We start from the raw sequence: 57,445 nt of genomic DNA on the forward strand, positions 1-57,445 counted from the left end.
CAATTGGTTGAGCTAACCTGTGCTCCTCACCATTCCTATACCATCTCATCCAAGTTTTGATTTGTGTCTTATTTTTAATACCAAACTTCTCCATAATCTCTTTGTTCGTTAGTTCCCCAGAAAGTTTTAAGCGTATCACTTCTCTTTTAATTTCTTCAGGATAAACCATCTTCTTCCCCATAACAAAAAACACCTCCAAATGTCGATAAATAATTAATACGACTCTGGGGGTGTTTTTTCCTGTCTCATATTATTGGGTCACTCTATAGGGACTAGGGAGTTTTTTTGTTATGGAAAGAAAGTATAAAATTTGCGCAGATGTCTAGCTCCGAGCGCCCAAAAACTAGGCGCCTTCACGAATCGCCTTACGATAAGTCATCATCGGTTCGTAAACTCACCGTGATTCCTTTATCTCAGTCGATGCTCTCCAGCTGCTACGTTTCTAAGCAGGCGCTCTATGCTTTTTTTATATGCTAAAATATTATTGAAAGAAAATAGCTAAGATTCTTGAAGAGACGTAACGCCCCCTTTCTTATCACGGAAGTGCTCTTAGGATTGAGCAGGAGAGTATATGTACACTTCAAATTAGAAGATAAAAGTCTGTTAAAATTTATTTATTTTCGTGACAAAACAGAATATATATAATAGAACAAAACGAAAAAAGGAGTAATGAAAATGAACCAGATATCAAAACTCGATGAAACGTACTATGGAGACATTATGGATCTATCACAATATGCCTTTCAATATAGATTGTCAGAAGAAGAAATAGCAGCGAAGAAAGAACAGATGAGCAATCATACTGTATGGGGATGGTTGGAAAATGAACAATTGGCTGCCAAGGTTCATGTTATTCCCTTAAAAGCATATATTCAAGGTGAAATAATGAAAATGGGAGGTGTTGCTTCAGTTGCATCATGGCCAGAATATCGTAGAGGTGGAAAAGTGAAACAACTGCTCAAGAGAGCGTTACAGGAAATGAAAACGAAAGGACAAATTATCTCCTATTTACATCCATTTTCTGTACCATTTTATCGAAAATATGGCTGGGAAATAACTTTTGACAAAGCAGATTGTAAAATACCAATTCGAAGCTTAAAGAAATGTTGGGATGGGATTGGATTTGTAAAAAGAGGTAATAATAATGATCAGACAATATCAATGTTAGATAATATTTATACAGAATATGCGAGTGAGTTTACAGGTCCATTAGCCAGAGATCAACATTGGTGGAAACATCGGATTCTTAACAAAAATGACTTTATAGCGATTGCATATCATGATGATCATACACCAGAAGGATACATAGTATACAATGTAAAAGATAATATTTTTACAGTTAAAGACATTGCATTTTCAACCATAAATGGCCAGAAGTTACTGTTACAATATATGCATGATCATGATTCCATGGCGGATCACATAGTTGTTAGTTTACCTACTAACGATGGAATTATGCTTTTGATTGAAGAGCCTAGGTTTGAACAGAAGGTAACACCTTATTTCATGTCTCGTATTGTCGATGCAGGAGCATTTCTTGCACAATTTCCATACAAGAAATTAGATCATTTTTTTACTTTTGCTATTCAGATAGAAGATCAATTCCTTCCGGAGAATACAGGGGTATATCAGTTATCCATGCATGATCATGATGAGATGAAAATTGATCAAGTAGATAATCGAGATTCCTTACCAACCGTAACAATGAACATACAGCAAATGGCACAGATTTTTCTTGGTTATAAACGTCCTCATGAATTATCACGATTAGAACTTTTGGATGGTGATCAAAAAGCTATTGGACAGCTGGAGGAAATTATTCCAACCAGTCATACATACTTTCCGGATTTCTTCTAAGATAGGTCGGTTTTTTCTGTTCCTCAGTACATTTCTGTGTTGTTTTATAAATACAGGGTATATGGTTGGTATTAAGATTTATAATTAGATATATAAATGTAAAGGGGGGCTCTTTATGTGGGATCAGCTCTTTGATGCAGAGTTTGTAGAGTCTGTTACAAAGCTGATGATATCGCTTTTTTTATCAGGATTGATTGGTTTTGAGCGGGAAGTAAATAAACATTCTGCTGGCTTTCGAACACATATATTAGTAGGAGTCAGTTCCTGCTTGATGATGCTTTTATCTGTTAATGGCTTTCAACACTTTATTGAAAATTACCAGAACATTCAATTTGATCCAGCTCGTATTCCTTCCTATGTCATTAGTGGTATTGGATTTCTAGGGGCAGGTACGATTATTGTCCATGGCGGTACGATTAGAGGTCTGACAACAGCTGCATCTATATGGGCGGTTGCCGGTCTAGGGTTGATTGTTGGTATTGGTATGTATAAAGAGGCTATAGTGACAACATTGATCATTTTAATTAGTTTAGTTGTCTTGAATAAATTTGAAAAAAGGCTACACCGTAAAAGTCATCATATTGTCTTCGAAGTGAAGCTTTCTAAGGAAAAAAATGCTTCAACATTCCTTAACCGTGTACAATCATTTCCGATTGAAATACGTGAATTTGACATTTCTACTGAAAGTACCGATACAACAAAAATCAAAATGTATATTGACGCCATTCACCAGAAAAAACGTGAAAATTTGTATGAATGGTTATTAGAGCAGGAAGAAGTAAAAAAGATTAAAATCCGTTTTCGTTCATAAGGGTTTGAGAGACAGCAAGAAAGGTTATAATAATGAAGACCAAATAGTTTTCAATGAGACCAACTTACAGTATAATAAATATATATAGTCAAATATAGTCAAAGTCAGATTGGAGGAGGGAAAATGCGTAATATTTCAGATATTATTGAAGAATATTTGAAAGAAATCATGCACAGTAACCAGCATAAAATCATTGAGATAAAGCGAAGCGAAATTGCTGATCGTTTTGAATGTGTACCTTCTCAAATTAATTATGTCATCAACACGCGGTTTACTTTGGAAAAAGGGTACTTAGTAGAAAGTAAACGTGGTGGTGGAGGCTATATCCGAATTAGTCGCATTACCAATGAAGATAAAGCAAAATTAATAGACGAAATTATTGAAATGATCCAACCTAAGATATCACAGCAAAAAGCGGTTAATATATTAGAGCGTCTCTTGGAAGAAGAATTAATTACCGAACGGGAAGCAAAATTAATGGTTGGTGCGATTAATCGTAATACCCTCTCGTTTCAGTTACCAATTCGGGATGAGATTCGTGCCAGAATTTTATCGGCAATGCTTAATGCCTTAAAATATCAATTTTAGGAGGTGTACGGTATGGAATGCCAAGAGTGTAAACAAAATCCGGCAACCGTTCATTTCGCACAAGTAATAAACGGTGAGAAAACAGAAATTCATGTTTGTCAGCAATGCGCAAAAGAAAAGGGTTATGTGTCACAAGAGGAAGATGCCTATTCATTGCACCACCTTTTATCAGGACTGTTCAACCCCAAACCTAATGCAATAAATCATCAGTCACATAAAACAGCAGGTAAAGAATTACAATGTGATAAATGTGGCATGACGTATCAACAGTTTGCTAGAATTGGAAAGTTTGGGTGTGCATCTTGCTATCATACATTCTCTGAACATTTAAATCCGCTTTTTCGAAAAGTGCATAGTGGTAATACAGCCCATGAGGGGAAAGTACCAAAACGCGTAGGATCCGATATTTATCAACGTAAAAAGTTGCGAGACTTAAAAGTGAAATTACAACAAGCAATTGCAGAGGAAGCTTTTGAAGAAGCGGCTAAAATTCGCGATGAAATAAGGTCATTAGAGAAGAATCTAAATCACCACGAGGAGCGTGATGATTCGTGAGTTTAGAGCAATTTATCAATGAAGCGATTAGTCCATGGTTAAAAGAGGACGGTCCTGACAGTGATATTGTCATGAGCAGTCGTGTTCGTTTAGCTCGAAACTTTGAGCAGTCCCCTTTCCCATTAATTGCGGACGAAAAGCATATGGAGAATATTCTTTATTTTATGGAAAAGGAATTCAATCACCGCTCTTATTTACAATATAAAGATTTAGAATTTGTCAAAATGGCTGAGTTAAAGCAAGTAGAAAAGCAAGTATTAGTAGAAAAACATTTAATAAGTCCACATCTAGCTGATAAATCGAAGCATGGTGCTGCGCTTATCTCTAAAAATGAACAAGTATCGATCATGGTTAATGAAGAGGACCATATTAGAGCTCAATTATATTTTCCAGGTTTTCAATTAGAAAAAGCTTTGGAACAGGCGTTTCAATTAGATGACTGGTTAGAAGAAAAAATAGATTATGCCTTTGATGAAAATAGAGGATACCTTACAAGCTGTCCTACGAATGTGGGTACGGGGTTAAGAGCATCTGTGATGATGCATTTACCAGCACTTGCGATTACGCGTAAAATCAATCGGATGATCCCTGCTATCAATCAATTAGGTCTGGTTGTGCGTGGTATTTATGGTGAAGGCAGTGAAGCTTTAGGTAATATTTTTCAAATTTCCAATCAGGTAACATTAGGACGGTCTGAAGAGGATATTATCGAAGACTTGAAAGGTGTTGTCGATAAATTAATTGAGCATGAACGACATGCTCGGAAATTACTGATGGAGCAATCAGAACTGGAATTAGAGGATCGAGTATTTCGTTCCTATGGGATATTACAGCATAGTCGGATTATCGAATCAAAAGAAACGGCAAAATGCTTATCTGATGTCCGACTAGGTATCGATTTGGGATTCATCCATCACATCTCTAAATCTATTCTGAACGAATTGGTTGTTTTGACACAACCGGCATTCTTACAACAATATGCGAAAAAAATGCTGACACCGAATGAACGCGATGTTTTTCGAGCATCCTTAATTCGGGAACGCTTTACATTGGAGCAAAAGGAGGAATATTAAAATGATGTTTGGACGATTTACAGAAAGAGCACAAAAAGTATTGGCATTATCACAAGAAGAAGCGGTACGATTAGGTCATAATAATATTGGCACTGAACATATTTTATTAGGACTTGTAAGTGAGGGAGAAGGTATTGCGGCTAAAGCACTTCAAGCGATTGGTCTTGGCGTAGATAAAATTAGAGATGAAGTCGAATCTTTAATCGGTAAAGGCAGTGAAGTATCCCAAACGATTCATTATACCCCGCGGGCAAAGAAAGTCATTGAGTTATCGATGGATGAAGCACGTAAATTGGGTCATTCTTATGTAGGTACAGAACATATCTTGTTAGGGTTGATTCGAGAAGGTGAAGGGGTAGCTGCTCGTGTACTAAATAACTTGGGCGTTAGTCTTAATAAGGCACGTCAACAAGTGTTACAACTGTTAGGAAGCTCAGAATCTGGCGGTTCCCAAAATGGTCGTAACAGCTCAGGTAATAGTGCGAGTACCCCAACATTGGATTCGCTTGCCCGTGATTTAACCTCGATTGCAAAAGAAGGGAACATCGACCCTGTTATTGGCCGTGAGAAAGAAATTGAACGCGTTATCCAAGTATTAAGTCGTCGTACAAAAAATAACCCTGTCTTAATTGGTGAGCCAGGTGTTGGTAAAACAGCAGTAGCGGAAGGCTTGGCACAACAAATTGTTCAAAATGAAGTGCCGGAAATTCTTCGTGATAAGCGAGTGATGACACTTGATATGGGGACGGTAGTAGCAGGTACTAAATATCGCGGTGAATTTGAAGATCGCTTGAAGAAAGTGATGGAAGAAATACGTCAGGCAAGTAATGTGATTCTTTTTATTGACGAATTGCACACACTAATTGGTGCAGGTGGTGCAGAAGGTGCTATTGATGCATCCAATATTTTAAAACCATCATTAGCTCGAGGAGAATTGCAATGTATTGGTGCAACCACATTAGATGAGTACCGCAAGTATATCGAAAAAGATGCGGCATTAGAACGTCGTTTTCAACCAATTCAAGTTGATCAACCATCTGTTGAAGAGTCCATCCAAATTTTACAAGGTTTAAGAGATCGTTATGAAGCACACCATCGAGTGACGATTACAGATGAGGCAATTGAAGCGGCAGCAAAGCTTTCGGATCGTTATATTACCGATCGATTCTTGCCGGATAAGGCTATTGATTTAATTGATGAGGCAGGTTCTAAGGTAAGATTACGTTCATATACAACTCCTCCTAATTTAAAAGAATTAGAACAGAATTTAGAAGAAGTACGTAAAGAAAAAGACGCCGCCGTTCAAAGTCAAGAGTTCGAAAAAGCTGCAGCATTACGTGATGACGAACAACAATTAAGAAAAGAATTAGAAGAGACGGAAGCGAAATGGAAAGAAAAACAAGGACAGGAGAATTCGGAAGTAAGTGTAGAAGATATTGCTAGTGTTGTATCAACATGGACCGGAGTACCGGTATCAGCACTTACTAAGGATGAGAGTGAAAGATTATTACACATGGAAGAAATTCTGCATGATCGATTAATTGGACAGGAAGAAGCAGTAAAATCTGTTTCCAAAGCAATTCGTCGTGCTAGATCAGGCTTAAAAGATCCAAAGCGTCCAATCGGATCGTTTATTTTCTTAGGACCAACTGGTGTTGGTAAAACAGAGTTGGCACGTGCATTAGCTGAATCTATGTTTGGTGATGAAGACGCAATGATTCGTATTGATATGTCAGAGTATATGGAGAAACATGCAACTTCACGACTTGTAGGTTCACCTCCAGGATATGTTGGTTATGAAGAAGGCGGACAGTTAACCGAAAAAGTAAGAAGAAAGCCATACTCTGTAGTACTATTAGATGAGGTAGAAAAAGCACATCCAGAAGTATTTAATATCTTACTTCAAGTCTTAGAAGATGGCCGCTTAACCGATTCTAAAGGACGCACGGTGGACTTTCGAAATACGGTGTTAATCATGACATCCAATGTTGGAGCAAATGAATTAAAACGTAATAAGTATGTAGGCTTTAGCCTTGGTGATGAGGAACAAGATTATAAAGATATGCGTTCTAAGGTAACAGCGGAATTGAAGAAAGCCTTCCGTCCAGAGTTCTTAAACCGTATAGATGAAACGATTGTTTTCCACTCATTAGAGAAGAAACACATGAAACATATTGTAGAGCTAATGGTAAAAGAATTACAGAAACGTTTAACTGAACAGGAAATAGACTTTGTATTATCAGATAAGGCAATTGAAAAAATTGCAAATGAAGGATTTGATCCTGAATATGGTGCAAGACCTTTGCGGAGATCCATTCAAAAGAACGTGGAAGATTTACTATCAGAAGAGTTGTTAAAAGAAACGATTAAAAAAGGACAAAAAGTAACCATTGACCTTGATGAATCTGGTGAATTCAAAGTCGTATAAATCTTAAAAATCGGAAGGGGTTCCCTTCCGATTTTTTCAATAAGGATATTACTCTTCGATCACCTTTATCATGAATGCTAGAGAAATGGTAAATCTTTAGCTTTTAGTCATAAGGACTGAGCGGTTTGTCCATAAGGGTTTGTATTTAGAATAGTGTATAAAGTACAATGCATTTATGTGCAAGGTAACGGAATTTAAAGATTATCCTTTTTTACACTTTTTACATACATCTTTAACTAAATTGATAGATCTCTGTAACTTATAAGGGGGTCTTTTCGTATATAATGAAAGGGAGCGATACTTTTGGCTAAGCGAAAATCTAAATTTGTTTGTCAATCTTGTGGTTATGAATCACCTAAATGGATGGGGAAATGTCCTGGATGTCATGAATGGAATACGTTAGTAGAAGAAGTGGAAGCTACTAAAACAGCTAGAGGTAATTGGGCAACAGGATCAGGTACAACACACAAACCAGAAAAGATATCCAGTATTCAAACACAAGAAGAACCAAGAATTAAGACGAAAATGCAAGAGTTAAACCGAGTGCTTGGTGGTGGTATCGTACCTGGTTCGCTAGTGCTGATTGGTGGGGATCCAGGTATTGGGAAATCTACGTTATTGTTGCAAGTTTCCAGCCAATTGTCACAGCGTGATTTAGATGTGTTATACATTTCTGGAGAGGAATCAGCAAGACAGACAAAACTAAGAGCAGACAGGTTAGATATTTCATCTGAAAGACTATACGTCCTATCTGAAACAAATCTAGTAGATATTGCAAATCAAATTGATCAATTGAAACCAGGTTTTGTTGTGATTGATTCGATTCAAACTATTTATAAAGAAGAAGTAACAAGTGCTCCGGGTAGTGTTTCACAAGTTCGCGAGTGTACAAGTGAACTAATGCGCCTTGCGAAGCAAAATCATATACCTATTTTTATTGTTGGGCATGTGACGAAAGAAGGATCGATAGCCGGCCCCAGATTGCTTGAGCATATGGTAGATGCTGTGTTGTATTTTGAAGGGGAAAGACACCATACTTTCCGAATCTTACGGGGAGTCAAAAACCGATTTGGAAGTACAAACGAAATGGGTATATTTGAAATGAAAGAAGAAGGGTTAACAGAAGTATTAAACCCATCCGAAATTTTTTTAGAAGAACGATCACAAGGTGTCGCTGGTTCAACGATTGTCGCATCGATGGAAGGAACAAGACCAGTGCTAGTGGAGATTCAGGCACTAATTTCTCCTACCAGCTTTGGTAACCCACGGAGAATGGCGACAGGTATTGATCATAATCGTGTTCCGTTATTAATGGCTGTATTAGAAAAAAGAGTAGGTTTAATGTTGCAAAATCAAGATGCATATGTGAAGGTAGCCGGCGGAGTGAAATTAGATGAGCCTGCCATTGACTTAGCGGTAGCGATTAGTATTGCATCTAGCTTTAGAGATCGAGCTCCACATACAGATGATGTATTGGTAGGTGAAGTTGGACTTACGGGAGAAGTAAGAAGAGTATCACGAATTGAACAACGAGTACAAGAAGCCGCTAAATTAGGATTTAAAAGAGCTATCATTCCTGCTAAGAACATGGATGGTTGGACAGTCCCAGCGTCTATTGAAATCATAGGGGTAAATTCTGTGCAAGAGGCAATTAAAGTAGCTTTAGGAGATTGAAAGTTTTAGGGGTATGGTTTCAAAGTGTGCTCTCCAAGAAAGATTTATTCTTTCTTAAAAGTACTAAAAAAATGTTTAAAATTTTAGTAATAGGAGAGACTAGTCTATAGGAGGTGACTGTGGTGCTAAGACGATTTGTGCAACTATTTTTTATTATTGCAGGTGGTACCGCTGGATATTTATATATTCCAAGATTATTGGAATTAATAGGGTTGGCTGAAGGTACATGGTTAACGTCTAATTATATAGGACCCTATGTGGGGTTAGTATTAGGAGCAATTATTTTATTTATTCTTTCTTTATGGATTTCTGATTACATTATGAGATTCTTTGCTTGGATTGAAGAGCTATTAATGAAAGCTCCAGTGTCGGATTTATTATTTGGTAGTTTAGGTATTATCATTGGTTTGATTATTGCGTATTTCTTAAACGACCCGATTCAATCGATTGATATCCGAGTTGTTTCACAGGTAGTACCGATCTTTTTAAGTGTATTACTTGCCTATTTTGGATTCCAAGTAGGGTTTAAAAGAAGAGATGAATTTTTAAATTTATTTACTTTACCAAAAAAGGAAAAGAAAAAAGCTTTGACAACTGAAGAATCTCATCCTGAATTACCAAAGCCAAAAATATTAGATACGAGTGTAATCATTGATGGACGAATTGCGGATATATGCCAAACGAACTTTTTAGAAGGAACCATTATTATTCCTCAATTTGTTTTAGAAGAGTTACAGCATATTGCGGATTCATCAGATGCATTAAAACGTAATAGAGGTCGCAGAGGCTTGGATATACTAAATCGCATCCAGAAGGATTTACCTATTAATGTAGAAATTTATGAAGGTGATTTCGAGGAAATCCAAGAGGTCGACAGTAAATTAGTTAAGCTTGCAAAAGTGATGAATGGGATTGTCGTAACGAATGATTTTAATTTAAATAAAGTTTGTGAGTTTCAGAAGGTACCTGTTTTAAACATTAATGACTTAGCAAATGCCGTTAAACCGATTGTGTTACCAGGCGAAGAACTAGCGGTACAGGTTATTAAGGACGGGAAAGAACAGAACCAAGGTGTTGCTTACTTAGATGATGGTACGATGATTGTGGTAGAAGAAGGTAAGAACTATATCGGACAGAACATCGAAGTCGTGATTACAAGTGTGTTACAAACATCAGCAGGCCGAATGATCTTCGCCAAACCAAAATTGCTTGAAAAAGCACTTTAAAAAAGGTATAACTTATAAAGGATAGACAAAAGTGATAACATGATTGTTATCACTTTTTGTTAGTTTATAATTCACCTTCGGCCAAATGCAAAATAAATACAAACCTACAAAAAAACAAATACTATGAAGTAAGGTGGACATAGATTTGCGTTCTTCCATACTGCATTTTGATGAGTGTAACTATACGCTCCGGCAAGATACTTCGCTTTCCACGGGCACGGCCTTAGCCATGGAACTACTTGGAATTACCTTCTATGCTCCCTTGCACCGAGGAAGCCACTTCTAAGCGCTACTAGAAGAAGCAGGTGCATCACGGGGTCTTCGGCTTGCGCTGCGTCGTGAGGAGTCTACGTATCTTGCCTCGCTTTGCATAATGTTCTGATTATTAAAAGAAGTAACACACGGGTATTGGTTTCCGAGTATTACCTCTTATAAAAGGGAGAATTATCTACACAGCGTAGGCAGAATACGGAGACTCCTGTGGGACAGCGAGAGCTGAAGATCCACTTGGTGAAGTGCTCTTCTTCACCAAGTTAGCTGAAGCCGAGCCCACGGAAAGCGCAGTATTCTGCCGGAGCGTATTTGAGCACTCATCATTAATCAGAATGGGAGAAAGCCTCACTTTTTCGACTTTCATTACTTCGCAGTATCGTATCTAATACGAACTATATAGAATGAGTAAATAGAATCCGATTCATTCTGTTCTATGGAGATGTTACAATCAATAGAGGAAAAATAATAAAAAATGTCTAGAACGAGATTGGGAGAGAATTATAAGCTAGTTAATTAGAGATTGGGGTGGCCGCATGGTAAAATATAATGTGATCGTGTTAGCGGCAGGACAAGGTAAACGCATGAATGCAGGCAAAAACAAACAATTTATTGAACTATTAAATGAGCCTTTAATTATACATACCTTAAAAAACTTTATACAGGACAGTTGGTGCCAAAACATTTACTTAGTCATCAATCCAAATGAGCAAGAGCAAATGGAAGAGTTAATAGTTTCTTATCAATGGCAAGACCAAATCACTTTTGTGCATGGTGGTAGAGAACGACAAGAGAGCGGCTATCAAGGGTTGCTCGCCATCAGCGAAGAGCAACAGGATATGATTGTCATGATTCACGACGGAGCAAGACCGTTTGTGGAGAAGTCACATTTACATGAGCTTGCTCAAGCCGCAAATGAGAATAAAGCAGCATTGCTTGCCGTTCCTGTTACCGATACAATAAAACGAAAAAATGGGGACAAAATAGAAACATTGGATCGTTCAACATTATGGGCTGCACAAACACCACAGGCTTTTAACTACCCATTAATTAAAAAAGCCCATGAGCAAGCAATAGCATCAGAATATCTTGGCACAGATGATGTATCGCTCGTCGAGGCATTGGGAGAACCAGTAGATATTGTTCATGGCACTTATCAAAATGTTAAATTAACTACGCAAGAGGACATTGTGCGAGCAGAAATGATCTTAGAGCGACAGGAGGAAAAGTAATGTTTCGTATCGGACAAGGTTTTGATGTACACCAGTTAGTCGAAGGCAGGCCTTGTATTATCGGGGGTATTGATATACCTTATGAACATGGTTTGTTGGGACACTCTGATGCAGATGTGTTATTACATACGATTGCAGATGCGTGTCTAGGTGCAATTGGTGAAGGGGATATTGGCAAGCATTTTCCCGATACAGACCCCGCATTTAAAGATGCTGATTCACAAAAGTTATTACAAGAAGTATGGAAACTTGTAGAGGAAAAAGGTTATGAGCTTGGTAATCTCGACTGTACAGTTATTGCGCAAGCTCCTAAACTTGCACCATATATCAAACCAATCCAAGATAATATCGCTCGTCTACTACGATCTGATAATGGGCAAGTTAATGTCAAAGCGACAACTTCAGAAAAACTCGGTTTTACCGGAAGAAAAGAAGGGATAGCGGCACAAGCTGTTGTCCTTCTGATTAAGAAATAAAAACGTAACATTATGTCGAAAATAATGGTAAAATAAGATAACAGGAAAAAAGACCGTTAACAAATGATGGAGGGACAATAATCATGGGAAACGAAGTACGCGTACGTTATGCTCCAAGTCCAACAGGGCATTTGCATATTGGAAACGCAAGAACAGCACTTTTTAATTATTTATATGCCAAACATTTAGGTGGATCATTCATTATTCGTACAGAAGATACGGACGACAAGCGTAATGTGGAAGGTGGCGAAGAAAGCCAATTACGCTATTTGAAGTGGCTCGGTTTAGAATGGGATGAAGGTGCAGATATTGGTGGTGAATATGGACCTTACCGTCAAACAGAACGTTTAGATATTTATCAGAAATATGTCGATGAGTTGTTAGAACGCGGTTTAGCATACAAGTGTTATATGACAGAAGAAGAATTGGAAGCGGAGCGCGAAGAACAGCGTGCTAATGGGCAAGTGCCGAAGTATTCTGGAGCACATCGCGACTTAACTGAAGATCAAATAGAGCAATTCGAAGCGGAAGGTCGTAAGCCTAGTATTCGTTTCCGTGTACCAGATAACAGAACATATACATTCAATGATATTGTACGTGGTAATATCACGTTTGAATCCAGTGATTTTGGTGACTGGGTAATGGTGAAGAAAAATGGTATTCCAACTTACAACTTTGCGGTTGCGATTGATGATCATCATATGAAAATAAGCCATGTATTACGTGGGGAAGAGCATATTTCCAACACACCGAAACAAATGATGATATTTGAAGCATTTGGTTGGGATGCACCTCAATATGGTCATATGACATTAATTTTAAATGAAAATCGCAAAAAGTTAAGTAAGCGTGACGAGCATATCTTGCAATTTATTGAACAATATAAAAATCTTGGTTACTTACCAGAGGCATTGTTCAACTTTATTACCTTACTTGGCTGGTCACCAGTTGGCGAAGAGGAATTGTTTACGCAAGAAGAATTTATTAAAATATTTGATCCAGAACGTTTGTCAACATCTCCAGCAATCTTTGACCCGGCAAAATTAAAATGGATGAATAATCAATATATTAAACAGGCCTCTTTAGATGAAGTGGTGGAATTAAGCTTGCCACACTTAATCGAAGCAGGTAAACTGCCAGCTGACATGAACGAAAAGCAAAAACAATGGGCAGTGGACTTAATCAGCTTATATCATGAGCAATTATCTTTTGGCGCAGAAATTGTCGAGTTAACAGATCTTTTCTTCCAAACAGAGATTAACTATAATGAAGAGGCAATGGCTGTATTAAGAGATGAACAAGTACCAGAAGTGTTGGAAGGTTTCTTAGAGCAGTTTAGCAATATAGAAGAATTGTCACCAGAAGCAATTAAAGCAAGTATTAAGGCAACCCAAAAAGCCACCAAACAAAAAGGAAAAAAACTATTTATGCCAATCCGTGTCGCAACTACTGGACAGGTGCATGGACCTGAATTGCCGAATGCGATTTATCTTTTAGGAGAAGATATTGTCAGAACAAGATTGGAAAATGTGTTACAATTAATCAAATAAGTAGCAAATTTTAGCAAACTCACTATAATAGTAAGTAATAAGGTACGTTGACGAGGAGAAGTAAAAGAAACACCGCTTGTACAGAGAAAACCATCACAGGCTGAGAATGGTTAAAGCACGATTCTTTGAAATGCACCTCAGAGTTTCTTCCTGAATCAAGTATGGAAGAACGGTTTACCGCCGTTATCGGTCAAAGTGGAGGGGAGAATTTTCCCCTAAACAGAGTGGAACCGCGCCAAAAGCGTCTCTGAGGTATTAAACCCAGAGACGCTTTTTTTGTTAGAAAAAAAGAACAGAGCTAGAAGCAATCATATATACACAATAGGGGGGATAATGATCCGTGGGTTTCTTTAAATTACTCAAAGAAGACATCGAAGTTGTTTTTGATCAAGACCCGGCAGCAAGAACCTATTTTGAAGTTTGCTTAACATATTCCGGTTTACATGCGATATGGGCACACCGCATCGCACATGCCTTCTATCGAAAAAAATTCTTTTTCATTGCCAGAGTTATTTCACAAATCAGCCGCTTTTTTACTGGAATCGAAATTCATCCAGGTGCGAAAATCGGCAAGCGCTTCTTCATTGATCATGGAATGGGCGTAGTAATTGGTGAAACATGTGAAATCGGAGATAATGTAACCATATACCAAGGTGTCACGTTAGGTGGTACAGGGAAAGAAAAAGGAAAACGACACCCAACGCTTAAAGATAATGCACTGGTTGCAACAGGAGCAAAAGTATTAGGCTCAATTACAATCGGAGAAAGTTCTAAAGTAGGTGCTGGTTCTGTTGTGTTAAAAGATGTTCCGGATCATTCAACTGTTGTCGGGATACCTGGAAGAATCGTCATACAAAACGGAGAGAAAGTACGTAAGGATTTAGATCACCATAAACTCCCTGACCCTATTAGTGAAGTGTTGAAGGGAATGGATGATGAGATAAACCGATTAAAGAAAGAGCTAGAAGACTTAAAAGGAGCGAATCAAGATGACCATTAATATCTACAACACACTAACACGAAAAAAAGAGAAATTTGCACCAATAGAGCCGAATCGTGTCAAAATGTATGTGTGTGGTCCTACGGTGTATAACTACATCCATATCGGAAATGCACGTCCAGCGATTGTTTTCGATACCGTGAGGAGATATTTTGAATATAAAGGCTATCAAGTAGACTATGTTCTCAACTTCACAGATGTCGATGATAAGCTAATCAACGCTGCTAAAGAATTGGGAGAGGAAGTCCCAACGATTGCCGAACGTTTTATTCAAGCATATAAAGAAGATGTCGGTGTATTGGGGGTAAAGGAAGCTGTTCATCACCCTAGAGTAACCGAAACAATGGATGATATTATTAGCTTTATCTCTACCTTAATCGACAAAGGGCATGCTTATGAAGCGGATGGGGATGTCTATTTTAAAACAAGGTCATTTGACCATTATGGTAAGCTATCTCACCAATCAATTGATGAATTAAGGTCGGGTGCGCGTATCCAAGTAGGCGAGAAAAAACAGGATCCATTAGATTTTGCTTTATGGAAACAAACAAAAGACGGAGAAATAGCGTGGGACTCTCCGTGGGGGAAAGGTCGACCCGGCTGGCATATCGAATGCTCAGCAATGGCGAAAAAGTATCTCGGGGATACGATTGATATCCATGCTGGTGGCCAAGATTTAACATTCCCGCATCATGAAAATGAAATTGCTCAATCTGAAGCAGCTAATGGAACATCATTCGCAAATTATTGGATGCACAATGGGTATATTAATATCGATAATGAAAAAATGTCGAAATCACTCGGTAACTTTGTGCTAGCACATGATCTCATTCAAAAGCATGACCCAAAAGTATTGCGTTTCTTTATGTTAAGTGTCCACTATCGTAACCCGATCAATTTTAGTGATGCATTATTAGAAAGTGCGAAAAACAGCTATGATCGCATTGAAAATGCGTTAACAAATCTGGAGCACCGCAAAGAGGCAAGTGTGAATTTAGCAGATGATAATCAACAATGGTTGGATAAAATAAACGCACTGCAACAACAATTTGAACAAGAAATGGATGATGATTTTAACACCGCGAATGCAATAGCGGTAATCTTTGATCTTGTTAAAGAAGCCAATGTATACCTGAAGTCAGACCATACACATGTTGCCGTCATCGATACATTTATCGATACACTTACAGCTTGGTTAGAAGTGTTAGGTATTCCACAGACTCAAGAAGAAGAATTGCTCGATGAAGAAATAGAAGCATTAATTGAAAAAAGAATCGAAGCAAGAAAAAACAAAGATTTTCAACTAGCAGATAAAATTCGAGATGACTTAAAAGAACGTAATATCATTCTTGAAGATACACCACAAGGCACAAGGTGGAAGCGAGGTTAATGATGACAAAGCAGCAGCCAAGAGAAATGAAAAGTCTAGCCCTCGCTTATATGGGCGATGTTATTTACGAGAAATATGTGAGGGAATATTTAATTCGTATAGGTACTGTCAAGGTACAACAGTTACATCAACATGCTGTCCGATTTGTAAAAGCAACTTCCCAAGCAAAAGTAGTACATCATTGGATCGAAACCAATCAGCTTACAACAGAAGAATTGGCTGTAGTAAAAAGGGGACGAAATGCCAAATCCGGATCCGTCCCCAAGAATACAAGCGTACAAGCTTATCGCTACAGCACAGCTTTTGAGGCGTTAATCGGGTTCCTATATTTGGACCAGCAGCATGAACGGCTAGAGTTACTAATTAAACAGGCGATAGCCATTACAGAGAAAGGAGATGGTCAAGAATGAGCGGAGAATGGATCATTGGAAAGAATACTGTAATCGAAGCATTGGAATCTGAACGTTCTATCCAAAAATTATATTTGACTGAAAACCTAAATGCTTCCTTAGCCAATAAGTTACAAGGATTAGCGAAGGCAAAAAATGCCCCTGTTCAACGTGTACCAAAAAAGAAATTGGATCAAATGGTTGAAGGGAATCATCAAGGTATTGCTGCGTTGGTTGCCGCTTATGACTATGCATCACTAGATCAGCTATTCGAAGTAGCAGAAAAAAGGGATGAACCGCCATTCTTTTTAATTTTAGATGAAATAGAAGATCCACATAATTTAGGTTCCATTCTTCGTAGTGCTGATGCAACAGGTGTCCATGGTGTGATTATTCCGAAACGGAGAGCTGTAGGATTAACTGCAACAGTTGCCAAAACATCGGTAGGAGCGATTGAACATATTCCGGTTGTGAGAGTAACCAATATCGCACAGACAATAGAGGAATTAAAATCGAGGAACGTATGGATTGTTGGTACGGAAGCAGAAGCGACAGAGGATTATCGTGAACTAGATGGCCAGCTTCCTATTGCTCTTGTCATCGGCAACGAAGGAAAAGGCATTAGCCGTTTAGTGAAGAAAAATTGTGATTGGACAGTCCGTTTACCAATGATAGGATCGGTTTCATCATTAAACGCCTCTGTTGCGGCAAGCCTATTAATGTATGAAGTGTTCCGAAAAAGAGACAAACATGGTGAGTCCTAATGGATGTACTCTTAGTAGATGGGTACAACATGATTGGTGCCTGGGGAGAATTAAAAGCATTAAAGGATAAGGACTTAGAGCAAGCCAGATTACTATTGATCGACAAAATGGCAGAATACCAAGCATACCGTAAAAGAAAAGTAATCGTTGTTTTTGATGCCTATGAAGTGAGAGGGCTGGAGAATAGACAGCAGCAATATAAAGTAGAGGTTATCTTCACGAAAGAGAACGAAACAGCTGACCAATGCATTGAGCGCCTTGTCAAAGAGTTTAAGAATGTACGGACAAAGGTTTTTGTAGCGACTTCTGATTATACAGAACAGCGTACGATTTTTGCACAGGGAGCATTTCGAATCTCTGCGAGGGAACTGGATATCGAATTAAGAAATATTCAAAAGGAGATAGAAGTAGATATAGAAGAACATCAACAAAATAAAATAAAGAGTAAAATTCCGTTGGACGACACTGTGTTGCAAGTGTTTGAGAAATGGCGCCGTGGTAATAAATAACAAAAGAGCAGTTGACGTAAATAAAGCGCTTCCTGTATAATGTTGCTATTATGGTCTGCAATACCTAATTTTTGGCATTGAGCCGGGAGGAGTCCCAATAACTATCATGCGAGTAGAGAATAGAGATACTGACTTTCAGCATTTAGACGACAATGAATTAGTATTGCTAGTGCAGGACGGAGACACACAAGCGCTCGAATTTTTAATTCAACGATATAAATCATTTGTTCGAGCGAAAGCCAAGACGTATTTTCTCGTAGGAGCTGATCACGAAGATATTGCACAAGAGGGTATGATCGGACTCTATAAAGCGATTCGTGATTTTCAAGAGGACAAGCTTTCTTCCTTTAAAGCTTTTGCAGAATTATGTATTACCAGACAAATTATTACCGCTATAAAAACAGCTACAAGGCAAAAACATATGCCGTTGAACTCTTATGTATCTTTGGATAAACCGATCTATAATGATGAATCCGAGCGGACATTGTTAGATGTTTTAGAAGCGACTATTGCGATGGATCCACAAGAATTGCTAGTGAATAGAGAACGTTATGGTGATATGGAAAATAAGTTAGCAGAATTACTAAGTAAGTTAGAGCGGGAAGTATTATTACTATACCTTGAAGGGAAATCCTATCAAGAGATCTCTTCTGAATTAAATCGCCATGCAAAGTCTATTGATAATGCCTTGCAACGCGTCAAAAGAAAGCTAGAAAAATATCTAGAAGCAAGCGGTATACACATATCTTAAGCTATTCTACTAGTTGTCGTTGACAGCAATCTTTAACCATGCTACATTATAGTAAGTGTGACAACCCATATAAGAGGTGGGAAAATTGGGGAAAAAGATAGCATTAGCGTGCGAGGTTTGTCATAGTCGAAATTATAGTACGGAAAAGAATCCATCGATTTCTGACCGGATTGAAATAAAGAAATTTTGTAAGAGATGCAACCGACATACCATTCACCGCGAAACAAAGTAGAGCATGACGGTAGTTAGAAGACAGTTTGGAGGTACCTTCTGTGAAACCAGTTACTTTTTTAAAGAATGTCAATCGGGAAATGAAGAAAGTTTCATGGCCAAGAGGTCGTGAATTAACTCGTTATACGATTACAGTAGTATTAACCGTTGCTTTTGTAACAGTTTTTTTTGCACTTATTGACTTAGGTATTACACAACTTCTTAATTTGTTATTTGAATAATTCGCTATAATATATGTTATACTGTAATTAAATATGTAAGAAAAGAACCCGTTTGGCGGGTTTTTTAAATGCAAAGAAATCGACTGAAGGAGAAGTTCAATTAAGGGAGGGAAGGGCGAGCGAAGCCCCTCAATATTATGGAAAAAAGATGGTATGTCGTGCATACTTATTCAGGTTATGAAAACAAAGTAAAAACCAATCTAGAAAAGCGATTAGAATCTATGGGGATGGAAGATAAGATTTTCCGTGTATTAGTCCCAGAAGATGAAGAAACAGAAATCAAGAACGGAAAAAAGAAAGTAGCGAAAAAGAAAGTATTCCCAGGGTATGTGTTAGCGGAAATGGTCATGACAGATGACTCTTGGTATGTCGTTCGTAATACACCTGGTGTAACAGGTTTCGTAGGATCTGCAGGTTCAGGATCCAAACCGACACCACTGTTGGAAGAAGAAGTGGAAACCATCTTGAAGCGTATGGGTTATGATGAGCCTGTTACGGAAGTAGACTTTGAAATGAAAGAAACGGTAGAAGTAATAGATGGTCCATTTAACGGCTTTTCTGGTTCTATTGAAAACATAGATTTAGATAAACAAAAAGTAAAAGTTCATGTTAATATGTTTGGAAGAGAAACGCCGGTTGAATTGGACTTTTCACAAGTTAAGAAGTTATCATAAGGAACTTCAAATATAAAAATATGGGAAAACCACTTGCATTTTTGCTTATATAATGCTAAAATTCTTATGTTCTTTATGCCTCGAGTATAAGGTTATTTTTCGCATATGTAATCGAGTGGGAGGGCAAAAGCCCTATTACCACATCACGGACTTAAGGAGGTGTGTCTCGTGGCTAAAAAAGTAGATTCAGTTGTAAAGCTACAAATTCCAGCAGGAAAAGCAAATCCCGCACCACCAGTTGGGCCAGCTTTAGGTCAAGCAGGTATTAACATCATGGGATTCTGTAAAGAGTTTAACGCTCAAACCCAAGATCAAGCTGGTATGATTATTCCAGTAGAAATCACGGTATATGAAGACCGTTCATTTACATTTATTACGAAAACTCCACCAGCAGCAGTATTGCTTAAAAAAGCAGCTGGTATTGAAACTGCGTCAGGTGAACCAAATCGTAACAAAGTGGCAACACTTAACCGCGATAAGGTTAAAGAAATCGCAGAATTAAAAATGCCAGACTTAAATGCTGCTGATGTTGAAGCTGCAATGCGTATGGTCGAAGGTACTGCACGTAGTATGGGTATCGTTATCGAAGACTAATCTCACAGCGTTGTACAAAAGCGGAAGGTTGCGGTAGTGGAGAATGCTTCATCAACCGCAACCTTTATCTTTGAGGTTTAGTTAGCAACGGATGTCGCGTTCGAATCTAACTTTTCCGCTTAAGTAAGTGGGAGGTATAACCGTTAAAACCACAGAAGGAGGAAATTAAAAATGGCAAAGAAAACAAAAAAGCAACAAGAAGCATTAAAGCTTGTTGACCGTACAAAAACGTACGATGCAAAAGAAGCGTTGGAATTAGTACAAAAAGCTTCTACAGCAAATTTTGACGAAACAGTTGAAGCTGCATTCCGTCTTGGGGTAGATCCTAAGAAAGCAGATCAACAAATCCGTGGAGCAATGGTGCTACCACACGGAACAGGTAAAACACAAACAGTACTTGTATTTGCAAAAGGGGATAAAGCAAAAGAAGCGGAAGCTGCTGGCGCTGATTATGTAGGAGATCAAGAATTAATCAACAAAATCAACCAAGGTTGGTTCGAGTTTGATGTAGTTGTAGCAACTCCTGATATGATGGCAGAAGTAGGTAAGCTAGGTCGTGTATTAGGACCAAAAGGACTTATGCCAAACCCTAAAACAGGAACAGTTACTTTCGAAGTAGAAAAAGCTGTTAATGAAATCAAAGCAGGTAAAGTAGAGTACCGTGTAGATAAACAATCAAATATTCATGTACCAATTGGTAAAGTATCATTTGATCTTGACAAGCTTGTTGACAACTTTAATGCTTTAGCAGATACAGTTGTAAAAGCAAAACCACAAGCTGCCAAAGGTACGTATATTCGTAACGTAGCCGTTTCGTCTACAATGGGACCTGGCGTTAAAGTAGATTCATCAAATTTCGCTAAATAATTTGCTTGACTTTTGCTCAAAGTTTTTATATAATTCTTAAGGGTCAAGTTGACTACTTTTAAAAATAAATGAATAACATTATACCGTAGACAGTAGGTGCTGTTAAGCTTAATTTCCTACCGAGGTGTGTCTGAATAAATGGCAGAAATCCTTTTTATAAGGGATCCTGTGTGCAGTCATAAACCTCCATGTCTACAAAGATATGGAGGTTTTCGTTTTATACGGGCGGTATAATGATCGCGTTCTAGGAGGTGGAATCATGTCAAAGGTGATTGAACAAAAGAAACAAGTTGTTTCTGAAATTGCAGAAAAACTTCGTGACAGCCAATCAACGATCCTTGTAGACTACAGAGGTCTTGATGTAGCAGAAGTTACGGAATTACGTTCACAACTACGTGAAGCTGGCGTGGAATTCAAAGTGTACAAAAACACAATGACTCGTCGTGCGGCAGAAGAAGCTGAACTTACAGATTTAAATGATGTTTTAGTAGGTCCTACTGCTATCGCGTTCAGTAAAGATGATGTTGTGGCTCCGGCTAAAGTTTTAAATAACTTTGCGAAAGAGCATGAAGCATTAGAAATTAAAGGTGGCGTGGTTGAAGGATCTGTAGCATCACTTGAGCAAATCAAAGAACTTGCAGATCTTCCAAATTACGAAGGAATGCTTTCTATGCTACTCAGCGTACTACAAGCACCAGTACGAAACTTTGCATATGCAACAAAAGCTGTTGCAGAGCAAAAAGAAGAGCAAGGTGCGTAAGGGTTTCTTATCAGAAGACAAAATATGTTCGTCAATATAAAATAAAATTAGGAGGAATTGAACATGTCTAAAGAACAAATTATTGAAGCAATTAAAGAAATGTCCGTTCTTGAATTAAACGACTTAGTAAAAGCAATCGAAGAAGAATTTGGAGTAACTGCAGCAGCTCCTGTAGCAGTAGCAGGTGGAGCAGCAGGCGGAGAAGCAGCAGAAGAACAAACTGAATTTGATGTAGTACTTGAAAGTGCTGGATCTTCTAAAATTAAAGTTGTTAAAGCTGTTCGTGAAATCACTGGTCTTGGACTTAAAGATGCTAAAGACCTTGTAGATAACGCACCTGGAGCAATCAAAGAGGGCGTTGACAAAGAAGAAGCTGAAGAAATGAAATCTAAGCTAGAAGAAGCTGGAGCAACAGTAGAATTAAAATAAGTAAGAAACACAGAAAAGCTCGCTATGCACAATGGCGAGCTTTTCTTTACAAATAGGAAATTTTAACAATCGTCATATAAAACATATACTGCGAAGTAACGAGGACAAGAATTTGCTCTCTTCCCTGACTGCATTTTGATGAGTGATTACATGCGCTCCGGCAAGATACTTCGCTTTCCACGGGCGCGGCCTTAGCCAGGGAACTACTTGGAATTATCTTCTTTGCTCCCTTGCACCGAGGAAGCCACTTCGAAGCGTTACTAGAAGACGCAGGTGCATCACGGGGTCTTCGGCTCGCGCTGTTCCCGTAGGAGTCTACGTATCTTGCCTCCGCTTTGCGTAATGTTCTAATTATAGAAAGAAGTAATACACAAGAATTGGTTTCTGAGTATATCTCCTCTTATACAGCTAGAATCATCTACATAGTGGAGGCAGAATACGGAGGCTCCTGTGGGACAGCGAGAGCTGAAGATCCACTTGGTGAAGTGCTTTTCTTCACCAAGTTAGCTGAAGCCGAGCCCACGGAAAGCGCAGTATTCTGCCGGAGCGCATGTGAGCACTCATCATTAATCAGGATGGGAGAAAGCCTCGCTTTTCACCTTTCATTACTTCGCAGTATGTATCTATAGGGAATTAGATTTAACAATGGAAAGTGGGTGTGGAAATGGATCAGTATTTTTCGCAGTCTCCTGATGTTGCTAGTGATCCGCAAACGTGGCAATATCTATTAAGAGGAAAGAAGTTCACTTTTACTACAGATAACGGCGTTTTTTCTAAGAATGAAGTTGATTTCGGCTCTCGTGTTTTGATTGAAGCTTTTCGTGTACCAGATATAGATGGTCCGTTACTAGACTTAGGTTGTGGTTATGGACCTATTAGTATTGCTTTGGCTGCATTCCTTCCTGAACGTTCTGTTGTTGGAGTAGATGTTAACGAAAGAGCTTTATCATTAGCGGAAAAAAATGCGAAACAAAATAAAATCGCCAATGTATCCTTTAAAGAGAGTGATATATTATCTAATGTAACGGGCCAATCATTTGCCGCCATTTTAACCAACCCACCGATCAGAGCAGGTAAACAAATTGTACACAAGATGTTTGAAGAAGCAAGAGAAGCTTTGTTACCAAATGGCGAACTTTGGGTTGTTATTCAGAAAAAGCAAGGAGCACCTTCGGCTAAGAAGAAACTAACAGAATTATTTGAAGAGGTAGAAGTAGTAAAGAAGGAAAAAGGATACTTTATTTTCTGTGCAAAATAATTTGACTCTGTTAGGTGTTTGTGGTAATATTGAAAAATGCCAATAGGACGGAAGGTTTGTCAAGTGAAAATGTTGGAAAAATGTATATTTTTTAAAAAATAGGCAAAACTATTCAACATGAGACTTTTGTAACTTGGCATCTTTGTTGTTACTATTAAACGGCTATTAGCTAATAGAGATTGTCTACTTAACCTTTTAGAAATCCTTTTATTATTTTCCACAGAACTATTAGTAATTGAATAACATTTGCTTATCGCAAATGTCTATATAAAGCTTGTGTCCTATAAAGATCACAGGTTTGTTCGGTATGCTAACCGGACGAGTGTTTAACACTTACTAAATTTATACGATCTATAGAAAAATGTCAAATGCCTATAGTAAGTTATGTATAAATAGTAAGTGTGGTTTCATTTGTGCTATTTTTATAGCAACTATCTTTAATATTGATCGAGGGGTGAATCAGTTGACAGGTCAACTAGTTCAATACGGACGACACCGCCAACGCAGAAGTTATGCGCGTATCAGCGAGGTATTAGAATTACCAAATTTAATTGAGATTCAAACTGCATCCTATCAATGGTTCTTAGATGAGGGCTTAAGAGAAATGTTCCAGGATATTTCTCCAATCGAGGATTTTGCCGGCAATTTGTCACTAGAATTTGTTGATTACAGCCTTGGAGAACCAAAGTATCCAGTCGATGAATCCAAAGAAAGAGACGTAACATACAACGCTCCTCTTCGAGTAAAGGTTCGTTTATTGAATAACGAAACAGGTGAAGTGAAAGAGCAAGAAGTCTTTATGGGTGATTTCCCATTAATGACTGAAACAGGTACTTTTATTATTAATGGTGCAGAGCGTGTTATTGTTTCACAGCTTGTTCGTTCACCTAGCGTTTATTTTAACGAAAAAATTGATAAGAATGGAAAACGTGGTTATGGCGCTACTGTTATCCCAAATAGAGGTGCTTGGTTAGAATTTGAAACAGACGCAAAAGATGTTGTACACGTACGAATTGACCGTACTAGAAAATTACCTATTACGGTATTACTTAGAGCGTTAGGTTTCGGTGATGACCAAGAAATTTTAGATTTATTTGGCGAAAATGAGTATTTAAAGAATACGTTGGAAAAGGACAACACAGAAACAAGTGAAAAGGCATTATTAGAAATTTATGAACGCCTTCGTCCTGGAGAACCGCCAACAGTAGAAAATGCTAAAAGTTTATTGGTTTCCAGATTTTTTGATCCAAAAAGATATGATTTAGCACATGTTGGTCGTTATAAAATAAATAAAAAATTGCATTTGAAAAATCGTTTGTTTAACCAAATCCTTGCAGAGCCACTAGTGGATCCGGAAACGGGTGAAGTGATTGCTAACAGAGGAGATAAGTTAGATAGACGCTTGTTAGATAAAATATTACCAATACTAGACTCTGACGAAAATCGTTTCGGTGAGAGAGTGCTAGAGCCAAATGAAGGTGTATTAGAGGATCCAATTCGTGTCCAATCGATTAAGATTATGGATCCAACTGATCCTGAAGGGGAAAGAACATTAACTGTATTAGGCAATTGTAATGTAGATGACGGTATTAAAAACATTACACCAGCTGACATTCTTTCTGCAATCAGTTATTTCTTTAACATCTTACATCAGGTTGGAGATACCGACGATATTGACCACTTAGGAAATCGTCGTCTTCGTTCAGTTGGAGAGTTACTACAAAATCAATTTAGAATCGGTCTGTCACGTATGGAGCGTGTGGTTCGTGAGAGAATGTCTATTCAGGACACATCTTCCATCACTCCACAACAGTTAATCAATATACGCCCTGTCATTGCATCTATCAAAGAGTTCTTTGGTAGTTCACAGTTATCTCAATTTATGGATCAAACGAACCCGTTAGCAGAGTTAACGCATAAAAGACGTTTATCTGCATTAGGACCAGGTGGTCTGACTCGTGAACGAGCAGGGTTTGAAGTGCGTGACGTTCACTATTCTCACTATGGTCGTATGTGTCCGATCGAGACACCTGAGGGACCAAACATTGGGTTAATCAACTCCTTATCATCTTATGCGAAAGTCAATAAATTTGGTTTTATCGAAACGCCTTATCGTAGAGTTGACCCTGAAACAGGTCAAGTTACTAACCAAATGGACTACTTAACGGCGGATGAGGAAGATAACTACGTCGTTGCACAGGCGAATGCTAAGTTGAATGAAGATGGCACATTTACTGATGAGGAAGTAATTGCAAGGTTCCGTGGTGAAAACACGATTGTTAAACGTGAAAAATTAGACTATATGGACGTTTCGCCTAAGCAGGTTGTATCTGCTGCGACAGCATGTATTCCGTTCTTGGAAAACGATGACTCAAACCGTGCATTAATGGGAGCAAACATGCAGCGTCAAGCAGTACCACTTATGCAGCCTAAATCACCGATTGTTGGTACAGGAATGGAATATGTATCAGGGAAAGACTCTGGTGCAGCCGTAATTTGTAAGCATGAAGGTGTTGTAGAACGAGTAGAGGCGAAAGAAGTTCTGGTTCGTCGAATTACAGAAGTAGATGGAAAAGAAGTTGAAGGTGACCTAGACCGTTACCGTCTACAGAAATTTATTCGTTCCAACCAAGGTACTTGTTACAACCAACGTCCTATCGTATCTAAAGGTGACCGCGTGACCAAAGGTGAAATTTTAGCTGATGGTCCTTCTATGGAAAAAGGTGAACTAGCACTTGGTCAAAACGTGCTTGTAGGCTTTATGACATGGGAAGGTTATAACTACGAGGATGCGATCATTATGAGTGAGCGCCTGGTAAAAGACGACGTCTATACGTCCATTCACATTGAAGAATATGAATCAGAAGCACGTGACACGAAATTAGGACCTGAAGAAATCACACGTGACATCCCTAACGTAGGAGAAGATGCATTACGTGACTTAGATGAACGAGGCATTATCCGTGTAGGTGCTGAAGTAGAAGACGGTGACTTATTAGTTGGTAAAGTTACACCTAAAGGGGTAACGGAATTATCAGCCGAAGAACGTTTGTTACACGCTATTTTCGGTGAGAAAGCACGAGAAGTTCGTGATACATCACTTCGAGTACCTCACGGTGCAGGTGGCATTGTACTAGATGTTAAAATCTTCAATCGTGCGGATGGTGATGAATTACCACCAGGTGTAAACCAGTTAGTCCGTGTATATATCGTTCAAAAACGTAAGATTCACGAAGGGGATAAAATGGCTGGTCGTCACGGTAATAAAGGTGTTATCTCGAAAATTTTACCAGAAGAAGATATGCCATTCTTACCAGACGGAACGCCGATCGATATCATGTTAAACCCATTAGGGGTACCATCTCGTATGAACATCGGGCAAGTACTTGAACTGCACTTAGGTATGGCAGCGAGACAACTAGGTATTCACGTTGCATCACCAGTATTTGATGGTGCGCGCGAAGAAGATGTTTGGGAGACTTTAGAAGAAGCTGGTCTACCAAGAGATGCGAAAACAATCCTTTATGATGGACGTACAGGTGAACCGTTTGATAACCGTGTATCTGTTGGTGTAATGTATATGATCAAGCTAGCACACATGGTAGATGATAAGTTGCACGCTCGTTCAACAGGTCCATATTCACTTGTTACGCAACAACCACTAGGTGGTAAAGCACAATTTGGTGGTCAGCGTTTCGGTGAGATGGAGGTATGGGCATTAGAAGCCTATGGTGCAGCCTATACACTACAAGAAATCCTAACGGTTAAATCAGATGATACAGTAGGTCGTGTGAAAACATATGAAGCGATCGTTAAAGGCGATAATGTTCCTGAACCAGGAATTCCAGAGTCATTTAAAGTACTGATTAAGGAATTACAAAGTCTAGGTATGGATGTAAAGATGTTATCTGGAGATGAGCAGGAAATCGAACTTCGTGATGACGAAGAAGATGATAATCAATCAGCAGATAACTTTAACCTAGAAATTGAAGAAACTACTAGTTAATGAAATATCAAACCCGGTCATTCTTTCACCAGGCTGACCGGGTGAGAGGTGTCTATAAAGCTTAAAGTGAACGAAACCCAAAGACTAAAAGGGAGGTTAACCCCTTGTTAGATGTAAATAATTTTGAATTTATGAAAATCGGATTAGCATCACCAAATAAAATTCGTTCTTGGTCATTTGGTGAAGTGAAAAAGCCTGAAACTATTAACTACCGTACACTTAAACCAGAGAAAGATGGTCTGTTTTGTGAACGAATTTTCGGTCCTCAAAAAGACTGGGAATGTCATTGTGGAAAGTATAAGCGTGTAAGATACAAAGGTGTCGTATGTGACCGTTGTGGTGTCGAAGTAACCAAAGCAAAAGTTCGTCGTGAACGCATGGGTCACATTGAACTAGCAGCCCCTGTTTCACATATCTGGTACTTTAAAGGTATCCCAAGCCGAATGGGGCTAGTATTAGATATGTCACCTAGAGCACTGGAAGAAGTTATTTACTTCGCAGCATACATTGTGACAGACCCAGGTGATACAGCATTGGAGAAAAAGCAATTATTATCTGAAAAAGAATACCGTGCTTATCGTGATAAATACGGTAATTCTTTCAAAGCTGCAATGGGTGCTGAAGCAATCAAAAAAATCTTGCAAGATATCGATCTTGAAAAAGAAGTAGAATTGTTACGTGAAGAATTAAAATCCGCACAAGGTCAACGTAGAACCCGTGCAATCAAACGTTTAGAAGTATTAGAAGCATTCCGTAACTCTGGTAATGATCCAAGCTGGATGATTATGGATGTTCTACCGATCATTCCACCTGAATTAAGACCAATGGTGCAATTAGATGGTGGACGTTTCGCAACTTCTGACTTAAACGATTTATATCGTCGTGTAATCAACCGAAACAATCGTCTAAAACGCCTGCTTGACCTTGGGGCACCTAGTATTATCGTGCAAAACGAAAAACGTATGCTTCAAGAAGCAGTAGATGCGTTGATTGATAATGGACGCCGTGGACGTCCGGTAACTGGACCAGGGAACCGTCCATTAAAATCACTATCCCATATGTTAAAAGGGAAGCAAGGTCGCTTCCGTCAAAACTTATTAGGTAAACGTGTTGACTATTCCGGTCGTTCCGTAATCGTTGTGGGTCCACACTTGAAGATGTATCAATGTGGTCTACCGAAAGAAATGGCTGTTGAGTTATTCAAACCGTTTATTATGAAAGAATTAGTCGAGCGAGGTTTAGCTCATAATATTAAATCAGCAAAACGTAAAATTGAAAGGTTGCATGAGGAAGTATGGGATGTCTTAGAAGACGTTATTAAAGAACACCCTGTACTATTAAACCGTGCACCAACACTACACCGTTTAGGTATTCAAGCATTTGAGCCGACGCTTGTAGAAGGTCGCGCTATCCGCTTGCACCCACTTGTTTGTACTGCCTATAATGCAGACTTCGATGGTGACCAAATGGCGGTACACGTTCCTTTATCAGCAGAAGCACAAGCAGAAGCACGTATTTTAATGCTTGCTGCCCAAAACATTCTTAATCCGAAAGATGGTAAACCAGTTGTTACTCCATCACAGGATATGGTACTTGGTAACTATTACGTAACAATGGAACGTGAGGATGCGATTGGTGAAGGTATGGTGTTTAAAGACTTAAACGAGGCATTAATCGCCTATCAGAATGGTTTTGTACATTTACACACACGTGTTGCGATTCAACCAGCATCACTAAATAAAGAATCATTTACTGAAGCACAAAAAGATAAATTAATGATCACAACCGTTGGTAAGTTAATCTTTAACGATATGCTTCCAGAATCATTCCCATACATGAATGAACCAACGCAACAAAACTTAGAGGTTGCAACACCAGATAAGTATTTCGTTGAGCCTGGAGCTAATATTAAAGAAGAAATTGCCCAACGCGATATTCTTCCACCATTTAAAAAAGGAATTCTTGGGGATATCATTGCGGAAGTATTCAAGAAGTTCAAGATCAGTGAAACTTCAAAAATGTTGGACCGTATGAAGGACTTAGGTTTTGCTTACTCTACAAAAGCTGGTATCACAGTAGGTGTATCAGATATCGTCGTGCTTGCTGAGAAAGAAGAAATTCTGGCGGAAGCACAAGATAAAGTAGATAAAGTATTGAAGCAATTCCGTAGAGGTTTAATTACTGATGAAGAACGCTATGACCGTGTCATTTCTGTATGGTCACAAGCGAAAGATACCATTCAAGAGAAACTGATGAAATCCTTGAACCCGCGTAACCCGATCTTTATGATGAGTGATTCCGGTGCCCGTGGTAACGCGTCTAACTTTACACAGCTAGCAGGTATGCGTGGATTAATGGCGAACCCTGCTGGTCGAATCATTGAATTACCGATCAAATCAAGCTTCCGTGAAGGTTTAACGGTACTAGAGTACTTTATTTCTACACACGGTGCTCGTAAAGGTCTAGCCGATACAGCCCTTAAGACAGCAGACTCTGGTTATTTAACAAGACGTCTCGTAGATGTTGCACAAGATGTGATTATCCGTGAAGATGATTGCGGAACAGACCGTGGTTTAACTGTATCTGCTATTAAAGAGGGTACAGAAATGATCGAACCACTTATTGATCGTCTCATCGGTAGAACGGTATTCCAGAATGTGAAGCATCCTGAAACAAACGAACTAATTGTTGCGAAAAACGAAGTCATTTCTGAAGATGCAGCAAAAGAAATCGTAGAATCAGGAATAGAAGAAGTAACCATTAGAACCGTCTTCACATGTAATACGAAACATGGTGCATGTAAAAAATGCTATGGTCGCAACTTAGCTACTGGTGAGGAAGTAGAAGTGGGCGAAGCTGTAGGTATTATTGCTGCTCAGTCTATTGGTGAACCAGGTACACAGTTAACAATGCGTACATTCCACACTGGTGGTGTTGCAGGAAGCGATATTACTCAAGGTTTACCGCGTATTCAAGAGATTTTCGAAGCGCGTAATCCGAAAGGTCAGGCAGTTATTTCCGAGATTTTCGGTACTGTTCAAGATGTGACCGAAGTGAAAGACAAACAAGAAATTGTTGTTCAAGGTGCGGTAGAAACCAAAACCTATACAGCGCCTTATGGTGCGCGACTTAAAGTTTCTATCGGAGATGAAGTAGAAGCAGGTCAAGCACTAACAGAAGGTTCTATTGATCCAAAAGAACTCTTGAAAGTTCAAGGTATTGACGGCGTACAATCTTACTTATTAAAAGAAGTACAGAAAGTATACCGAATGCAAGGGGTAGAAATCGGCGATAAACACGTGGAAGTAATGGTTAGACAAATGCTTCGTAAAGTACGTGTGGCTGATTCCGGAGATACAGAAGTATTACCAGGATCTCTACTAGAAATCCACCAGTTTAAAGATGCAAACAAACAAGCGATCGTAACAGGTGGTCAACCAGCAGTAGGTCGTCCGGTACTACTAGGTATTACGAAAGCATCTCTTGAAACAGATTCATTCTTATCTGCTGCTTCCTTCCAGGAGACTACAAGAGTCTTAACAGATGCAGCGATCAAAGGTAAGCGAGATGAATTACTTGGACTGAAAGAGAATGTTATTATTGGTAAACTTGTGCCAGCTGGTACTGGTATGCAACGCTATCGTCGTATCCAGGAAAAACTGGCCGTTGATCCGGTACAAGAAGAGGAAACAGATTCTGAAGAAGTGATTCAGTAATATTAAAAGTTCAAGTTGCCATTGCTCACTAAAGCAAGGCAACATAACAGGATTACCTGCAAGAAATATTGCAGGTAATCCACTATTACATTTACTTGAAAGAAAACAAGGTATGCATGAAACACTTTAAATAATTATTTATTTTTACAAATAAAAGTTGACATTAATTTTTTGTGATGATAGTATATTTAAGGTGCTTCCGTTATCCTTGTTACTTTGGAGGATATGCAGATGTCTTATGAAAAAGTGGCACAGGTAAATACTGAAAAGATAGTCGGAACGAAACAAGTTTTAAAAGCCATTAAAAATGGTTATGCAAAAGAGGTAATCGTTGCTAGTGATGCTGATTCACATATTACTAGTAAGATTTTGCGAGTTGCAACTGAACATAATGTCCCTTATTTCTATGTTGATTCTATGAAAGAACTTGGAAAAGCATGCGGGATAGATGTCGGTGCAGCAACAGTAGTGATCAAACAATAAAGTTTTGGCAATTATTTGCGAAGACTTTGTTTTTTGCTCTATTATGAACCACCTGGATGTGTGGTATTACATTTTAAGAACAGAGAGGAGGAAATATAGATGCCAACTATTAATCAATTAGTGCGTAAAGGCCGTGTATCTAAAGGTAAAAAATCAGATTCACCTGCTTTAAATAAAGGGTACAATAGTCGTAAAAAAGTAGCGACTGATCAATCTTCCCCACAAAAACGTGGTGTATGTACTCGTGTAGGTACACTTACACCTAAGAAACCGAACTCTGCACTTCGTAAATATGCGCGTGTTCGTTTGTCTAACCAAATCGAGGTTACAGCTTATATTCCTGGAATTGGTCACAACCTTCAAGAACACAGTGTTGTATTAATTCGTGGAGGTCGTGTAAAAGACTTACCAGGGGTTCGTTATCACATCGTTCGTGGTGCGCTTGATACTTCAGGTGTAGAAGGACGTATGCAAGGCCGTTCAAAATACGGTGCGAAAAGACCTAAAAAATAAGTGATTTCTGATAAAAACACAATAGAAAGGAGGGGGAGATATGCCACGTAAAGGACCAGTACCAAAGCGTGATGTCTTACCAGATCCGTTATACAACTCAAAACTTGTTACGCGTTTAATTAATCAGATTATGATTGATGGAAAAAGGGGTAAAGCACAAAAGATTTTGTATCGTGCTTTCGAATTAGTTCAAGAACGTAGCGGTCAAAACGCTATGGATGTGTTTGAACAAGCTATGAAAAATGTTATGCCAGTACTTGAAGTTCGTGCGCGTCGTGTTGGTGGTTCTAACTACCAAGTACCAGTAGAGGTTAGACCAGAACGTCGTCAAGCATTAGGTTTACGCTACATTGTGAATTATTCTCGTCTTCGCGGCGAAAAAACAATGGAAGAGCGTTTAGCGAATGAAATTCTAGATGCTTCAAATAATACAGGTGCATCTGTTAAAAAACGCGAAGATATGCACAAGATGGCAGAAGCAAACAAAGCATTTGCTCACTACCGCTGGTAATCATCAAACTAACAATATTTCATGTAGGAAGGAGAAAGATTCATGCCTAGAGAGTTCTCCTTGGAGAATACACGTAATATCGGTATCATGGCACACATCGATGCTGGTAAAACAACTGCAACAGAACGTATCTTATTTTATACGGGACGTATCCATAAAATTGGGGAAACACATGAAGGTGCTTCTCAAATGGACTGGATGGAGCAGGAACAAGAACGCGGTATTACCATCACTTCAGCAGCAACAACTGCTCAGTGGAAAGGTCACCGTATTAACATCATCGATACACCTGGACACGTAGACTTCACAGTAGAAGTTGAGCGTTCATTACGTGTACTTGATGGTGCGGTAGCTGTTCTAGACGCTCAGTCTGGTGTAGAACCGCAAACAGAGACAGTGTGGCGCCAAGCGACAACATATGGTGTTCCACGTATTGTTTTTGTAAACAAAATGGATAAAGTAGGGGCTGACTTCCTTTATTCTGTAGGTACAATTGGTGATCGTCTGGGAGCAAACGCTCATCCAGTACAGCTTCCAATCGGTGCTGAGGATGAATTTGAAGGAATCATCGACCTTATTACGATGGAAGCTTACTATTACTTGGATGACTTAGGTACTCGTGCAGAAGCGAAGCCGATTCCTGATGAGTATAAAGACCAAGCTGAAGAATACCGCACAAACCTAATTGAAGCAGTAGCTGAATTAGATGAAGATCTAATGGAACGATACTTAGAAGGTGAAGAGTTCTCTAATGATGAATTAAGAGCTGCTGTTCGTCAAGCAACTTTAAGTGTTGAGTTCTATCCGGTATTCTGTGGATCTGCCTTCAAAAACAAAGGGGTACAATTGCTAATCGATGGTGTTGTGGATTACTTACCATCACCATTAGACATTCCTCCAATTGAAGGTATTGTTCCAGGAACAGATGAAGAAATAGTTCGTAAGGCAGATGACAAAGAGCCATTCTCTGCACTTGCGTTTAAAGTAGCAACAGACCCGTTTGTTGGTAAACTTACATTCTTCCGTGTGTACTCTGGTTCATTAAAATCAGGTTCATACATCAAAAACTCTACGAAAGATAAACGTGAACGTGTAGGACGTATCCTACAAATGCACGCTAACTCTCGTGAGGAAATTGCAGAGGTTTACGCTGGTGATATTGCTGGTGCTGTTGGTCTGAAAGATACTAGTACTGGTGATACGTTATGTGATGAGAAAAGCGTGGTTATTCTAGAATCTATGGAATTCCCTGAACCAGTTATCTCTGTAGCAATCGAACCTAAATCAAAAGCTGACCAAGACAAAATGGCGGTTGCATTAGGTAAGCTTGCTGAAGAGGATCCTACATTCAAGACTGAAACAAACCAAGAGACTGGTCAAACGATCATCTCAGGTATGGGTGAGTTACACCTTGATATCATCGTGGATCGTCTGAAGCGTGAGTTTAAAGTAGAAGCTAACGTTGGTGCTCCACAAGTATCTTACCGTGAAACATTCCGTGGTTCTGCGGAAGTAGAAGGTAAATTCGTTCGCCAATCTGGTGGTCGTGGTCAATATGGTCACGTTTGGGTTAAATTTGAACCTAACGAAGAAGGTGCAGGTTTTGAATTCGTAAATAACATTGTTGGTGGTGTTGTACCACGTGAATACATCCCATCCGTTGAGGCTGGTATTAAGGAATCAATGGAAAATGGTGTACTTGCTGGTTATCCATTAATCGATGTAAAAGCGACACTTTATGATGGAAGCTATCACGATGTTGACTCTAACGAAACAGCATTTAAAGTAGCAGCATCTATGGCGCTTAAAGCAGCGAAAAACAAATGTAACCCAGTTATCCTTGAGCCGATGATGAAGGTTGAGGTTGTTATCCCAGAAGAATATATGGGTGACATTATGGGTGACGTAACTTCCCGTCGTGGACGTGTAGAAGGAATGGAAGCTCGTGGACCTGCTCAAGTAGTAAAAGCATTTGTCCCACTTTCAGAAATGTTTGGTTATGCAACTGCACTTCGTTCTAATACACAAGGTCGTGGTACTTACACTATGCACTTCGATCACTACGAAGAAGTTCCTAAGAGCATTGCAGAAGAAATTATTAAGAAAAATGCTGGCGAATAATTGATTTTTTTCTTAATCTAAAGTATAACTTGTATTATAGGCTTAAGCATTCAAATGCCTAAGCCGTGATACATGAAAATATAAAAAAACTTTTTACTTAATTAAAGGAGGAAATATACATGGCTAAAGAAAAATTTGATCGTTCCAAAGACCACGTTAACATTGGTACAATTGGACACGTTGACCATGGTAAAACAACTTTAACTGCAGCAATTACAAACGTTCTTTTCAACAAATATGGTAGCGGGGAAGCTCGTGCATATGACCAAATCGATGGTGCTCCAGAAGAAAAAGAACGTGGAATCACAATCTCAACAGCACACGTTGAGTACGAAACTGATAACCGTCACTATGCACACGTTGACTGCCCAGGTCACGCTGACTATGTTAAAAACATGATCACTGGTGCTGCACAAATGGACGGTGCTATCCTTGTAGTATCTGCAGCGGATGGCCCAATGCCACAAACTCGTGAGCACATCTTACTTTCTCGTCAAGTAGGTGTACCTGCGATCGTTGTATTCTTAAACAAATGTGATATGGTAGATGACGAAGAACTTCTAGAACTAGTTGAAATGGAAGTACGTGATCTATTAAGCGAATATGATTTCCCTGGTGATGATGTACCAGTAATCAAAGGTTCTGCACTTCAAGCACTTGAAGGTGAAGAGCAATACGTTAACGCAATCCTTGAACTTATGGATGCTGTTGATGATTATATTCCTCGTCCAGACCGTGATACTGAGAAACCATTCATGATGCCAGTAGAGGACGTATTCTCTATCACTGGTCGTGGTACTGTTGCAACAGGACGTGTTGAGCGTGGTGTTGTAAAAGTAGGTGACGAAGTAGAAATCATCGGTCTTGCTGAAGAAGCTTCTAAAACTACTATCACTGGTGTTGAAATGTTCCGTAAGCTTCTTGACTATGCAGAAGCTGGTGACAACATTGGTGCACTACTTCGTGGTGTTGCACGTGAAGAAATCAACCGTGGTCAAGTACTAGCTAAGCCTGGTTCTATTACTCCACATACAAAATTTAAAGCGGAAGTTTATGTACTTTCTAAAGACGAAGGTGGACGTCACACTCCATTCTTCTCAAACTATCGTCCACAATTCTATTTCCGTACAACTGACGTAACTGGTGTTATCGAGTTACCAGAAGGTGTGGAAATGGTAATGCCTGGCGATAACATCGAAATGACAGTATCTCTTATCTCTCCAATCGCGATCGAGGATGGAACTAAATTCTCAATCCGTGAAGGTGGACGTACAGTAGGTGCTGGTGTCGTAGCAGAAATCATTGAGTAATCAATGATATATATAAAAGCAGGTAGCCAAACGCTACCTGCTTTTTAGTTTGAAAAGATATTTACACCCTTGTCTACTAAATATAGTAAGGATTATGTTCAGCAAACTGCTATATTGCTATATATTAATTTTGAAATAAGGATTGATTTTAATTACCGCTCCGGCCGATTGCTTCGCTTTCCGTGGGGACGGCTTCAGCTACATCGCTATACACAGATTATAAGAGTTAATACATGAATACTATGTACAATGATTTCACGGAAGTCTTTTGTACATATTGATCAATAAATCAAGATTCTTATTGTGACATGAGATGTAGAACTTCTAGTAGTGGAGGCCGCCCGCTTCAACTCCTGTGGGACTGTTTTCTCTGAAGATCCACTTTTCCAAGCATTTTTTGCTTGGAAAAGTTAGCTGAAGAGAAAACCCCACGGAAAGGGAAGCGGGCAGCCGGAACGAATTTTAAGCAGAATATACATTTCAATATTACTACAACATAAAAGTCTACTGAACATAATCCTTATTATCGGTATAGCATGTAGCATTTTAGTTGGAAATCTGTGTAGGTTTCATATTGATTGTTGGGTGTTAAAATAGTTACGCATTAGATTCTAAAAAAATCTTAAAAAATATGCATATAATGTTGCATTTGCCTGCTGTTTTCTATATAATAAACAATGTTGGTCATAAAACAGGCGATGATGCGGAAGGTTGTTGGCACACCCGGCCCCTTTGCCATGGCGGGTGTATCAAGGAATTTTCGCGGAGAAAGTCTATTATCTAAATGGGCGAAAAGGAGGGAAAATAATGGCAAAAGAAAAAATTAGAATTCGTTTAAAAGCGTATGATCACCGTATTTTAGATCAGTCTGCAGATAAAATCGTAGATACTGCAAAAAGATCTGGTGCAGGAGTTTCAGGACCGATTCCATTACCAACGGAAAAATCGGTATACACAGTTTTGCGTGCGACTCACAAATACAAAGACGCTCGTGAGCAATTCGAAATGCGCACACATAAACGTCTAATTGACATTGTAAGTCCAACACCAAAAACGGTTGATTCATTAATGCGTCTTGATTTACCGTCAGGTGTAGATATTGAAATTAAACTATAATATAAATTTAACATTCTAGGAGGTGTAACGGATGACGAAAGGAATCTTAGGTCGCAAAGTCGGCATGACACAGATTTTCTCTGAAGAGGGCGAATTAATCCCTGTAACAGTAGTTCAAGCTGAGCCAAACGTTGTGCTACAAAAGCGTACAGAAGAAAATGATGGCTATGAAGCAATCCAAATTGGTTTTGCTGACGAAAAGGAAAATCGCGCTAACAAACCAGAGCAAGGACATGCTGAAAAAGCAAATACTACTCCTAAGCGCTTCATTCGTGAAATCCGTGACGTAAATCTTGATGAATATGATTTAGGTCAAGAGATAAACGTAGAGGTTTTTGAAGCAGGAGATAAAATTGATGTAACAGGTACTTCTAAAGGGAAAGGTTTCCAAGGTGCGATCAAGCGCCACAACCAACAACGTGGACCGGAAACTCATGGTTCTCACTACCACAGAGCAGCAGGTTCAATGGGAGCTGCCGCTGACCCTGCACGAGTTTTTAAAGGTAAAAAACTACCTGGGCAAATGGGTGGAGAGCAAATTACAATCCAAAACTTAGAAGTAGTAAAAGTAGACGCAGAGCGTAACCTTCTATTAATTAAAGGTAACGTTCCAGGTGCAAAAAAATCATTCGTGAAAGTTACGAGTGCAATAAAGGCTAACTAATTATTAACCGAAGGGAGGATATGTCATGCCTAAAGTAGCACTATATAATCAAAGTGGATCACAAGTTGGTGATGTAGAAATCAACGATGCGGTGTTCGGAATCGAGCCAAATGAACATGTACTACATGACGCTGTTTTAATGCAACGCGCATCTTTACGTCAAGGTACACATGCCGTGAAAAACCGTTCTGACGTAAGTGGTGGTGGACGTAAACCATGGCGCCAAAAAGGAACAGGTCGTGCACGTCAAGGTTCAATTCGCTCACCACAATGGGTAGGCGGTGGAACTGTATTTGGACCTACGCCAAGAAGCTATAGCTACAAATTACCTAAGAAAGTGCGTAGATTAGCGCTTAAATCTGCTCTTTCTTCTAAGGTGAAGGAAGATAGCTTAGTAGTATTAGAAGGAATTGCAATCGAAACACCAAAAACAAAAGAAGTTGTTTCAATGCTTTCTTCATTAAATGTTGATGCAAAAGCATTAATCGTTACAGCAGAAAAAGACGATGTATTAGCAAAATCAGCTAATAATCTTCAAAACGTAAAAGTACTATCAGTAAGCGAAGTGAATGTATTAGACTTGCTTACGCATGACAAGCTGATCTTAACGAAAGAAGCAGCTGAAAAAGCAGGGGAGGTGCTTGCATAATGGCAGATGCACGTGATATTATTAAGCGCCCGGTCATAACTGAACACTCTGCAGATTTAATGGCAGAAAAGAAATATACTTTTGAAGTAAGTAAAGAAGCAAACAAAACACAAATCAAAGATGCAGTAGAAGAAATCTTTGGTGTGAAAGTCGTAAATGTAAACACATTAAACAAAAAAGGTAAGTTCAAGCGCATGGGACGTTATGGCGGCTATCGCCCTAACCGTAAAAAAGCAATTGTTCAGTTATCTGAAGACAGTAAAGAATTAGATTTCTTTGAAACATTATAATTTGAATTACAAAGGAGGGAAAACAGATGGCGATTAAAAAGTATAAACCAACTTCCAATGGTCGTAGAGGTATGACAGGATCTGATTTTGCTGAAATCACAACTGATCAACCAGAAAAATCACTACTTGCACCATTGAGCAAACGTGGTGGTCGTAATAATCAAGGTAAATTAACAGTTCGTCATCAAGGCGGTGGACATAAGCGTAAGTATCGTATTATCGATTTCAAACGTGACAAAGATGGAATACCAGGCAAAGTTGCTACAATCGAATACGATCCAAACCGTTCTGCAAACATCGCACTAATCCATTATGCAGATGGAGAAAAACGTTATATTATTGCACCAAAAGGTATCCAAGTAGGTCATGAAATTGTATCTGGTCCAGAAGCAGATATTAAATTAGGTAATGCTTTACCACTTGGTGATATCCCAGTAGGTACAATTATTCATAACATTGAATTAAAACCAGGTCGCGGTGCACAATTAGCTAGATCTGCTGGTGCTCAAGCACAAATCCTTGGACGTGAAGGTAAATACGTATTAGTACGTTTAGCTTCAGGGGAAGTACGCTTAGTCTTAGCGACTTGTCGTGCGACTGTAGGTCAAGTAGGTAACTTAGAGCACGAATTAATCAATGTAGGTAAAGCTGGACGTTCTCGTTGGCAAGGCAAGCGTCCAACAGTTCGTGGTTCTGTAATGAACCCTAACGATCACCCTCACGGTGGTGGTGAAGGACGTGCACCAATCGGACGTAAATCACCAATGTCACCTTGGGGCAAACCAACACTTGGTTACAAAACACGTCAGCGTAACAAACAATCAGATAAATTTATTGTACGTAAACGTAAAAAATAACGGGGTTGAACGACGGGCATTAATACCCGTCCGACAATCGCGAAGGGAGGCTTATCCATGGGTCGTAGCTTAAAAAAAGGACCTTTCGCAGATGACCATTTAATGAAAAAGATCGACAAATTGAACGAGGATGACAAAAAAACAGTAGTGAAGACGTGGTCTCGTCGCTCTACCATTTTCCCTAACTTTGTCGGTCATACGATTGCGGTATATGATGGTCGCAAACATGTGCCAGTATACGTAACAGAAGATATGGTTGGACACAAATTAGGTGAATTCGCTCCAACACGTACGTATAGAGGACACGCTGGAGACGACAAGAAAACAAAACGTTAATTGAGAGGAGGTACTCCTAATGCAAGCAAAAGCTGTTGCAAAATCAGTTCGTATTGCTCCTCGTAAAGTCCGCCTAGTGATTGACTTAATCCGAGGCAAAGATGCAGGAGAAGCAATTGCGATTTTAAAACATACACAACGCGGTGCTTCACCAGTTGTGGAGAAATTATTAAACTCTGCGATCGCAAATGCAGAGCACAATTATGAAATGAACCCTGAGAATTTAGTAGTGTCAGAAGCGTTTGTAAATGAAGGTGTTACTTTGAAACGTTTCCGCCCACGTGCACAAGGTCGTGCAACACAAATCAACAAACGAACTAGCCACATTACAGTGGTTTTATCTGAGAAAAAGGAGGGATAATCTGTGGGTCAAAAAGTAAATCCAACTGGTCTTCGTGTCGGAGTTATCCGTGATTGGGAATCTAAGTGGTATGCAGGTAAAGATTACGCAGACCTTTTACATGAAGATATTAAAATTCGTGAATATATCGAAGGACGTTTAAAAGATGGTGCTGTATCTAAAGTTGAAATCGAAAGAGCAGCAAACCGTGTAAATATCTCTATTTCTACAGCTAAGCCAGGTATGGTAATTGGTAAAGGTGGTTCTGAGGTAGAAGCCCTACGTAAATCACTAAACCAACTAACTGGTAAAAGAGTACACATTAACATTGTCGAAGTGAAAAAAGCTGATTTAGATGCTAAATTAGTAGCAGAAAATATCGCTCGTCAATTAGAAAACCGTGTATCATTCCGTCGTGCACAGAAACAAACGATCCAACGCGCTATGCGTGCAGGTGCGAAAGGTATTCGTACACAAGTATCAGGTCGTCTTGGTGGTGCAGATATGGCGAGAGCTGAGAGCTATAGTGAAGGAACAGTTCCACTTCATACTTTGCGTGCAGATATCGATTATGGTACTGCAGAAGCAGACACAACTTACGGTAAACTAGGTGTTAAAGTATGGATTTATCGTGGAGAAGTCCTTCCAACCAAAAACAATAACTAAGGAAGGGGGCAAAGCATTATGTTAATGCCAAAACGTGTAAAACATCGTAAGCAACATCGTGGTAATATGAAAGGTAAAGCGAAAGGCGGTACATCAGTAGCATTCGGTGAATACGGTCTTCAGGCTGTTGAAGCTGCATGGATTACTAGCCGTCAAATCGAAGCAGCTCGTATAGCGATGACTCGTTATATGAAACGTGGTGGTAAAGTATGGATTAAAATTTTCCCAGATAAACCTTATACAGCTAAGCCTCTAGAGGTTCGTATGGGTTCTGGTAAAGGTGCTCCTGAAGGATGGGTAGCAGTAGTAAAACCTGGTAAGATAATGTTTGAGATTGCGGGTGTATCGGAAGAGGTAGCACGTGAAGCACTTCGTCTTGCATCTCACAAATTACCAATCAAAACGAAATTCGTAAAACGAGAAGAAATTGGTGGTGAAATCAATGAAGGCTAATGAAATTAGAGAACTAACCACTGCCGAAATTGAACAAAAGATCAAGTCGTTAAAAGAAGAGCTTTTCAATTTGCGTTTCCAACTTGCAACAGGTCAGTTGGAAAACACAGCACGTCTACGCGAAGTACGTAAATCCATTGCACGTATGAAGACTGTTGTTCGTGAAAGAGAGCTAAGCGTAAATAACTGATAACAAAGGAGGTTAGCCTCAGATGAGTGAGCGTAGTAATCGTAAAGTCTACACTGGACGTGTCGTATCTGACAAAATGGATAAGACAATCACTGTTTTAGTTGAGACATATAAATTTCACACTTTATATGGCAAACGTGTTAAATACTCTAAAAAATTCAAAGCACATGATGAAAACAACCAAGCAAAAATTGGCGATGTTGTACGCATCATGGAAACTAAGCCACAATCTAAGACAAAACGTTTCCGTCTAGTTGAAGTTGTGGAAGAAGCAGTAATTATTTAATTTAAGTTCGCTCGGATAAGTTCCGAAGGGAGGGTACACGAATATGATCCAACAAGAATCTCGTTTAAAAGTAGCAGATAACTCTGGTGCTCGTGAAGTACAAGCGATTAAAGTACTAGGTGGTTCTGGTCGCAAAACAGCGAACATTGGTGATGTAATTGTTTGCTCGGTAAAACAAGCAACACCAGGTGGCGTTGTTAAAAAAGGTGAAGTCGTAAAAGCAGTAATCGTACGTTCTAAGAGCGGAGTAAGACGTAAAGACGGTTCTTATATTCGATTTGATGAGAATGCAGCTGTCATCGTTCGTGATGACCAAAGTCCAAGAGGTACTCGTATTTTTGGACCAGTTGCACGTGAATTGCGTGATGCGAAATTCATGAAAATCGTATCTCTAGCTCCAGAAGTATTATAAGCACGTTACGGAAAAACCGTGTAAGGAGGTGCGGATAGCATGCATGTCAAAAAAGGTGATAAAGTACAAGTAATTACAGGTAAAGATAAAGGAAAGCAGGGTACTGTTTTAGCTGCATTTCCGAAAAAAGATCGTGTGCTTGTAGAAGGTGTTAATGTTGTGAAGAAACACGCTAAGCCTTCTCAGGAAAACCCACAAGGTGGTATCTTGAATCAAGAAGCAGCGATTCATGTATCAAATGTATTGCCAGTAGACCCTAAATCTGGCGAACCAACTCGAGTTGGATATGAAGTACGTGATGGAAAGAAAGTTCGTATCGCTAAAAAATCTGGTGAATCTTTAGATAAATAGTCTTAGCGATGAAAGGAGGTTTACGTGATGAACACTTTAAAAGAAAAGTACAATAATGAAATTGTTTCTTCATTAGTTGAGAAATTTAATTATGAATCCGTAATGGAAGTACCAAAGGTCGAAAAAATAGTTGTGAACATGGGTGTTGGTGATGCCGTGCAAAACTCTAAGGCACTTGATGCTGCAGTAGAAGAATTGGCACAAATCACTGGTCAAAAACCTGTTGTAACAAAAGCGAAAAAATCAATCGCAGGCTTCCGTTTACGTGAAGGAATGCCAATCGGTGCGAAGGTAACATTGCGCGGAGAGCGTATGTATGACTTCCTTCAAAAGCTTATCGATGTATCACTACCACGTGTACGTGACTTCCGTGGTATCTCTAAAAAAGCATTTGATGGCCGTGGTAACTACACTTTAGGTGTAAAAGAACAATTAATTTTCCCAGAAATTAATTATGACCAAGTAAACAAAGTGAGAGGGATGGACGTTGTTATCGTAACAACAGCTGATTCTGACGAAGAAGCTGCGGAACTCTTAACACAACTTGGCATGCCTTTCCAAAAATAAGCGAAAAGCTAAAATAAGGAGGGAAAAGAGTGGCTAAAAAATCAATGATCGCAAAGCAACAACGCAAAGCGAAATTCAAAGTGCAAGAATACACTAGATGTGAACGTTGTGGACGTCCACACTCTGTAATCCGCAAATTCAAGCTTTGCCGTATTTGTTTCCGTGAACTTGCATATAAAGGTCAAATTCCTGGTGTTAAAAAAGCAAGCTGGTAAATCCCCGATTAGGGAAGGAGGTAATGAGAAATGGTTATGACAGATCCAATTGCAGATATGCTTACTCGTATTCGTAACGCTAACATGGTTCGCCATGAAAAATTGGAGTTCCCAGCGTCGAATCTTAAGAAAGAAATTGCAGATATTTTAAAACGTGAAGGTTTTATCCGTGACTATGAGTATGTAGAGGATAACAAACAAGGAATCCTTCGTATCTTTTTGAAGTATGGTACAAACGAAGAGCGTGTAATTTCAGGTTTAAAGAAAATCAGTAAACCAGGTTTACGTGTTTATGCAAAAGCAGATGAACTGCCTAAAGTATTGAATGGTTTAGGTATTGCGATCGTTTCTACTTCAAAAGGGGTATTATCTGATAAAGAAGCACGTGCACAAGCAATCGGTGGCGAAGTGCTAGCATATATTTGGTAAGATATTCTTAGAGGACAGGAGGTGTAGTAGCATGTCTCGTATAGGTTTAAAACTTTTAGAGATTCCAGAAGGTGTGGAAATCAAAGTAAATGGAAATAACATTACTGTTAAAGGACCAAAAGGTGAATTGAGCCGTTCTTTCGACAGTGATATGAAAGTAAATATTGAGGATAATGTATTGACTGTTGAGCGTCCAAGTGACTCTAAACAACATAAAGCATTACATGGTACAACTCGAAGCCTAATCGGTAATATGGTGGAAGGTGTCCATAAAGGTTTCGAAAAAGCTCTTGAGATTCAAGGTGTAGGTTACCGTGCACAAAAACAAGGAAATAAACTTGTTGTTAATGCTGGTTATTCTCACCCAGTAGAATTGGAACCAATTGACGGTATCGACATTGAAGTTCCAGCTAATACAAAAGTAGTTGTAAAAGGTATCGACAAAGAATTAGTTGGTGCAGTTGCAGCAAACATCCGCGCTATTCGCCCACCGGAACCTTATAAAGGTAAAGGTATCCGTTATGAAGGTGAATATGTACGTCGTAAAGAAGGTAAAACTGCTAAGTAAGTTTAGGTAGCAAGCAGAAAGGAGTGACCTAGATGATCACAAAGCCTGATAAAAATAGTGTACGTAAAAAAAGACATCAGCGTATCCGTAAGAACCTATTCGGAACAGAGGAGCGCCCACGTCTAAACGTATTTCGTTCAAATAAACACATCTACGCACAACTAATTGATGATGTTAACAATGTAACATTAGTTAGTGCATCTACGGTAGATAATGAGTTAAACTTAGAAGCAACAGGAAATGCAGAAGCTGCAAAGCAAGTTGGCGAGCTTATCGCAAAACGTGCAATCGATAAAGGATTGACAAATGTTGTTTTTGATCGTGGTGGATATTTATATCATGGTCGAGTTAAATCTCTAGCAGATGCTGCTCGTGAAGCAGGTCTTGAATTTTAATCAAAAAAGGAGGGACATATGTTGCGTACTAACATCGACCCAAACAAATTAGATTTAGAAGAACGCGTTGTAACAATTAACCGTGTAGCAAAAGTTGTAAAAGGTGGACGTCGTTTTCGTTTTGCTGCATTGGTAGTAGTTGGAGATAAAAATGGTCATGTAGGATTCGGTACTGGTAAAGCACAAGAGGTACCAGATGCTATTAAAAAAGCAATTGATGATGCAAAGAAAAACTTAGTCAATGTACCGATCGTTGGTACTACGATTCCACACGAAATTCACGGACAATTCGGAGCTGGTAACATCTTAATGAAACCAGCTGTTGAAGGTACCGGAGTTATCGCAGGTGGACCTGTACGTGCCGTATTAGAACTAGCTGGTGTAGGTGATATTCTTTCTAAATCACTAGGTTCTAACACACCAATTAACATGGTTCGTGCAACAATCAATGGACTTAGCGAATTAAAACGTGCTGAAGAAGTAGCAAAACTTCGTGGCAAGTCTGTAGAAGAATTGTTAGGATAAGGAGGGAAACGAAATGTCTAATCAATTAGAAATTACCCTCAAACGCAGTGTCATCGGTAGATCAGAAGTACAAAAAGCTACTGTTCAAACACTAGGTCTTAGAAAGATTCATCAGTCAGTAGTCCGTGAAGATACTCCTGTCGTGCGAGGCATGATTAACAAAGTATCACATTTAGTTGACGTGAAAGAAGTTTAATAAAAATTGTTGTAAAGAGGAGGTGCTCGCATGAAACTTCATGAATTAAAACCATCACAAGCGAAGAAACAACGCAATCGCGTTGGTCGCGGTATGTCATCAGGTAATGGTAAAACATCTGGACGTGGTCACAAAGGTCAAAAGGCACGTTCTGGCGGAGGTGTACGTCCAGGATTTGAAGGTGGACAAATGCCACTATTCCAACGTTTACCGAAGCGAGGTTTTACAAACATCAACCGTAAAGATTTCGCAATTGTTAACCTTGAAACATTGAATAATTTTGACGAAGGTACCGAAGTGACACCTGAGCTTTTACTTGAGACTGGTACCATTAGTAAGGTCAAATCTGGTGTTAAGATTCTTGGAAACGGCAAGTTAGAAAAGAAATTAACCGTAAAAGCTCATAAGTTTTCTGCTTCAGCTAAAGATGCAATTGAAGCAGCGGGCGGTCAAACTGAGGTGATTTAATGTTTCGTACAATCTCCAATTTTGTGCGTGTGGCTGATATTAGACAAAAGATTATTTTTACACTTCTCATGTTAGTAGTATTTCGTATTGGTACTTTCATTCCAGTTCCATTTACAGATCGAACTGCTATTGACTTTATGAATGAACAAAATGTTTTTGGGTTACTAAATACATTTGGTGGTGGAGCATTACAAAACTTTTCCATCTTCGCAATGGGGATTATGCCTTACATCACGGCATCCATCATTATGCAATTATTGCAAATGGATGTCGTTCAGAAATTCTCTGAATGGAAAAAACAAGGGGAAATGGGACGTAAAAAACTCGCGCAGGTTACTCGTTATGCAACCATTGGGTTAGCATTTATTCAAGCTTGTGCAATGTCAGTAGGCTTTAATGCAATGTCAGGTGGCCTTTTGATTAATGATCCCGGTGTAGGGAAGTTCATAGTTATTGCGCTAGTATTGACAAGTGGTACTGCATTTTTAATGTGGTTAGGGGAACAAATTACTGCAAATGGTGTAGGTAATGGTATCTCTATCCTTATCTTTGCTGGTATCGTAGCTGCCATTCCAAATGGTATTAATCAAATTTACGCACAATACTTTGGATCTGGTGTAGGAGATGAACTTTTCCTAAACATCGTCATTGTGCTGTTGATTGTATTGCTTGTACTTGCTGTAATAGTAGGTGTTATTTTCATACAACAAGCGTTACGTAAAATTCCAGTACAATATGCGAAACGTTTAGTGAATCGTTCACCAGTAGGAGGACACTCTACTCATTTACCGTTGAAAGTAAATGCTGCAGGGGTAATTCCAGTCATTTTTGCAATTTCATTTATCATTGCACCACGTACAATCGCAGGGTTCTTTGAGAATAATGAAGTTGCGCTAACGATCTCCAATATTTTCGATTATTCAAATCCAACCGGTATGATTATTTACGTTGTGCTAATTATCGCATTTACGTATTTCTATACATTTGTTCAAGTTAATCCTGAGCAAATGGCAGATAATTTGAAGAAGCAAGGTGGCTATATCCCTGGTATTAGACCAGGAAAAACAACGGAGACTTATTTAACACGTGTTATGTATCGACTAACATTTGTTGGATCATTATTCTTAGCTGCTGTCGCTGTTTTACCTTTAGTATTAGGTGATGTGGCAGGTCTACCACAATCCGTGCAAATCGGTGGAACAGGACTTTTAATTGTTGTTGGTGTTGCTTTACAAACGATGAAGCAATTAGAAGGGCAGTTAGTAAAACGTAACTATAAAGGTTTTATTAAGTAAAGTTTTTATAGAACGGACTAGACAGAGAGCGAGGGGAAAATCGTTGAATCTAATCCTTATGGGACTACCTGGTGCTGGTAAGGGGACACAAGCAGAAAAAATTGTAGAAAAGTATGACATCCCTCATATTTCAACTGGAGATATGTTTCGGTTGGCTATTAAAGAAGGAACGGAGCTTGGACAAAAAGCAAAGAGCTATATGGATGAAGGTGCTCTTGTTCCAGATGAAGTAACAATTGGTATCGTAAAAGAAAGATTAAGCAAAGATGACTGTCAAAAAGGTTTCTTGTTAGATGGTTTCCCACGTACTTTGGCACAAGCTGAAGCATTGGATGAACTACTTTCTAGCATGAATCGCTCGATTGATTATGTTTTACACGTTGATGTTGAGAAGGATGAATTAATTGAACGCCTTACTGGTCGTCGAATTTGTCCAGAATGTGGTACTGCTTATCATGTAATCTTCAATCCTCCTAAGGTTGAAGGGGTATGTGATAAAGATGGTGCAAAACTTATCCAACGTGAAGATGATCAACCTAGTACAGTTAGAAATCGTTTAGAGGTTAATATTGAACAAACACAACCAATGTTAGACTTTTACTCTAATAAAGGTGACTTAGTGACAATTAACGGATCTCAAGAAATTGATGAAGTGTTCAGCGATATTGATGAGAAATTAAAAACAATTTCCTAATTAAATGTCGCCAAAGTTGGTATAATGTTACTAACAATGAAAATAGGTATAACGTAAAACCTAAATGAAGGTGATGATGGTTGAGCGAGACGGAGAGTTATCCGGAATTAGGTCAGGTTGTTCAAATCCTACAGGGACGCGAAGCAGGTCAGTTTGCAATTGTAATTGGAAAAGTAGACAGTCGTTTTGTGTTGTTGGCAGATGGAGATAAACGCAAATATGATCGACCAAAGAAGAAGAATGTTCATCATGTTGCGTACACAAGCTTTATATCTCCTGAAGTTCAAAGAAGCCTTCTCGAAACAGGGCGCGTAACCAATGGTAAATTGCGTTATGCTATTAATAAATTTGTCGAAGAAATGGAGACAGATTTGAAGAAGGGAGATCAACTCGATGGCGAAAGACGATGCAATTGAAGTCGAAGGTACGGTAATTGATACATTACCGAATGCAATGTTTAAAGTAGAATTAGAGAATGGTCACACCGTGTTAGCACATGTCTCTGGTAAAATCAGAATGCACTTTATTCGAATTTTACCTGGTGACAAAGTAACGGTTGAACTTTCTCCATATGATTTAACAAGAGGTCGTATTACGTACCGTTATAAATAAAATGCTCCGACACAAGAGGAGGTATGGAAGATGAAGGTAAGACCATCTGTAAAGCCAATTTGTGAAAAATGCAAGGTTATTCGTCGTAAAGGTAAAGTAATGGTAATTTGCGAAAACCCTAAGCATAAACAAAAACAAGGATAAGGAGGTGTAATCACTCTATGGCACGTATTGCTGGTGTAGATGTTCCGCGTGATAAGCGCGTAGTGATTGCTTTAACCTATATTTACGGTATTGGAAAAACAACTGCTAAGAAAGTATTGGAAGAAGCTGGTGTTAACGAGGACACTCGTGTTCGTGATTTAACAGAAGAAGAATTAGGTCAAATTCGTCAAACAATTGACAGCTATACTGTAGAAGGTGATCTTCGTCGTGAAGTATCTTTAAACATTAAGCGTCTAATTGAAATTGGTTCCTATCGTGGTGTACGTCATCGCCGTGGTTTACCTGTTCGAGGACAAAAAACGAAAAACAACTCACGTACTCGTAAAGGTCCTAGAAAAACAATGGCTAACAAAAAGAAATAAGATAAAAGGAGGTTTGCTTACTTATGGCTCGTAAAACAAATACACGTAAACGTCGTGTGAAAAAGAATATAGACACGGGTATTGCACATATTCGTTCTACATTCAATAACACAATCGTAACGATTACTGATGTTCAAGGAAATGCGGTTAGCTGGAGCAGCGCAGGAGCGTTAGGTTTCAAAGGTTCTCGTAAATCTACTCCTTTCGCAGCGCAAATGGCTGCTGAAGCTGCAGCAAAAGCGGCTCAGGATCATGGTGTAAAATCTTTAGAGGTTACAGTGAAAGGACCTGGTGCTGGACGTGAAGCAGCAATCCGTTCACTTCAAGCAGCAGGTATTGAAGTAACTGCCATTCGTGATGTAACACCAGTTCCTCACAATGGTTGTCGCCCGCCAAAACGTCGTCGAGTATAATTACAGTATATTATTTGTTAATCTGTCTATAATGGTTTATGATAGCTTAATAAAGTTTTTTTGATGTTTATTAATGACACCATTGCTTTCGACAGACACAAAATCACAATTGCATAGTGCAGAAACGGGAACTGCCTACCTGGGGAATTTCGGTTAGACCCTGAGTCTAACCGGGGTTTCGACGTTTTAGAGGAGGGTTTAATAGATGATCGAAATTGAAAAACCAAAAATAGAAACAGTAGAAATCAGTGATGATGCTACTTATGGCAAATTCGTTGTAGAACCACTAGAGCGTGGATATGGTACTACACTTGGTAACTCCTTGCGTCGTATCCTATTATCTTCACTTCCTGGCGCTGCTGTTACATCTGTTCAAATGGATGGAGCCTTACATGAGTTCTCTACGGTTGAAGGTGTTGTCGAAGATGTGACAACTATTATCTTAAACTTAAAGAAACTAGCTCTTAAAATCTATTCAGATGAAGAGAAAACTCTTGAAGTAGATGTGCAGGGAGAAGGGAAAGTTACGGCTGCGGATATCATTTTTGATAGTGATGTCGAAATTTTAAATCCGGATCTTCATATTGCTACGGTTGGTAGTAATGGCCATTTAAAAATGAAAATTTCAGCTCAAAGCGGTCGAGGATACCGCCCAGCTGACTCTAATAACCATGAGGATCGTCCGATTGGTGTTATTCCAGTGGACTCTATCTTCACTCCAGTTTCAAAAGTAACCTATCAAGTAGAAAATACCCGTGTTGGTGAAGATGCCAATTATGATAAGCTTACTTTTGATGTGTTAACAGATGGAAGTATTCGTCCTGAAGAAGCAGTTTCTTTAGGAGCTAAAATCTTCACGGAACATATGAATATTTTTGTTGGTTTAACAGATGAAGCGAAGAACGCTGAAATTATGATCGAAAAAGAAGAAGACCAAAAAGAAAAAGTTCTTGAAATGACAATCGAAGAGCTTGATTTATCTGTAAGGTCTTATAACTGCTTGAAACGAGCAGGAATTAATACTGTACAGGAATTAGCTCATAAGTCAGAAGAAGATATGATGAAGGTACGAAACTTAGGTCGTAAATCACTAGAAGAAGTGAAGCATAAATTAGAAGATCTAGGTCTCGGACTACGAAACGAAGATTAATCACGACACCTTTTAGAGATTTCGAACGAAGGAGGGATATTCCATGGCTAGAAAATTAGGACGTACAACAGATCAACGTATGGCTTTGCTTCGAGGTTTAGCAACGGATCTTATTATCCATGAACGTTTAGAAACAACAGAAGCAAAGGCTAAAGAACTACGCTCGGTTGTTGACAAAATGATTACACTTGGTAAGCGCGGTGACCTTCACGCACGTCGTCAAGCTGCATCTTTCTTATACAATGCTGAAGCGAACGAAAACGAAGATGCTGTACAAAAGCTTTTCAACGACATTGCAGGTCGCTACGAAGATCGCCAAGGTGGATATACAAGAGTGCTTAAATTAGGACCTCGTCGCGGTGACGGAGCTGAAATGGCAGTAATCGAGTTAGTATAATTCCATAGCAAAGCAAGGCAAGGGCAGGAGCAAATCTCTTTAAGAGGTGCATCCAAGCCCTTTTTTTGTTGTTCTAAAAGAATGGCGCGCACTTTACATATAGTACGAAAGCAGTTGACGGACATTTGCTCCGCTATTTGTGACAACAATACCCTTTTTATTATGGTGGTGGACATCTATTCCACTAGTTATCTTCTCTGCTTTAGGAATAGAAGAAGACTTTGGTTTTTCTATCCCAATTTTGTTACTATTTACTCATTTTAATGGAGTCTGAAACGTTTTTGTTCATTTAGACGTTATAGTCTATAAAAGGGCTAAGGAAGTGAGTTAGATGAGAAAGTATATAATGTTGTTATTATTAGTCGTTATTACCATTGGATGTAGTAATGAGGCTGCTAAGCAATCAGAGGAAGTGGAAGAAGAAAGTAAGAAAGAACAAGTAAATAAAGATGAAGAGAACACAGATCAAAGTGACGAGGTTTCCAGCACTCTTTCAGAAATATCTATTTCTAGTGAACCAGAGGTTATCAAGCAATTATCAGCAGGGCAATTAACGGAAGACCTCAGTTATGAAGAAGAAACAGAGGGTGTGTTATGGGGTATTGATGATTTAGATCAGGGTTCTCTAGAAGAATTAAAGGATGCGATACAATCTGATCTAACAGAGACCGATGATCCAAAAACATTCCTAAAGGCGCTGATTTACTATGCTGGATCTCCATATCATAGCCAATTGTTATCTGAATTAGAAGACTATCACCCTAACTATCAAAAACCATTATTACCACGACCAGAAACGGTGGAAGGCGAGGAAAATGAAGCAAGTGATTACGCTTATATTTTATTGGATGCGAGCTCTAGTATGTTACTGGAAGCTGAAGATGATTCCAAACAACGAATGGCTATTGCCAAAGATGCGGTTGAGAGTTTTGCCAAAACAATTGGTGAGTCTAGTGACGTATCATTAGTAGCTTTTGGACATAAAGGAGATGATAGCGATTCGGGTAAAGAAAAATCCTGTTCTGGAATCGAAGAGGTTTACCCTTTAGGAAGTTTTGAAGGTGAGAAGTTTCATGAGGCTGTTTCATCTGTTGAGGCAAAGGGATGGACACCGTTGGCAGCAGCAATTGAGGAAGTTATGGAATTAAGTGCTGAACAAGGTGGAAATGTTACCGTCTATATTGTTAGTGATGGAGTAGAGACTTGTGATGGAGACCCGGTAAAAGCTGCCGAGAACTTTGTGAAAAATAGCGATGATCAGGGAACGGTGAATATAATCGGTTTCCAAGTCGATCAGGAGGCAGAGGAACAGTTGACCGCGGTAGCGGAAGCAGGCCAGGGAGAATACTACGCCGCCAATAATAGTGAGGAATTACAATCCACGATTGAATACGAATGGCTGCCTTCCATGACAGAATTAGCTTGGGCACCGGTAAACTTAGCACCAGTTGCTTGGGAGATCATGCGAAAACAAGAAGAAGTTAATGAGATAAGCAGTGATTGGTCAGCTGTTATTTCACGAGAGGACCATCGTTTTCGCTCTGTTGTAAGTTTGTTAGAGGAAGAAGAATGGATACCAGAAGAAAAAGTAACCCAATTGGAAGAGATCATGGATGAGCGTAAACAAGCGCTTGAAGATTTAAACGCTACAATACGAGATGAAAAGAAAACACTAGTAGATACCGAAGCAAAAGAAATTAAAGAAGAAGTAGAAGAATGGGTTGAGGAAATGCGCGAATTAAGAGAAGCGTCTTCTTCATAATAGAGGAAAAGGAGCTGGCATATGTCAGCTCCTTTTAACTATTTAGAGACTAATTGAACAGGATCTGAGATACACTGAAGCCGGCATAAACATCCACACTTTCGGAACTCCTTCACTAGAGAATATCTCAAAAAAATGAACCAGAGCAAGTTTTGTAGAACTTGATAAAGCGTGTATTATGATACAATAGACGTTGATAAATATTACCCGGGAAATAATGACTTTAAGGAGAAGTAATGATGACTGCGATAGAATTTCGTGATGTTTATTTTCGATATAATGAAGATGCCCCATGGGTATTAAAAAAGTTCAATTTAAAAATAGAAGAAAATGAGACTGTTGCTATTATCGGTCATAACGGATCAGGTAAATCGACGATCGCAAAATTAGCAAATGGTTTACTAGTACCACAAGCTGGGGATATCCTGATTAATGGCAGAAAGCTGACCGCTTCTAACGTATGGGAGATACGACAGAACATTGGAATGGTGTTTCAAAACCCTGAAAATCAATTTGTTGGAACAACGGTAAGAGACGATGTAGCTTTTGGTTTGGAAAACCGAGGTATACCTCGTAAGGAAATGATCAAGCGAATTCATACTTCTTTAACCCAAGTCGGAATGGAAAACTATCAAGATCATGAACCACACAACCTTTCAGGTGGACAGAAGCAGCGGGTAGCGATTGCGAGTGTCATGGCGACATATCCAGAGATCCTTTTATTAGATGAAGCCACCTCTATGTTAGACCCAAGAGGTAGAAAGGAAATACTGTCGACCATTCATGATCTGAAGGAAGAATTAGAGATTACGATGGTGATGATCACCCATGATTTACATGAGATTATCCTAACTGATCGGGTTATTGTCATGAATCAAGGACAGATTTATAAAGATACTACCGTAGATCATTTATTCAATGATTATCAAGGGCTACAGTCTATCGGCTTGTCATTACCATTAACGGTCGAGTTAGCAATAGAATTAGAGAGGCAATATGATTATCAATTTACAACATATCCATTAGATAATGAGGAGTTTTTGAAAGCATTATGGACATCCAATTTGAAAGAGTGAGTTATACGTATCAAATGAATACACCTTTTTCCTATCAAGCACTAAAAGATATTAACATGGAAATAAAAACAGGGGAATTTGTAGCAGTAGTTGGACATACAGGTTCTGGCAAGTCAACACTTCTCCAACATATCAATGGATTACTTCTTCCTACTGAAGGTCAAGTACAAGTAGGGGATTTCCAACTCTCAAGAGACAATAAAAGGCAAGATTTGAAGAAACTACGGGAAAAAGTAGGGGTAGTTTTTCAATACCCGGAACATCAATTGTTTGAGGAGACAGTGGAACGTGATATAAGTTTTGGCTTAAAAAACTTTCAAATACCAGCGGAAGAAACACAAGCAAGAATTGCAAGTGCGCTAGAAAAAGTCCATTTATCAGATGATGTTTTACAGAAATCTCCATTCGAATTAAGTGGTGGACAAATGCGTAGGGTGGCGATTGCTGGGGTGCTTGCGATGGATCCAGAAGTATTAATATTGGATGAGCCAACGGCAGGTCTTGATCCTAAGGGACAACACGATGTGATGAATATGTTTTATGATTTGCATAAAACGAAGCATATGACTACCATTTTAGTTACACACCAGATGAATCATGCGTTAAAGTATGCAGATTATATCTTTGTACTTGCAGATGGTCGTGTGCATATGGAAGGATCTCCAGAGCACATCTTTTCGCAAGTGGAATCACTAGAAGAGGCGAACCTTGATATACCTGATATCCTTTCATTAATAAATCAAATCAATCAAAAATTCGGTACTGATCTTTGCTATAAACGACAAAAACCAGATGAACTAGCTAAAGAAATAATGGAGCAATTAAGGGAGAACAAGCCATTATGAAGTCATTTATGATCATAGGACAATATGTACCAGGTAATTCCTTGATTCATCGCTTAGATCCTAGGACCAAATTAATCGTTATCTTTACATTTGTCATTATCGTCTTCTTTGCAAACAATAGTTGGAGTTACGGTTGGTTAACTTTATTCGCACTTATATTAGTTCTATTAACGAGATTACGTATCGGTTATATCTTAAAAGGTATTACACCTGTATGGTTTTTAATTTTCTTTACCTTTATCCTTCATCTCATTATTACAAAGGAAGGGTCTGTTTTAATAGAAATAGTCGGCTTTACTATACATGAGGGTGGAGTTCTGCAAGGGTTAACGATTTCGTTGCGTTTTTTCTTATTGGTGTTAGTCACTTCTTTATTAACGTTAACGACATCACCGATGGAAATTACAGATGCAATCGAGGAGCTTCTGGGACCATTAAAGAAGATAAAAGTACCGGTACATGAATTAGCACTTATGATGTCCATCTCACTCCGGTTTATTCCGACATTGCTAGATGAAACAGAGAAAATCTCTAAGGCGCAAGCGTCTCGAGGTGTGGACTTACGGACAGGATCGATAAAAGACCGTATTTATGCGATAGTTCCATTGTTAGTACCATTATTTATTAGTGCCTTTAAACGTGCTGAGGAGTTAGCGATGGCTATGGAAGCAAGAGGTTATCGAGGAAGTGAAGGTCGAACGAAACTAAGGCAATTACAATTTAAGTCGTTAGATTTTATAGCGATGATTATCTACGTTTTGATTATCATTATCTTTTTCAGTCTGCGAAATTAAGGAGAAAAGTAAAATGAGGTTAAAAGCAATTATTCGATATGATGGTACGTCTTTTTCAGGCTATCAGATTCAACCAAAAGGCCGGACGGTACAAGGGGTAATCGAAAAGGTTCTTACAAAAATGCATAAAGGTAATCACGTCCGTGTAACGGCATCAGGCAGAACCGATCAGGGAGTTCATGCTGTGGGGCAGGTGCTTCACTTTGATACGGAATTAGAGATCCCATCTGAAAACTGGTTGCGAGCTTTAAATACCATGCTTCCAGATGATGTCGAGGTGGTATCCATTACAGAAGTTCCGGATGATTTTCATGCTCGGTATGATGTTAGTGAGAAGGAATATCGTTATTATATCTTGAATGCCGAGGAGAAAAATTTGTTTCGCCGCCATTATACCCATTTTGTAGAAGGCGAACTTGATCTTGATGCAATGTATGAAGCAAGTCAACATTTTCTAGGCAGTCATGACTTTTCTTCTTTCTGTGCAGCAAACAGTAATATAAAGGGAGATAAGGTCCGGACGATTACAGACATTACGGTCAATCAAGAAGAAAATGACATCATCGTTCGAGTGAGAGGGACTGGCTTTTTATATAATATGGTCCGGATTATTGTTGGCACCTTAATTGATATCGGACTAGGTAAACGAGAGCCAGAGGAAATCTCAGAAATCATCGCTGCCCAAGATCGTTCTAAGGCTGGCAAAACCGCTCCTCCACAAGGGTTGTATTTATGGGAAGTAAGTTATGATAAAAAAAGCGGATAAAAACAACGAATCCTTGCGTTCTATCTATTGACATTTGGGGTTGTATATTATATTATGGTCTATGGCATTTTATTTTCTAAACCACGAATAGCCCCGGAAAGTTACTCGTGTTAGAATATAAATTCGGAACTAGAAAAGCGTAAGCGCCCGTTCAGAAACGTATGACTTGTACTGAAGCGTAGGAGATAAAGGAATCACAGCGACGAAGGAGCTGATGATGACTTATCATACAGAGCGCAAGTGTTAGGCACTAGTTTTTGGGCGCTCGGAGCTAGACAAATTAAAAAAGACTTTAGAAACATTGATTTAGGAGGTAACCGATCATGCGCACAACTTTCATGGCAAATGAAAATAATATCGAACGCAAATGGTTTGTTGTCGACGCAGAAGGTCAAACGTTAGGTCGTTTAGCAAGTGAAATTGCTACAATCCTTCGCGGTAAGCACAAACCAACATATACACCGCATGTTGACACTGGTGATCATGTGATCATTATCAACGCGGAAAAAATCGAACTTACAGGTAAAAAACTTAGCGATAAGTTATATCACCGTCACTCTAATCACCCAGGTGGTTTAAAAACACGTACTGCTAACGAAATGCGTGAAAAATACCCTGAACAAATGTTAGAACTAACCATTAAAGGGATGCTACCAAAAGGTAAATTAGGCCGTCAAATGGGTAAAAAATTACATGTTTATCGTGGAGCAGAACATAAGCATGAAGCTCAACAACCAGAAGTTTACAAACTTCGCGGATAATTAAAAGGAGGTAACGAATAGTGGCACAAGTACAATATTACGGTACCGGACGCCGTAAAACTTCAACTGCACGTGTACGTTTAGTTCCAGGTACTGGACGTATCGTTGTAAATAATCGTGATGCGGAAGATTACTTCCCATAT

70 protein-coding genes and 2 other annotated features (1 of these 72 cut by a window edge) are annotated in these 57,445 nt (G+C 39.0%); of the genes, 69 read left to right on the forward strand and 1 reads right to left on the reverse strand.

The genetic code is table 11. The features are described from left to right. Positions 1-181 (reverse strand): helix-turn-helix domain-containing protein (locus tag D569_RS0119805; RefSeq protein WP_018934177.1); only part of this gene is annotated, 181 nt, incomplete at its 3' end. Between the two features lie 494 nt (positions 182-675). Here D569_RS0119805 and D569_RS0119810 point away from each other — a divergent pair. The 69 genes from D569_RS0119810 to rpsI form a co-directional block, all read left to right on the forward strand. After that, positions 676-1,857, forward strand: a complete 1,182-nt coding sequence (locus tag D569_RS0119810; RefSeq protein ID WP_018934178.1) for a GNAT family N-acetyltransferase — start codon at positions 676-678, stop codon at positions 1,855-1,857. Positions 1,858-1,972: 115 nt separating this feature from the next. Further along, a complete protein-coding gene (locus D569_RS0119815; protein WP_018934179.1) occupies positions 1,973-2,668 on the forward strand; it encodes an MgtC/SapB family protein in 696 nt (231 codons plus the stop codon). 123 nt (positions 2,669-2,791) lie between these two features. After that, positions 2,792-3,256: a CtsR family transcriptional regulator gene (locus D569_RS0119820; protein ID WP_018934180.1), complete on the forward strand. Its 465-nt coding sequence runs from the start codon at positions 2,792-2,794 to the stop codon at positions 3,254-3,256. 12 nt (positions 3,257-3,268) lie between these two features. Further along, entirely contained in the window at positions 3,269-3,811 is a 543-nt protein-coding gene (gene mcsA, locus D569_RS0119825) for a protein-arginine kinase activator protein McsA (RefSeq protein ID WP_018934181.1), read from the forward strand. Next, a complete protein-coding gene (gene mcsB, locus D569_RS0119830) occupies positions 3,808-4,884 on the forward strand; it encodes a protein-arginine kinase McsB (protein WP_018934182.1) in 1,077 nt (358 codons plus the stop codon). Before mcsA ends, mcsB begins: the two co-directional genes overlap by 4 nt. Before the next feature lies 1 nt (position 4,885). Further along, entirely contained in the window at positions 4,886-7,312 is a 2,427-nt protein-coding gene (gene clpC / locus D569_RS0119835; RefSeq protein ID WP_018934183.1) for an ATP-dependent protease ATP-binding subunit ClpC, read from the forward strand. Positions 7,313-7,615: 303 nt separating this feature from the next. Continuing rightward, complete coding sequence (radA, locus tag D569_RS0119840; protein ID WP_018934184.1) at positions 7,616-8,986, forward strand: DNA repair protein RadA; 1,371 nt, start codon at positions 7,616-7,618, stop codon at positions 8,984-8,986. A 122-nt stretch (positions 8,987-9,108) separates the two neighbouring features. After that, positions 9,109-10,212 (forward strand): PIN/TRAM domain-containing protein, encoded by a 1,104-nt coding sequence (locus D569_RS0119850; protein WP_018934186.1) that lies wholly within the window; start codon positions 9,109-9,111, stop codon positions 10,210-10,212. Between the two features lie 806 nt (positions 10,213-11,018). After that, the gene (ispD, locus tag D569_RS0119855) at positions 11,019-11,714 is read left to right on the forward strand and encodes a 2-C-methyl-D-erythritol 4-phosphate cytidylyltransferase (protein ID WP_018934187.1); all 696 of its coding nucleotides are present in this window, start codon (positions 11,019-11,021) and stop codon (positions 11,712-11,714) included. Beyond that, on the forward strand, positions 11,714-12,190 hold the full coding sequence (gene ispF, locus D569_RS0119860) for a 2-C-methyl-D-erythritol 2,4-cyclodiphosphate synthase (RefSeq protein WP_018934188.1): 477 nt from the start codon (positions 11,714-11,716) through the stop codon (positions 12,188-12,190). Before ispD ends, ispF begins: the two co-directional genes overlap by 1 nt. A gap of 83 nt (positions 12,191-12,273) precedes the next feature. Beyond that, positions 12,274-13,740 carry a glutamate--tRNA ligase gene (gene gltX, locus D569_RS0119865; protein WP_018934189.1) on the forward strand — a complete coding sequence of 489 codons (1,467 nt, stop codon included), beginning with the start codon at positions 12,274-12,276 and terminating at the stop codon, positions 13,738-13,740. A gap of 38 nt (positions 13,741-13,778) precedes the next feature. Further along, positions 13,779-13,992 (forward strand) — a binding site (T-box leader). 88 nt (positions 13,993-14,080) lie between these two features. Then, entirely contained in the window at positions 14,081-14,740 is a 660-nt protein-coding gene (cysE, locus tag D569_RS0119870; protein WP_018934190.1) for a serine O-acetyltransferase, read from the forward strand. Further along, complete coding sequence (gene cysS, locus D569_RS0119875) at positions 14,730-16,130, forward strand: cysteine--tRNA ligase (RefSeq protein WP_018934191.1); 1,401 nt, start codon at positions 14,730-14,732, stop codon at positions 16,128-16,130. Before cysE ends, cysS begins: the two co-directional genes overlap by 11 nt. Beyond that, positions 16,130-16,540 (forward strand): Mini-ribonuclease 3, encoded by a 411-nt coding sequence (locus D569_RS0119880; RefSeq protein WP_018934192.1) that lies wholly within the window; start codon positions 16,130-16,132, stop codon positions 16,538-16,540. Before cysS ends, D569_RS0119880 begins: the two co-directional genes overlap by 1 nt. Beyond that, the gene (gene rlmB, locus D569_RS0119885; RefSeq protein WP_018934193.1) at positions 16,537-17,283 is read left to right on the forward strand and encodes a 23S rRNA (guanosine(2251)-2'-O)-methyltransferase RlmB; all 747 of its coding nucleotides are present in this window, start codon (positions 16,537-16,539) and stop codon (positions 17,281-17,283) included. Before D569_RS0119880 ends, rlmB begins: the two co-directional genes overlap by 4 nt. Further along, positions 17,283-17,792, forward strand: a complete 510-nt coding sequence (locus D569_RS0119890; protein WP_018934194.1) for an NYN domain-containing protein — start codon at positions 17,283-17,285, stop codon at positions 17,790-17,792. The genes rlmB and D569_RS0119890 overlap by 1 nt, the downstream gene beginning before the upstream one ends. A gap of 106 nt (positions 17,793-17,898) precedes the next feature. After that, positions 17,899-18,543 carry an RNA polymerase sporulation sigma factor SigH gene (gene sigH / locus D569_RS0119895; RefSeq protein WP_018934195.1) on the forward strand — a complete coding sequence of 215 codons (645 nt, stop codon included), beginning with the start codon at positions 17,899-17,901 and terminating at the stop codon, positions 18,541-18,543. Between the two features lie 85 nt (positions 18,544-18,628). After that, the gene (rpmG, locus tag D569_RS24155; RefSeq protein WP_083939084.1) at positions 18,629-18,775 is read left to right on the forward strand and encodes a 50S ribosomal protein L33; all 147 of its coding nucleotides are present in this window, start codon (positions 18,629-18,631) and stop codon (positions 18,773-18,775) included. A 40-nt stretch (positions 18,776-18,815) separates the two neighbouring features. Next, positions 18,816-18,995: a preprotein translocase subunit SecE gene (secE, locus tag D569_RS0119900; RefSeq protein WP_018934196.1), complete on the forward strand. Its 180-nt coding sequence runs from the start codon at positions 18,816-18,818 to the stop codon at positions 18,993-18,995. A gap of 137 nt (positions 18,996-19,132) precedes the next feature. Further along, entirely contained in the window at positions 19,133-19,669 is a 537-nt protein-coding gene (gene nusG / locus D569_RS0119905; protein ID WP_018934197.1) for a transcription termination/antitermination protein NusG, read from the forward strand. Positions 19,670-19,837: 168 nt separating this feature from the next. After that, positions 19,838-20,263 (forward strand): 50S ribosomal protein L11, encoded by a 426-nt coding sequence (rplK, locus tag D569_RS0119910; protein ID WP_018934198.1) that lies wholly within the window; start codon positions 19,838-19,840, stop codon positions 20,261-20,263. A 171-nt stretch (positions 20,264-20,434) separates the two neighbouring features. Then, a complete protein-coding gene (rplA, locus tag D569_RS0119915; protein WP_018934199.1) occupies positions 20,435-21,130 on the forward strand; it encodes a 50S ribosomal protein L1 in 696 nt (231 codons plus the stop codon). A 65-nt stretch (positions 21,131-21,195) separates the two neighbouring features. Continuing rightward, positions 21,196-21,354: a sequence feature (ribosomal protein L10 leader region), on the forward strand. 35 nt (positions 21,355-21,389) lie between these two features. Further along, positions 21,390-21,890: a 50S ribosomal protein L10 gene (gene rplJ, locus D569_RS0119920; RefSeq protein WP_018934200.1), complete on the forward strand. Its 501-nt coding sequence runs from the start codon at positions 21,390-21,392 to the stop codon at positions 21,888-21,890. Positions 21,891-21,953: 63 nt separating this feature from the next. Beyond that, positions 21,954-22,319 carry a 50S ribosomal protein L7/L12 gene (gene rplL, locus D569_RS0119925; RefSeq protein WP_018934201.1) on the forward strand — a complete coding sequence of 122 codons (366 nt, stop codon included), beginning with the start codon at positions 21,954-21,956 and terminating at the stop codon, positions 22,317-22,319. A gap of 664 nt (positions 22,320-22,983) precedes the next feature. Continuing rightward, on the forward strand, positions 22,984-23,577 hold the full coding sequence (locus D569_RS0119930) for a class I SAM-dependent methyltransferase (protein ID WP_018934202.1): 594 nt from the start codon (positions 22,984-22,986) through the stop codon (positions 23,575-23,577). 463 nt (positions 23,578-24,040) lie between these two features. After that, positions 24,041-27,583, forward strand: coding sequence for a DNA-directed RNA polymerase subunit beta (gene rpoB, locus D569_RS0119935; RefSeq protein ID WP_018934203.1), 3,543 nt, complete (start codon positions 24,041-24,043; stop codon positions 27,581-27,583). A gap of 104 nt (positions 27,584-27,687) precedes the next feature. Continuing rightward, the gene (gene rpoC, locus D569_RS0119940; RefSeq protein WP_018934204.1) at positions 27,688-31,299 is read left to right on the forward strand and encodes a DNA-directed RNA polymerase subunit beta'; all 3,612 of its coding nucleotides are present in this window, start codon (positions 27,688-27,690) and stop codon (positions 31,297-31,299) included. A 231-nt stretch (positions 31,300-31,530) separates the two neighbouring features. Beyond that, positions 31,531-31,782 (forward strand): 50S ribosomal protein L7ae-like protein, encoded by a 252-nt coding sequence (locus D569_RS0119945; RefSeq protein WP_018934205.1) that lies wholly within the window; start codon positions 31,531-31,533, stop codon positions 31,780-31,782. Between the two features lie 99 nt (positions 31,783-31,881). Further along, a complete protein-coding gene (rpsL, locus tag D569_RS0119950) occupies positions 31,882-32,295 on the forward strand; it encodes a 30S ribosomal protein S12 (protein ID WP_018934206.1) in 414 nt (137 codons plus the stop codon). Between the two features lie 40 nt (positions 32,296-32,335). Further along, on the forward strand, positions 32,336-32,806 hold the full coding sequence (rpsG, locus tag D569_RS0119955; RefSeq protein WP_018934207.1) for a 30S ribosomal protein S7: 471 nt from the start codon (positions 32,336-32,338) through the stop codon (positions 32,804-32,806). Positions 32,807-32,848: 42 nt separating this feature from the next. Further along, positions 32,849-34,927 carry an elongation factor G gene (gene fusA, locus D569_RS0119960; RefSeq protein ID WP_018934208.1) on the forward strand — a complete coding sequence of 693 codons (2,079 nt, stop codon included), beginning with the start codon at positions 32,849-32,851 and terminating at the stop codon, positions 34,925-34,927. A 119-nt stretch (positions 34,928-35,046) separates the two neighbouring features. Beyond that, positions 35,047-36,237, forward strand: coding sequence for an elongation factor Tu (gene tuf, locus D569_RS0119965; protein WP_018934209.1), 1,191 nt, complete (start codon positions 35,047-35,049; stop codon positions 36,235-36,237). A gap of 807 nt (positions 36,238-37,044) precedes the next feature. Then, positions 37,045-37,353, forward strand: a complete 309-nt coding sequence (rpsJ, locus tag D569_RS0119970; RefSeq protein WP_018934210.1) for a 30S ribosomal protein S10 — start codon at positions 37,045-37,047, stop codon at positions 37,351-37,353. A 31-nt stretch (positions 37,354-37,384) separates the two neighbouring features. After that, a complete protein-coding gene (rplC, locus tag D569_RS0119975) occupies positions 37,385-38,017 on the forward strand; it encodes a 50S ribosomal protein L3 (RefSeq protein WP_018934211.1) in 633 nt (210 codons plus the stop codon). A 25-nt stretch (positions 38,018-38,042) separates the two neighbouring features. After that, complete coding sequence (gene rplD, locus D569_RS0119980) at positions 38,043-38,666, forward strand: 50S ribosomal protein L4 (RefSeq protein ID WP_018934212.1); 624 nt, start codon at positions 38,043-38,045, stop codon at positions 38,664-38,666. Next, complete coding sequence (rplW, locus tag D569_RS0119985) at positions 38,666-38,956, forward strand: 50S ribosomal protein L23 (protein ID WP_018934213.1); 291 nt, start codon at positions 38,666-38,668, stop codon at positions 38,954-38,956. Before rplD ends, rplW begins: the two co-directional genes overlap by 1 nt. Positions 38,957-38,982: 26 nt before the next feature. Beyond that, the gene (gene rplB / locus D569_RS0119990) at positions 38,983-39,813 is read left to right on the forward strand and encodes a 50S ribosomal protein L2 (protein WP_018934214.1); all 831 of its coding nucleotides are present in this window, start codon (positions 38,983-38,985) and stop codon (positions 39,811-39,813) included. Between the two features lie 57 nt (positions 39,814-39,870). After that, the gene (gene rpsS / locus D569_RS0119995; protein ID WP_018934215.1) at positions 39,871-40,149 is read left to right on the forward strand and encodes a 30S ribosomal protein S19; all 279 of its coding nucleotides are present in this window, start codon (positions 39,871-39,873) and stop codon (positions 40,147-40,149) included. Positions 40,150-40,168: 19 nt separating this feature from the next. After that, positions 40,169-40,510 carry a 50S ribosomal protein L22 gene (gene rplV, locus D569_RS0120000; protein ID WP_018934216.1) on the forward strand — a complete coding sequence of 114 codons (342 nt, stop codon included), beginning with the start codon at positions 40,169-40,171 and terminating at the stop codon, positions 40,508-40,510. Positions 40,511-40,513: 3 nt separating this feature from the next. Beyond that, positions 40,514-41,155, forward strand: coding sequence for a 30S ribosomal protein S3 (rpsC, locus tag D569_RS0120005; RefSeq protein ID WP_018934217.1), 642 nt, complete (start codon positions 40,514-40,516; stop codon positions 41,153-41,155). A gap of 18 nt (positions 41,156-41,173) precedes the next feature. Beyond that, on the forward strand, positions 41,174-41,608 hold the full coding sequence (gene rplP, locus D569_RS0120010) for a 50S ribosomal protein L16 (protein WP_018934218.1): 435 nt from the start codon (positions 41,174-41,176) through the stop codon (positions 41,606-41,608). After that, positions 41,598-41,798 carry a 50S ribosomal protein L29 gene (rpmC, locus tag D569_RS0120015; RefSeq protein WP_018934219.1) on the forward strand — a complete coding sequence of 67 codons (201 nt, stop codon included), beginning with the start codon at positions 41,598-41,600 and terminating at the stop codon, positions 41,796-41,798. Before rplP ends, rpmC begins: the two co-directional genes overlap by 11 nt. Before the next feature lie 22 nt (positions 41,799-41,820). After that, entirely contained in the window at positions 41,821-42,084 is a 264-nt protein-coding gene (gene rpsQ / locus D569_RS0120020) for a 30S ribosomal protein S17 (protein WP_018934220.1), read from the forward strand. A 43-nt stretch (positions 42,085-42,127) separates the two neighbouring features. Further along, complete coding sequence (gene rplN, locus D569_RS0120025; RefSeq protein ID WP_018934221.1) at positions 42,128-42,496, forward strand: 50S ribosomal protein L14; 369 nt, start codon at positions 42,128-42,130, stop codon at positions 42,494-42,496. 39 nt (positions 42,497-42,535) lie between these two features. After that, entirely contained in the window at positions 42,536-42,847 is a 312-nt protein-coding gene (rplX, locus tag D569_RS0120030; protein ID WP_018934222.1) for a 50S ribosomal protein L24, read from the forward strand. 27 nt (positions 42,848-42,874) lie between these two features. Beyond that, a complete protein-coding gene (gene rplE / locus D569_RS0120035; RefSeq protein WP_018934223.1) occupies positions 42,875-43,414 on the forward strand; it encodes a 50S ribosomal protein L5 in 540 nt (179 codons plus the stop codon). A gap of 29 nt (positions 43,415-43,443) precedes the next feature. Continuing rightward, positions 43,444-43,629, forward strand: a complete 186-nt coding sequence (gene rpsN, locus D569_RS0120040) for a 30S ribosomal protein S14 (protein ID WP_018934224.1) — start codon at positions 43,444-43,446, stop codon at positions 43,627-43,629. A 30-nt stretch (positions 43,630-43,659) separates the two neighbouring features. Beyond that, positions 43,660-44,058: a 30S ribosomal protein S8 gene (gene rpsH / locus D569_RS0120045; RefSeq protein WP_018934225.1), complete on the forward strand. Its 399-nt coding sequence runs from the start codon at positions 43,660-43,662 to the stop codon at positions 44,056-44,058. Between the two features lie 31 nt (positions 44,059-44,089). Beyond that, complete coding sequence (rplF, locus tag D569_RS0120050) at positions 44,090-44,626, forward strand: 50S ribosomal protein L6 (RefSeq protein WP_018934226.1); 537 nt, start codon at positions 44,090-44,092, stop codon at positions 44,624-44,626. A gap of 32 nt (positions 44,627-44,658) precedes the next feature. Next, entirely contained in the window at positions 44,659-45,021 is a 363-nt protein-coding gene (rplR, locus tag D569_RS0120055; RefSeq protein WP_018934227.1) for a 50S ribosomal protein L18, read from the forward strand. An 18-nt stretch (positions 45,022-45,039) separates the two neighbouring features. Next, positions 45,040-45,546 (forward strand): 30S ribosomal protein S5, encoded by a 507-nt coding sequence (gene rpsE / locus D569_RS0120060; RefSeq protein WP_018934228.1) that lies wholly within the window; start codon positions 45,040-45,042, stop codon positions 45,544-45,546. A gap of 13 nt (positions 45,547-45,559) precedes the next feature. Continuing rightward, positions 45,560-45,742: a 50S ribosomal protein L30 gene (rpmD, locus tag D569_RS0120065; protein WP_018934229.1), complete on the forward strand. Its 183-nt coding sequence runs from the start codon at positions 45,560-45,562 to the stop codon at positions 45,740-45,742. A gap of 30 nt (positions 45,743-45,772) precedes the next feature. Then, on the forward strand, positions 45,773-46,210 hold the full coding sequence (gene rplO, locus D569_RS0120070; protein WP_018934230.1) for a 50S ribosomal protein L15: 438 nt from the start codon (positions 45,773-45,775) through the stop codon (positions 46,208-46,210). Further along, a complete protein-coding gene (gene secY / locus D569_RS0120075; RefSeq protein ID WP_018934231.1) occupies positions 46,210-47,505 on the forward strand; it encodes a preprotein translocase subunit SecY in 1,296 nt (431 codons plus the stop codon). Before rplO ends, secY begins: the two co-directional genes overlap by 1 nt. Positions 47,506-47,548: 43 nt before the next feature. Then, positions 47,549-48,199, forward strand: coding sequence for an adenylate kinase (locus D569_RS0120080; protein WP_018934232.1), 651 nt, complete (start codon positions 47,549-47,551; stop codon positions 48,197-48,199). Between the two features lie 80 nt (positions 48,200-48,279). After that, positions 48,280-48,615: a KOW domain-containing RNA-binding protein gene (locus D569_RS0120085; RefSeq protein ID WP_018934233.1), complete on the forward strand. Its 336-nt coding sequence runs from the start codon at positions 48,280-48,282 to the stop codon at positions 48,613-48,615. Next, a complete protein-coding gene (gene infA, locus D569_RS0120090; protein WP_018934234.1) occupies positions 48,593-48,811 on the forward strand; it encodes a translation initiation factor IF-1 in 219 nt (72 codons plus the stop codon). The genes D569_RS0120085 and infA overlap by 23 nt, the downstream gene beginning before the upstream one ends. Before the next feature lie 30 nt (positions 48,812-48,841). Further along, positions 48,842-48,955: a 50S ribosomal protein L36 gene (rpmJ, locus tag D569_RS0120095; RefSeq protein ID WP_003156543.1), complete on the forward strand. Its 114-nt coding sequence runs from the start codon at positions 48,842-48,844 to the stop codon at positions 48,953-48,955. A 17-nt stretch (positions 48,956-48,972) separates the two neighbouring features. Continuing rightward, a complete protein-coding gene (gene rpsM, locus D569_RS0120100) occupies positions 48,973-49,338 on the forward strand; it encodes a 30S ribosomal protein S13 (protein ID WP_018934235.1) in 366 nt (121 codons plus the stop codon). 23 nt (positions 49,339-49,361) lie between these two features. Beyond that, positions 49,362-49,751 (forward strand): 30S ribosomal protein S11, encoded by a 390-nt coding sequence (gene rpsK, locus D569_RS0120105; RefSeq protein WP_018934236.1) that lies wholly within the window; start codon positions 49,362-49,364, stop codon positions 49,749-49,751. A gap of 205 nt (positions 49,752-49,956) precedes the next feature. Beyond that, positions 49,957-50,901, forward strand: a complete 945-nt coding sequence (locus tag D569_RS0120110; protein ID WP_018934237.1) for a DNA-directed RNA polymerase subunit alpha — start codon at positions 49,957-49,959, stop codon at positions 50,899-50,901. Positions 50,902-50,944: 43 nt separating this feature from the next. Beyond that, entirely contained in the window at positions 50,945-51,298 is a 354-nt protein-coding gene (gene rplQ, locus D569_RS0120115; protein ID WP_018934238.1) for a 50S ribosomal protein L17, read from the forward strand. A gap of 331 nt (positions 51,299-51,629) precedes the next feature. After that, positions 51,630-53,060, forward strand: a complete 1,431-nt coding sequence (locus tag D569_RS0120120; RefSeq protein WP_018934239.1) for a vWA domain-containing protein — start codon at positions 51,630-51,632, stop codon at positions 53,058-53,060. 239 nt (positions 53,061-53,299) lie between these two features. Then, a complete protein-coding gene (locus D569_RS0120125) occupies positions 53,300-54,136 on the forward strand; it encodes an energy-coupling factor transporter ATPase (protein ID WP_018934240.1) in 837 nt (278 codons plus the stop codon). Continuing rightward, positions 54,112-54,981, forward strand: a complete 870-nt coding sequence (locus D569_RS0120130) for an energy-coupling factor ABC transporter ATP-binding protein (RefSeq protein WP_018934241.1) — start codon at positions 54,112-54,114, stop codon at positions 54,979-54,981. The genes D569_RS0120125 and D569_RS0120130 overlap by 25 nt, the downstream gene beginning before the upstream one ends. Beyond that, positions 54,978-55,775: an energy-coupling factor transporter transmembrane component T family protein gene (locus D569_RS0120135; RefSeq protein WP_018934242.1), complete on the forward strand. Its 798-nt coding sequence runs from the start codon at positions 54,978-54,980 to the stop codon at positions 55,773-55,775. The genes D569_RS0120130 and D569_RS0120135 overlap by 4 nt, the downstream gene beginning before the upstream one ends. A gap of 13 nt (positions 55,776-55,788) precedes the next feature. Beyond that, positions 55,789-56,541 carry a tRNA pseudouridine(38-40) synthase TruA gene (gene truA, locus D569_RS0120140; RefSeq protein WP_018934243.1) on the forward strand — a complete coding sequence of 251 codons (753 nt, stop codon included), beginning with the start codon at positions 55,789-55,791 and terminating at the stop codon, positions 56,539-56,541. Positions 56,542-56,864: 323 nt separating this feature from the next. Beyond that, complete coding sequence (gene rplM, locus D569_RS0120145; protein WP_018934244.1) at positions 56,865-57,302, forward strand: 50S ribosomal protein L13; 438 nt, start codon at positions 56,865-56,867, stop codon at positions 57,300-57,302. Positions 57,303-57,322: 20 nt separating this feature from the next. Further along, positions 57,323-57,445, forward strand: the 5' portion of a protein-coding gene (gene rpsI / locus D569_RS0120150) for a 30S ribosomal protein S9 (RefSeq protein ID WP_018934245.1). 270 nt of this gene lie beyond the right edge of the window; the window shows 123 of its 393 coding nt (coding positions 1-123); it begins with the start codon at positions 57,323-57,325; its stop codon lies off the right edge, out of view.

The sequence above is a fragment of the Gracilibacillus lacisalsi DSM 19029 genome (assembly GCF_000377765.1).
Taxonomy (GTDB): Bacteria; Bacillota; Bacilli; order Bacillales; family Amphibacillaceae; genus Gracilibacillus; species Gracilibacillus lacisalsi.

Excerpts from the sequence above, each read along its gene's own strand:
- rpmC (WP_018934219.1), top strand. The coding sequence starts at position 41,598 with ATGAAGGCTAATGAAATTAGAGAACTAACCACTGCCGAAATTGAACAA.
- rpsH (WP_018934225.1), top strand. The coding sequence starts at position 43,660 with ATGGTTATGACAGATCCAATTGCAGATATGCTTACTCGTATTCGTAAC.
- truA (WP_018934243.1), top strand. The coding sequence starts at position 55,789 with ATGAGGTTAAAAGCAATTATTCGATATGATGGTACGTCTTTTTCAGGC.
- rplL (WP_018934201.1), top strand. The coding sequence starts at position 21,954 with ATGTCTAAAGAACAAATTATTGAAGCAATTAAAGAAATGTCCGTTCTT.
- nusG (WP_018934197.1), top strand. The coding sequence starts at position 19,133 with ATGGAAAAAAGATGGTATGTCGTGCATACTTATTCAGGTTATGAAAAC.
- rplR (WP_018934227.1), top strand. The coding sequence starts at position 44,659 with ATGATCACAAAGCCTGATAAAAATAGTGTACGTAAAAAAAGACATCAG.
- rplM (WP_018934244.1), top strand. The coding sequence starts at position 56,865 with ATGCGCACAACTTTCATGGCAAATGAAAATAATATCGAACGCAAATGG.
- rplE (WP_018934223.1), top strand. The coding sequence starts at position 42,875 with ATGAACACTTTAAAAGAAAAGTACAATAATGAAATTGTTTCTTCATTA.
- sigH (WP_018934195.1), top strand. The coding sequence starts at position 17,899 with ATGCGAGTAGAGAATAGAGATACTGACTTTCAGCATTTAGACGACAAT.
- rplC (WP_018934211.1), top strand. The coding sequence starts at position 37,385 with ATGACGAAAGGAATCTTAGGTCGCAAAGTCGGCATGACACAGATTTTC.
- D569_RS0119930 (WP_018934202.1), top strand. The coding sequence starts at position 22,984 with ATGGATCAGTATTTTTCGCAGTCTCCTGATGTTGCTAGTGATCCGCAA.
- rpsK (WP_018934236.1), top strand. The coding sequence starts at position 49,362 with ATGGCTCGTAAAACAAATACACGTAAACGTCGTGTGAAAAAGAATATA.
- mcsA (WP_018934181.1), top strand. The coding sequence starts at position 3,269 with ATGGAATGCCAAGAGTGTAAACAAAATCCGGCAACCGTTCATTTCGCA.
- cysS (WP_018934191.1), top strand. The coding sequence starts at position 14,730 with ATGACCATTAATATCTACAACACACTAACACGAAAAAAAGAGAAATTT.
- rpsJ (WP_018934210.1), top strand. The coding sequence starts at position 37,045 with ATGGCAAAAGAAAAAATTAGAATTCGTTTAAAAGCGTATGATCACCGT.
- rplN (WP_018934221.1), top strand. The coding sequence starts at position 42,128 with ATGATCCAACAAGAATCTCGTTTAAAAGTAGCAGATAACTCTGGTGCT.
- ispF (WP_018934188.1), top strand. The coding sequence starts at position 11,714 with ATGTTTCGTATCGGACAAGGTTTTGATGTACACCAGTTAGTCGAAGGC.
- rpsE (WP_018934228.1), top strand. The coding sequence starts at position 45,040 with ATGTTGCGTACTAACATCGACCCAAACAAATTAGATTTAGAAGAACGC.
- D569_RS0120125 (WP_018934240.1), top strand. The coding sequence starts at position 53,300 with ATGACTGCGATAGAATTTCGTGATGTTTATTTTCGATATAATGAAGAT.
- rplJ (WP_018934200.1), top strand. The coding sequence starts at position 21,390 with ATGTCAAAGGTGATTGAACAAAAGAAACAAGTTGTTTCTGAAATTGCA.
- D569_RS0120120 (WP_018934239.1), top strand. The coding sequence starts at position 51,630 with ATGAGAAAGTATATAATGTTGTTATTATTAGTCGTTATTACCATTGGA.
- rplP (WP_018934218.1), top strand. The coding sequence starts at position 41,174 with ATGTTAATGCCAAAACGTGTAAAACATCGTAAGCAACATCGTGGTAAT.
- rplX (WP_018934222.1), top strand. The coding sequence starts at position 42,536 with ATGCATGTCAAAAAAGGTGATAAAGTACAAGTAATTACAGGTAAAGAT.
- gltX (WP_018934189.1), top strand. The coding sequence starts at position 12,274 with ATGGGAAACGAAGTACGCGTACGTTATGCTCCAAGTCCAACAGGGCAT.
- rpsM (WP_018934235.1), top strand. The coding sequence starts at position 48,973 with ATGGCACGTATTGCTGGTGTAGATGTTCCGCGTGATAAGCGCGTAGTG.
- D569_RS0120130 (WP_018934241.1), top strand. The coding sequence starts at position 54,112 with ATGGACATCCAATTTGAAAGAGTGAGTTATACGTATCAAATGAATACA.
- secY (WP_018934231.1), top strand. The coding sequence starts at position 46,210 with ATGTTTCGTACAATCTCCAATTTTGTGCGTGTGGCTGATATTAGACAA.
- rpsG (WP_018934207.1), top strand. The coding sequence starts at position 32,336 with ATGCCACGTAAAGGACCAGTACCAAAGCGTGATGTCTTACCAGATCCG.
- D569_RS0120110 (WP_018934237.1), top strand. The coding sequence starts at position 49,957 with ATGATCGAAATTGAAAAACCAAAAATAGAAACAGTAGAAATCAGTGAT.
- fusA (WP_018934208.1), top strand. The coding sequence starts at position 32,849 with ATGCCTAGAGAGTTCTCCTTGGAGAATACACGTAATATCGGTATCATG.
- clpC (WP_018934183.1), top strand. The coding sequence starts at position 4,886 with ATGATGTTTGGACGATTTACAGAAAGAGCACAAAAAGTATTGGCATTA.
- tuf (WP_018934209.1), top strand. The coding sequence starts at position 35,047 with ATGGCTAAAGAAAAATTTGATCGTTCCAAAGACCACGTTAACATTGGT.
- rlmB (WP_018934193.1), top strand. The coding sequence starts at position 16,537 with ATGAGCGGAGAATGGATCATTGGAAAGAATACTGTAATCGAAGCATTG.
- rplV (WP_018934216.1), top strand. The coding sequence starts at position 40,169 with ATGCAAGCAAAAGCTGTTGCAAAATCAGTTCGTATTGCTCCTCGTAAA.
- rplW (WP_018934213.1), top strand. The coding sequence starts at position 38,666 with ATGGCAGATGCACGTGATATTATTAAGCGCCCGGTCATAACTGAACAC.
- ispD (WP_018934187.1), top strand. The coding sequence starts at position 11,019 with ATGGTAAAATATAATGTGATCGTGTTAGCGGCAGGACAAGGTAAACGC.
- rplA (WP_018934199.1), top strand. The coding sequence starts at position 20,435 with ATGGCAAAGAAAACAAAAAAGCAACAAGAAGCATTAAAGCTTGTTGAC.
- D569_RS0119945 (WP_018934205.1), top strand. The coding sequence starts at position 31,531 with ATGTCTTATGAAAAAGTGGCACAGGTAAATACTGAAAAGATAGTCGGA.
- rplD (WP_018934212.1), top strand. The coding sequence starts at position 38,043 with ATGCCTAAAGTAGCACTATATAATCAAAGTGGATCACAAGTTGGTGAT.
- D569_RS0120135 (WP_018934242.1), top strand. The coding sequence starts at position 54,978 with ATGAAGTCATTTATGATCATAGGACAATATGTACCAGGTAATTCCTTG.
- rplQ (WP_018934238.1), top strand. The coding sequence starts at position 50,945 with ATGGCTAGAAAATTAGGACGTACAACAGATCAACGTATGGCTTTGCTT.
- rplF (WP_018934226.1), top strand. The coding sequence starts at position 44,090 with ATGTCTCGTATAGGTTTAAAACTTTTAGAGATTCCAGAAGGTGTGGAA.
- rpsL (WP_018934206.1), top strand. The coding sequence starts at position 31,882 with ATGCCAACTATTAATCAATTAGTGCGTAAAGGCCGTGTATCTAAAGGT.
- D569_RS0119820 (WP_018934180.1), top strand. The coding sequence starts at position 2,792 with ATGCGTAATATTTCAGATATTATTGAAGAATATTTGAAAGAAATCATG.
- rpmD (WP_018934229.1), top strand. The coding sequence starts at position 45,560 with ATGTCTAATCAATTAGAAATTACCCTCAAACGCAGTGTCATCGGTAGA.
- rpsQ (WP_018934220.1), top strand. The coding sequence starts at position 41,821 with ATGAGTGAGCGTAGTAATCGTAAAGTCTACACTGGACGTGTCGTATCT.
- D569_RS0119880 (WP_018934192.1), top strand. The coding sequence starts at position 16,130 with ATGATGACAAAGCAGCAGCCAAGAGAAATGAAAAGTCTAGCCCTCGCT.
- D569_RS0119810 (WP_018934178.1), top strand. The coding sequence starts at position 676 with ATGAACCAGATATCAAAACTCGATGAAACGTACTATGGAGACATTATG.
- rpsS (WP_018934215.1), top strand. The coding sequence starts at position 39,871 with ATGGGTCGTAGCTTAAAAAAAGGACCTTTCGCAGATGACCATTTAATG.
- infA (WP_018934234.1), top strand. The coding sequence starts at position 48,593 with ATGGCGAAAGACGATGCAATTGAAGTCGAAGGTACGGTAATTGATACA.
- rplO (WP_018934230.1), top strand. The coding sequence starts at position 45,773 with ATGAAACTTCATGAATTAAAACCATCACAAGCGAAGAAACAACGCAAT.
- D569_RS0119890 (WP_018934194.1), top strand. The coding sequence starts at position 17,283 with ATGGATGTACTCTTAGTAGATGGGTACAACATGATTGGTGCCTGGGGA.
- rplB (WP_018934214.1), top strand. The coding sequence starts at position 38,983 with ATGGCGATTAAAAAGTATAAACCAACTTCCAATGGTCGTAGAGGTATG.
- D569_RS0119815 (WP_018934179.1), top strand. The coding sequence starts at position 1,973 with ATGTGGGATCAGCTCTTTGATGCAGAGTTTGTAGAGTCTGTTACAAAG.
- rpmJ (WP_003156543.1), top strand. The coding sequence starts at position 48,842 with ATGAAGGTAAGACCATCTGTAAAGCCAATTTGTGAAAAATGCAAGGTT.